45 protein-coding genes (1 of these 45 running past the window's edge) are annotated in these 41,886 nt (G+C 70.6%); 22 read left to right on the forward strand and 23 right to left on the reverse strand.

Translation table 11 applies throughout. The features are described from left to right. Positions 1–360 carry the 3' end of a C45 family peptidase gene (locus VA596_RS22000; RefSeq protein WP_323329678.1) on the forward strand. The gene continues 684 nt to the left of window position 1, outside the view, so the window shows 360 of its 1,044 coding nt (coding positions 685–1,044); the start codon falls outside the window, past its left edge; its stop codon occupies positions 358–360. Here VA596_RS22000 and VA596_RS22005 read toward each other — a convergent pair. Then, entirely contained in the window at positions 346–900 is a 555-nt protein-coding gene (locus tag VA596_RS22005; protein WP_323329679.1) for an NADPH-dependent F420 reductase, read from the reverse strand. The genes VA596_RS22000 and VA596_RS22005 overlap by 15 nt on opposite strands. A 68-nt stretch (positions 901–968) precedes the next feature. On the opposite strand from VA596_RS22005, the gene VA596_RS22010 reads away from it, so the two are divergent. Beyond that, the gene (locus VA596_RS22010) at positions 969–1,292 is read left to right on the forward strand and encodes a winged helix-turn-helix transcriptional regulator (protein WP_323329680.1); all 324 of its coding nucleotides are present in this window, start codon (positions 969–971) and stop codon (positions 1,290–1,292) included. Here VA596_RS22010 and VA596_RS22015 read toward each other — a convergent pair. Both VA596_RS22015 and VA596_RS22020 read right to left on the reverse strand, forming a co-directional pair. Beyond that, positions 1,183–1,716: a hypothetical protein gene (locus tag VA596_RS22015; RefSeq protein ID WP_323329681.1), complete on the reverse strand. Its 534-nt coding sequence runs from the start codon at positions 1,714–1,716 to the stop codon at positions 1,183–1,185. The two genes, VA596_RS22010 and VA596_RS22015, sit on opposite strands and share 110 nt — an antisense overlap. Before the next feature lie 274 nt (positions 1,717–1,990). Further along, positions 1,991–2,971, reverse strand: coding sequence for a sugar-binding transcriptional regulator (locus tag VA596_RS22020; protein WP_323329682.1), 981 nt, complete (start codon positions 2,969–2,971; stop codon positions 1,991–1,993). 128 nt (positions 2,972–3,099) lie between these two features. On the opposite strand from VA596_RS22020, the gene VA596_RS22025 reads away from it, so the two are divergent. The 5 genes from VA596_RS22025 to VA596_RS22045 are packed head-to-tail and all read left to right on the forward strand — an operon-like array spanning position 3,100 to position 8,314. Then, on the forward strand, positions 3,100–4,104 hold the full coding sequence (locus VA596_RS22025) for a zinc-dependent alcohol dehydrogenase family protein (RefSeq protein WP_323329683.1): 1,005 nt from the start codon (positions 3,100–3,102) through the stop codon (positions 4,102–4,104). Beyond that, on the forward strand, positions 4,097–5,431 hold the full coding sequence (locus tag VA596_RS22030) for an ABC transporter substrate-binding protein (RefSeq protein WP_323329684.1): 1,335 nt from the start codon (positions 4,097–4,099) through the stop codon (positions 5,429–5,431). Before VA596_RS22025 ends, VA596_RS22030 begins: the two co-directional genes overlap by 8 nt. Then, positions 5,431–6,363, forward strand: coding sequence for a carbohydrate ABC transporter permease (locus tag VA596_RS22035; protein ID WP_323329685.1), 933 nt, complete (start codon positions 5,431–5,433; stop codon positions 6,361–6,363). Before VA596_RS22030 ends, VA596_RS22035 begins: the two co-directional genes overlap by 1 nt. Then, positions 6,360–7,232 (forward strand): carbohydrate ABC transporter permease, encoded by an 873-nt coding sequence (locus VA596_RS22040; protein ID WP_323329686.1) that lies wholly within the window; start codon positions 6,360–6,362, stop codon positions 7,230–7,232. The genes VA596_RS22035 and VA596_RS22040 overlap by 4 nt, the downstream gene beginning before the upstream one ends. Positions 7,233–7,234: 2 nt before the next feature. Beyond that, positions 7,235–8,314, forward strand: coding sequence for an ABC transporter ATP-binding protein (locus VA596_RS22045; RefSeq protein ID WP_323329687.1), 1,080 nt, complete (start codon positions 7,235–7,237; stop codon positions 8,312–8,314). 49 nt (positions 8,315–8,363) lie between these two features. Here VA596_RS22045 and VA596_RS22050 read toward each other — a convergent pair whose 3' ends face one another. From VA596_RS22050 to VA596_RS22065, 4 genes are all read right to left on the reverse strand, one after another. Then, complete coding sequence (locus VA596_RS22050) at positions 8,364–9,362, reverse strand: type IV toxin-antitoxin system AbiEi family antitoxin domain-containing protein (protein WP_323329688.1); 999 nt, start codon at positions 9,360–9,362, stop codon at positions 8,364–8,366. 155 nt (positions 9,363–9,517) lie between these two features. After that, positions 9,518–9,712, reverse strand: coding sequence for a ferredoxin (locus VA596_RS22055; protein WP_290056061.1), 195 nt, complete (start codon positions 9,710–9,712; stop codon positions 9,518–9,520). 39 nt (positions 9,713–9,751) lie between these two features. Beyond that, on the reverse strand, positions 9,752–10,951 hold the full coding sequence (locus tag VA596_RS22060) for a cytochrome P450 (protein WP_323329689.1): 1,200 nt from the start codon (positions 10,949–10,951) through the stop codon (positions 9,752–9,754). 13 nt (positions 10,952–10,964) lie between these two features. After that, positions 10,965–12,194 carry a cytochrome P450 gene (locus VA596_RS22065; protein WP_323329690.1) on the reverse strand — a complete coding sequence of 410 codons (1,230 nt, stop codon included), beginning with the start codon at positions 12,192–12,194 and terminating at the stop codon, positions 10,965–10,967. Positions 12,195–12,374: 180 nt separating this feature from the next. On the opposite strand from VA596_RS22065, the gene VA596_RS22070 reads away from it, so the two are divergent. Further along, the gene (locus VA596_RS22070) at positions 12,375–13,019 is read left to right on the forward strand and encodes a TetR/AcrR family transcriptional regulator (protein ID WP_323329691.1); all 645 of its coding nucleotides are present in this window, start codon (positions 12,375–12,377) and stop codon (positions 13,017–13,019) included. A gap of 16 nt (positions 13,020–13,035) precedes the next feature. On the opposite strand, the gene VA596_RS22075 is transcribed toward VA596_RS22070, so the two are convergent. After that, positions 13,036–13,254 (reverse strand): hypothetical protein, encoded by a 219-nt coding sequence (locus VA596_RS22075; protein ID WP_323329692.1) that lies wholly within the window; start codon positions 13,252–13,254, stop codon positions 13,036–13,038. A 46-nt stretch (positions 13,255–13,300) separates the two neighbouring features. Between VA596_RS22075 and VA596_RS22080 the strand changes: the two genes are divergently transcribed. Next, entirely contained in the window at positions 13,301–13,963 is a 663-nt protein-coding gene (locus VA596_RS22080; protein ID WP_323329693.1) for a GH12 family glycosyl hydrolase domain-containing protein, read from the forward strand. Here VA596_RS22080 and VA596_RS22085 read toward each other — a convergent pair. The 5 genes from VA596_RS22085 to VA596_RS22105 form a co-directional block, all read right to left on the reverse strand. Further along, positions 13,960–14,523 (reverse strand): hypothetical protein, encoded by a 564-nt coding sequence (locus tag VA596_RS22085; protein ID WP_323329694.1) that lies wholly within the window; start codon positions 14,521–14,523, stop codon positions 13,960–13,962. The genes VA596_RS22080 and VA596_RS22085 overlap by 4 nt on opposite strands. 99 nt (positions 14,524–14,622) lie before the next feature. Then, positions 14,623–15,489: an aldehyde dehydrogenase family protein gene (locus VA596_RS22090; RefSeq protein WP_323329695.1), complete on the reverse strand. Its 867-nt coding sequence runs from the start codon at positions 15,487–15,489 to the stop codon at positions 14,623–14,625. Beyond that, positions 15,482–16,915 (reverse strand): aldehyde dehydrogenase family protein, encoded by a 1,434-nt coding sequence (locus tag VA596_RS22095; RefSeq protein WP_323329696.1) that lies wholly within the window; start codon positions 16,913–16,915, stop codon positions 15,482–15,484. The genes VA596_RS22090 and VA596_RS22095 overlap by 8 nt, the downstream gene beginning before the upstream one ends. Further along, positions 16,915–17,889, reverse strand: coding sequence for a deoxyribose-phosphate aldolase (gene deoC, locus VA596_RS22100; protein ID WP_323329697.1), 975 nt, complete (start codon positions 17,887–17,889; stop codon positions 16,915–16,917). The genes VA596_RS22095 and deoC overlap by 1 nt, the downstream gene beginning before the upstream one ends. A gap of 316 nt (positions 17,890–18,205) precedes the next feature. After that, entirely contained in the window at positions 18,206–18,820 is a 615-nt protein-coding gene (locus VA596_RS22105) for a DUF1707 SHOCT-like domain-containing protein (RefSeq protein WP_323329749.1), read from the reverse strand. 85 nt (positions 18,821–18,905) lie between these two features. On the opposite strand from VA596_RS22105, the gene VA596_RS22110 reads away from it, so the two are divergent. From VA596_RS22110 to VA596_RS22125, 4 genes are read left to right on the forward strand one after another with little or no spacing between them, the layout of a single operon-like run. Then, complete coding sequence (locus tag VA596_RS22110; protein ID WP_323329698.1) at positions 18,906–19,340, forward strand: protein-tyrosine phosphatase family protein; 435 nt, start codon at positions 18,906–18,908, stop codon at positions 19,338–19,340. 5 nt (positions 19,341–19,345) lie between these two features. Further along, complete coding sequence (gene upp / locus VA596_RS22115) at positions 19,346–19,969, forward strand: uracil phosphoribosyltransferase (RefSeq protein WP_323329699.1); 624 nt, start codon at positions 19,346–19,348, stop codon at positions 19,967–19,969. Positions 19,970–20,009: 40 nt separating this feature from the next. Then, the gene (locus tag VA596_RS22120) at positions 20,010–20,585 is read left to right on the forward strand and encodes an RNA polymerase sigma factor (RefSeq protein WP_323329700.1); all 576 of its coding nucleotides are present in this window, start codon (positions 20,010–20,012) and stop codon (positions 20,583–20,585) included. Next, on the forward strand, positions 20,582–21,805 hold the full coding sequence (locus tag VA596_RS22125; protein ID WP_323329701.1) for a hypothetical protein: 1,224 nt from the start codon (positions 20,582–20,584) through the stop codon (positions 21,803–21,805). The genes VA596_RS22120 and VA596_RS22125 overlap by 4 nt, the downstream gene beginning before the upstream one ends. Here VA596_RS22125 and VA596_RS22130 read toward each other — a convergent pair. Next, on the reverse strand, positions 21,778–22,392 hold the full coding sequence (locus VA596_RS22130) for a TetR/AcrR family transcriptional regulator (RefSeq protein ID WP_323329702.1): 615 nt from the start codon (positions 22,390–22,392) through the stop codon (positions 21,778–21,780). The two genes, VA596_RS22125 and VA596_RS22130, sit on opposite strands and share 28 nt — an antisense overlap. Positions 22,393–22,476: 84 nt before the next feature. Here VA596_RS22130 and VA596_RS22135 point away from each other — a divergent pair, with 84 nt between their 5' ends. From VA596_RS22135 to VA596_RS22170, 8 genes are all read left to right on the forward strand, one after another. Further along, entirely contained in the window at positions 22,477–22,878 is a 402-nt protein-coding gene (locus VA596_RS22135; protein ID WP_323329703.1) for a MerR family transcriptional regulator, read from the forward strand. Positions 22,879–22,928: 50 nt separating this feature from the next. Further along, complete coding sequence (locus VA596_RS22140; protein ID WP_323329750.1) at positions 22,929–23,855, forward strand: aldo/keto reductase; 927 nt, start codon at positions 22,929–22,931, stop codon at positions 23,853–23,855. Between the two features lie 69 nt (positions 23,856–23,924). Beyond that, positions 23,925–25,487: an NAD(P)-binding domain-containing protein gene (locus VA596_RS22145; RefSeq protein WP_410171913.1), complete on the forward strand. Its 1,563-nt coding sequence runs from the start codon at positions 23,925–23,927 to the stop codon at positions 25,485–25,487. Next, positions 25,487–26,557, forward strand: a complete 1,071-nt coding sequence (locus VA596_RS22150; RefSeq protein WP_323329704.1) for an alpha-hydroxy acid oxidase — start codon at positions 25,487–25,489, stop codon at positions 26,555–26,557. Before VA596_RS22145 ends, VA596_RS22150 begins: the two co-directional genes overlap by 1 nt. Beyond that, positions 26,554–27,879 (forward strand): cytochrome P450, encoded by a 1,326-nt coding sequence (locus tag VA596_RS22155; RefSeq protein ID WP_323329705.1) that lies wholly within the window; start codon positions 26,554–26,556, stop codon positions 27,877–27,879. The genes VA596_RS22150 and VA596_RS22155 overlap by 4 nt, the downstream gene beginning before the upstream one ends. Continuing rightward, positions 27,876–29,156: a cation:proton antiporter gene (locus VA596_RS22160; protein WP_323329706.1), complete on the forward strand. Its 1,281-nt coding sequence runs from the start codon at positions 27,876–27,878 to the stop codon at positions 29,154–29,156. Before VA596_RS22155 ends, VA596_RS22160 begins: the two co-directional genes overlap by 4 nt. Positions 29,157–29,220: 64 nt before the next feature. Next, entirely contained in the window at positions 29,221–29,868 is a 648-nt protein-coding gene (locus tag VA596_RS22165) for a response regulator transcription factor (RefSeq protein ID WP_323329752.1), read from the forward strand. Next, the gene (locus tag VA596_RS22170; RefSeq protein WP_323329707.1) at positions 29,865–31,064 is read left to right on the forward strand and encodes a sensor histidine kinase; all 1,200 of its coding nucleotides are present in this window, start codon (positions 29,865–29,867) and stop codon (positions 31,062–31,064) included. The genes VA596_RS22165 and VA596_RS22170 overlap by 4 nt, the downstream gene beginning before the upstream one ends. 1 nt (position 31,065) lies before the next feature. On the opposite strand, the gene VA596_RS22175 is transcribed toward VA596_RS22170, so the two are convergent. The 9 genes from VA596_RS22175 to VA596_RS22215 all read right to left on the reverse strand — a co-directional run bounded on the left by VA596_RS22175 (position 31,066) and on the right by VA596_RS22215 (position 40,772). After that, positions 31,066–32,319, reverse strand: a complete 1,254-nt coding sequence (locus VA596_RS22175) for a hypothetical protein (protein WP_323329708.1) — start codon at positions 32,317–32,319, stop codon at positions 31,066–31,068. A 57-nt stretch (positions 32,320–32,376) separates the two neighbouring features. After that, positions 32,377–33,666: a histidine--tRNA ligase gene (hisS, locus tag VA596_RS22180; protein ID WP_323329709.1), complete on the reverse strand. Its 1,290-nt coding sequence runs from the start codon at positions 33,664–33,666 to the stop codon at positions 32,377–32,379. Positions 33,667–33,691: 25 nt separating this feature from the next. Next, positions 33,692–34,081, reverse strand: a complete 390-nt coding sequence (locus VA596_RS22185) for a hypothetical protein (RefSeq protein WP_323329710.1) — start codon at positions 34,079–34,081, stop codon at positions 33,692–33,694. A gap of 1,087 nt (positions 34,082–35,168) precedes the next feature. Next, positions 35,169–36,332, reverse strand: coding sequence for an amidohydrolase family protein (locus tag VA596_RS22190; protein WP_323329753.1), 1,164 nt, complete (start codon positions 36,330–36,332; stop codon positions 35,169–35,171). 5 nt (positions 36,333–36,337) lie between these two features. After that, entirely contained in the window at positions 36,338–37,453 is a 1,116-nt protein-coding gene (locus tag VA596_RS22195; protein WP_323329711.1) for an MAB_1171c family putative transporter, read from the reverse strand. After that, a complete protein-coding gene (locus VA596_RS22200; protein ID WP_323329712.1) occupies positions 37,450–37,971 on the reverse strand; it encodes a hypothetical protein in 522 nt (173 codons plus the stop codon). The genes VA596_RS22195 and VA596_RS22200 overlap by 4 nt, the downstream gene beginning before the upstream one ends. Then, positions 37,968–38,375 carry a helix-turn-helix transcriptional regulator gene (locus VA596_RS22205; protein WP_323329713.1) on the reverse strand — a complete coding sequence of 136 codons (408 nt, stop codon included), beginning with the start codon at positions 38,373–38,375 and terminating at the stop codon, positions 37,968–37,970. The genes VA596_RS22200 and VA596_RS22205 overlap by 4 nt, the downstream gene beginning before the upstream one ends. A gap of 310 nt (positions 38,376–38,685) precedes the next feature. Beyond that, positions 38,686–39,138 carry a flavodoxin family protein gene (locus tag VA596_RS22210; protein WP_323329714.1) on the reverse strand — a complete coding sequence of 151 codons (453 nt, stop codon included), beginning with the start codon at positions 39,136–39,138 and terminating at the stop codon, positions 38,686–38,688. After that, entirely contained in the window at positions 39,138–40,772 is a 1,635-nt protein-coding gene (locus VA596_RS22215) for a phospho-sugar mutase (protein WP_323329715.1), read from the reverse strand. Before VA596_RS22215 ends, VA596_RS22210 begins: the two co-directional genes overlap by 1 nt. 30 nt (positions 40,773–40,802) lie before the next feature. Here VA596_RS22215 and VA596_RS22220 point away from each other — a divergent pair. Then, positions 40,803–41,886, forward strand: a 1,084-nt coding sequence (locus VA596_RS22220) for a glycosyltransferase (RefSeq protein WP_323329716.1), incomplete at its 3' end; no start/stop codon positions are given.

Genomic DNA, 41,886 nt, shown 5'->3' on the forward strand with positions numbered 1-41,886 from the left:
ACGGTGGTCGAGAAGGCGGGCCACGAGACGGCGGTGACCACTGTGGGCAGTGGGTTTTCCTGGCACACCAACCACTTCCGCCAGCTGCCGCCGGACCTCGACGCGGCCGCGGAGGAGAGCCTGGACCGCGCCGAGGTCTGCGCGCACCTGGCGCCGGTCGCGCCGGACGCGAAGTGGCTGGCGGACACGCTGACGAACGACGTGCACCGCAACGCCTCCGGCGGCGACCCGCTGCTGACGTTGAGCACGCTGGTCACGGACCTGGCCGACGGCACGGTGACCCTCATCCCGCGCGGAGGCGCACCTCTGCGGGCCCGGGCCGCGGACCTGGCGGCCGGGAACGTCTCAGCCGTCGGCTGAAACCAGGATCGCCTGGGCGTCTTCGCCCGCGAACCACAGGCCGATGGCGAACGCCGCCGTCGCCTCCAGCAGGTGGGCGCGGTCCAGGCCACCGCCGAGGACGGGCGTGCAGCCGACGTCGCGGACCAGCGTGCGGACCGCGTCGAGGGCGGCCGGATCGTCGCCGCAGAGCGGCACCGTGAGCGTCGCCGGCGGCTTGCGCCAGACGTCGGCCGAGGCGAGGTTGAACGCCTTGACGACGTGCGCGCCCGGCGCGGCGGCCGCGATCCGCGTCGCCACCGGGGTGCCGGGCGGGGGTTCGGTGCCGGTCGGGCCGGGCTGGTTTGTGCAGTCGATCAGGACTTTTCCGCGCAGCGGGCCCGCTTGCGGCAGGACTTCGAAGACGGCGTCCGCGGGGATCGCCAGGAGCACGGCGTCCGCGAAAGCCGCCACCTCGGCCCACCGGCCGCGGCCGGCCACGCGCAGCTCGTGGCCGGCGTTCGTCCAGTGCGTGCCCAGCGCCGTCGCCATCGCGCCGGTGCCGAAGATCCCGATCCGCATGCGTCCTCCTCGTGCTTTGCTGTACCAGCACGACGTTAGGGACACCGGAAGGAACCGGAAGGTAACCGATGGACTGGCTCGCCGACTGCCCGACGCGGCTCGCGTTCGACCTCGTCGCCAACACCTGGAACCCGGTGGTCGTTTGGGCGCTGCGCCACGGCCCGCGCCGGCACGGCGAGCTGCGCCGCACGATCGGCGGGATCAGCGCCAAGGTGCTCACGGAAACCTTGCGGCGCCTGGAGTTCGACGGGCTCGTCGAGCGACGCGAAGGCGCGTACGCCCTTACACCGCTGGGGGAGACGCTGCTGGAGCCGATCGAGGGCTTCGGGCGGTGGGCGGCCGATCACGGCGACGACGTCCTCGCCGCTCGAGACCGAGCACGATCAGCGTGACCAGCGACAACGCGGGCAGCGGGTAGCCGGCGGCGAGCCCGGCGCCGACGTCGACCGCGGGCGCGGCCACCCCGGCGACGAACACCCAGGTCGGCGCGGTCGGCGGTTTCGGGGCGGGCGACCACGGCGTCCGCTTCCCGGGCTTGGCGATCGAGAGCCACGCCTGGAAGGACAGGGCGCTCGCCATCAGGGAGGCGCCGGCGATCTGCAGCCCGGTGGCGGTGGCCGTGTCGGCGGACTCGCGTAGCGCGGGGGAGAGCAGGAAGATCCCGGCGTAGAGCTGGATGAACGTCAGGGCGAACTTGGTGAGCACCCAACAGTGCCGGAAGTAGCCCCACGCGGTCGCGCCGGCGAGCACGAGGCCGGTGAAGGCGGAGACGTTGGCCATCGGGGCGAGGAGCACGGAGTCGAGCCGGTCGGCCATCGAGGTCGCGGCGGCGCCTGCGCGGGGCGCGTGAGGGCCAGCGACATCAGCACGACGAGCGCGAGGGCCTGGCTCATCCAGGCGACCGACGACACGACGTGCAGCCAGACGACGGCCTGCCGCCAGCGCGGGGAGGTCTTGGTTCGGGTCACGCCGTCCAGGCTCACGGAGAAGCCGCGCCCGCACATCGGGCGTAACCCCGGACCCCGCGACCGCCGATCTGCACCCGCTGGGGTAGGACGCTGGGCGGGATGTACTCCCTGGTGAGTACTACTCAGCGAGGAGGGTTCTTGGCTGCCAGGGCCAGGAGGGGGACGGCGGCTGCGGCGTCGGTGATCAGCGTTGAGACCATGCCCGAGCGCAGGACCGCGTCCACCGCCGAGGCTTTTGGCTTGCTGTAACCCAAGGCGATCACCTCCGGCACCGCCATCAGCTCCTCGTGGCTGATCGCCAGCACGTGGTGGGCCAGGCCCGTCGACAGCGCGTTGCCGGACGCGTCGAACAGGCGGGCCGCGACCTCCGCCGTCGCGCCGCGGGCCGCTATCGCCGCTCGCTCCGCCTCGTCCAGCGCGTCGTAGACCGTCGACTCGCCCGGCTGCCACGCGCCGATGCTCACCACCGCCTTGGTCAGGTTGCGGAACTGGCCGAACGTCTCGGCGATGCCCGGCTGCCGCCGCAGCGTCTCCGTCGTGCGGCGGTCCGGCAGCACCAGCGGGCCGAAGATCGGGTAGGCGTCGCCGCCGGACACCGCCGTCACGCGGCTGACCGTCTCGACCGAGCGGCCGCGCATGTCCATCCCGGCCTGCACCCCGCAGAGCTGGACGATCGGGCAGCGCGGCAGCGTCCGGATCGCCTCGGTCATCGCGTTCACCGAGCGCGCCCACGAGAGCCCGACGATGTCGTCGGTCCGCACGACCTCCTCGAGCAGCCGGGCCGCCAGCGTGCCGATTTTCGCCCGGACGACCTCCTTCGGCTCCCGCTCGGTTGAGCGTTCGAGCACCAGGGCCCGGTCCAGCCCGTAGGCCGAGCGGACCTCGTCCGACAGGGCGAGGTCGACCGGCGCCGGCAGCGCGAACTCCACCCTGACCAGGCCGGACTCCATGGCCGTGTCGAGCATCCGGGCGACCTTGAACCGGCTGACGCCGAACTCGTCGGCGATCTCCAGCTTGGAGCGTCCCTGCACGTAGAAGCGCCGGGCGACGGTCGCGAGGAGCATAGCTTCGGTCAGCGACGACTGCTTCTTGGACGTGCTCATATGAGCACTATAGCTAGAAATCTGCCCGAAAGGTTGACGTAACACACAGGTCAGTCCTGTAATGCCTTCACATGTTCTCGACGCCATAGGTCAACGACGCTCATATGAGCGCGAGGAAGGGGCTTGGCATGCGTGCCGCCATCATCGATCGGCCCGGGGAGATCCGGGTCGGCGAGGTGCCCGATCCAAAACCGGGGGAACGGCAGGTCATCGTCAAGGTCGGTGCGTGCGGCATCTGCGGCACCGACCTGCACATCGCCGACGGGCACTTCCCGCCGACTCCGTACCCCATCGTCCCCGGGCACGAGTTCGCCGGGGAGATCGTCGAGCTCGGCGTGGACGTGCCGGGCGACTGGAAGATCGGCGACCGCGTCGCCGTCGACCCCTCCCTGTTCTGCGGCTACTGCGGCCCGTGCCGCTCCGGCCACGGAAACCTGTGCGCCAACTGGAACGCCACCGGTGACACCGTCGACGGCGCGTTCGCGGAGTTCGTCGCCGTGCCGTCGGCCAACTGCTACCGGATGCCCGACTCGATGACCTGGGAGCAGGGCGCGCTGGTCGAGCCCGTCTCCTGCGCGGTGCACGGCGTGCGCCGCGTCGGCGTCGAAGCCGGGGAACGCATCCTGGTCGTCGGCGCCGGCACGATGGGCCTGATCATGCAGCAGCTGCTGCAGCGCTCCGGCGCGCAGGTCACGATGGTCGACCGCAACGCCTCCCGGCTGCCGCGGTCGAGCAGCCTCGGCGCCGTCGCCACCGCGTCGGACGTCAAGGAGCTGAACGGCGAGACGTTCGACGTCGCCGTCGACTGCACCGGCGCCGCCCCGGCCATCGAAGCCGCCTTCGACTCGGTCCGGCGCGGTGGACGGCTGCTCGTCTTCGGCGTCGCCCCGGCCGAAGCCCGCGTCGCGCTTTCGCCGTTCCGGATCTACAACGACGAGATCACCATCGTCGGCTCGATGGCCGTGCTGAACAGCTTCGGCGCCGCGCTCGACCTCGTCGCGAACGGTGCGATCGACACCGATTCGCTGCTCACGGACACCCTGCCGCTGGAGCAGTACCCCGAGGCGCTCGCGAAGATGCGCAGCGGCTCGGGCCTCAAGGTGCAAGTACTTCCGGGAGGTAGCCGTGCGTAAGCTGCTCACCCTCCTCGCCGCGACGTCGTTGCTGGCCACCGGCTGTGCCGGCGCCGGCTCGGTCGGCACCGGCGGGAGCACCCTCGTCATCGCGATCGTGTCCAACCCGCAGATGAAGGACGCGATCTCGCTCGCGCCGGAGTTCGAGAAGGCGACGGGGATCAACCTCAAGTTCGTCTCGCTGCCGGAGAACCAGGCCCGCGCCAAGATCACCGCGTCGACCGCCACCGAGGGCGGCGAGTTCGACGTCGTGATGATCAGCAACTACGAGGCCCCGCAGTGGGCGGCCAACGGCTGGCTCGAGAACCTCGAACCGCACATGGCGGCCACCCCGGGTTACGACGAAGGCGACTTCATCCCCAGCATCAAGCAGTCGCTGTCGTACCAGAACCAGATGTACGCGGTGCCGTTCTACGGCGAGTCGTCGTTCCTGGCCTACCGCAAGGACCTCTTCCAGAAGGCCGGGCTGACCATGCCGGCCAAGCCGACCTGGCCGCAGATCGCCGACTTCGCCGCGAAGCTCGACGACAAGGCCAACGGCGTCTCGGGCATCTGCCTGCGCGGCAAGCCCGGCTGGGGCGAGAGCCTCGCGCCGTTCACCACGGTGGCCAACACCTTCGGCGCGCAGTGGTTCGACAAGGACTGGAACGCCAAGCTGACGTCGCCGGAGTTCAAGGAAGCCGCGAACTTCTACGTCAATCTCATTCGCGACCACGGTGAGGTCGGCGCCTCCAGCGCCGGGTTCTCCGAGTGCGGCACGCGCTACACGCAGGGCAACGCCGCGATGTGGTACGACGCCACGGTCATGGCGGGCACCAACGAGGACCCGTCGAGCAGCAAGATCGTCGGCAAGTCGGGGTACGCGCCGGCCCCGGTCGTCAAGACGCAGGCCAGCGGCTGGCTCTACACCTGGGCCCTCGGCATCCCGAAGGTCGCCAAGGACAAGGACGCGGCCTGGAAGTTCATGGCCTGGATGACCGACAAGGCGTACGTGCAGAAGGTCGGGGCGACCTACGGCTGGAACCGCGTCCCGCCGGGTGTGCGTCAGTCCACTTACGACATTCCCGACTACGCGAAGGCCGCGGCGGCCTACGCGAAGCCGACGCTGGACGGCATCGCGGACGCGAACCAGCAGAAGGCCATGGCGAACCCGGTGCCCTACCCCGGCATCCAGTTCGTCGGCATCCCCGAGTTCCAGGACCTGGGCACCCGGGTGAGCCAGCAGCTGTCGGCCGCGATCGCCGGCCGCGAGTCGGTCGACGACGCCCTGAAACAGTCCCAGGACTACGCCCTGACGGTGGGCGACTCCTACAAGGCGGTGCAGTGATGTCCACGCTCTCCGTAGATACCCCCACCTCCCACTCCCACGCGAAGGCCGAGGAAAAGAAGGGCCTGAGCTCCGCGGCCAAGCGGCGGCTGCCGCTGCTCCCGGCGTTGATCTTCGTCATCGCCGTGACGCAGCTGCCGTTCCTGCTGACCGTGTTCTACTCGTTCCAGTCCTGGAACCTGGTCCGCCCGGGTTCGCGGCACTTCGTCGGCCTGGACAACTACATCGACGTCTTCAGTGACACGACGTTCCTGGTCGCGCTGCTGAACACGGTGCTGCTGACCGTGGTCTGCGTGCTCGTCGCGCTGCTGCTCGGCCTCGGCCTGGCGATCCTGCTGGACCGGAAGTTCATGGGCCGCGGGTTCGTCCGGACGCTGCTGATCACGCCGTTCCTGATCCTGCCGGCGGCGGGCGCGCTGCTGTGGAAGACGACGATGTTCGACCCGACCTACGGGCTGCTGCACTTCGTATTCGGCACCGACACCGACTGGCTTTCGGAGTTCCCGCTGGCGTCGGTGATGGCCCAGATCGTGTGGCAGTGGACGCCGTTCATGATGCTGCTGATCCTGGCCGGCCTGCAGAGCCAGTCCAAGGAGGTCCTGGAAGCGGCCTCTGTGGACGGTGCGAACCGGTGGCGGACGTTCGTCTCCATCACGCTGCCGCACCTGTCCCGGTTCCTGCAGCTGGCGACGCTGCTGGGCGCCATCTACATCGTGAACAGCTTCGACGCGATCTTCCTGATGACGCAGGGCGGGCCGGGCGTGTCCAGCACCAACCTGCCGTACTACATCTACCAGCGCGCGTTCGAAGGCTTCGACGTCGGCCAGTCGTCGGCGATGGGCGTGATCGTCGTGATCCTGACGATGATCGTCGCGACCTTCGCACTGCGCTTGATGTTCCGCACCTTCTCGGTGGACGGAGGCGTCAAATGACCACCCTCGAAACCCGCCCGTCGTCCGCTGCGACCGCGGCTCCGGCGCGCAAGCCGAAGCGCAAGCTCGGCCCGGGTTCGCTGACCGTCGTCACGTGGATCATCGCGATCCTGTTCGTCTTCCCGCTGCTGTGGATGATCCTCACGGCGTTCAAGCAGGAGGCCGACGCCTACACCGACCCGCCGAAGCTGTTCTTCAGCCCGACGTTCGACCAGATCGCCAACGTGCTGAAGGGCGGGTTCCTGCCCTACCTCTCGAACTCGGCGTTCGTCACGGTGCTCTCGACGCTGCTGGTGCTGCTCCTCGGCATCCCGGCCGCGTATGCGCTTTCGCTGGCACCGGTGAAGAAGACGTCCAACGCGCTGGGCTTCTTCCTCTCGACGAAGATGCTGCCGATCGTCGCGGCGATCATCCCGCTGTACATCATCTCCCAGAACACCGAATTGCTGGACACGGTGTGGGCGCTGGTCATCCTCTACACGTCGATGAACCTGCCGCTGGCCATCTGGATGATGCGGTCGTTCTTCCTCGAGGTGCCGCACGAGATGATCGAGGCCGGGCGGATCGACGGCGCCAACCTGCCGACCCTGCTGCGCAAGATCATCATGCCGGTGGTCGCGCCCGGGATCGCGGCGACCGCGCTGATCTGCGTGATCTTCTCCTGGACCGAGTTCTTCTACGCGGTCAACCTGACGGCGGCGCGGGCCGGCACGGTGCCGGTGTTCCTCGTCGGGTTCATCACGAGTGAGGGCCTGTACTGGGCCCAGTTGTCCGCAGCCGCGTTGCTGGCCTCGCTGCCGGTGATGATCGTCGGCTGGTTCGCGCAGAACCACCTCGTCCGGGGTCTGTCCATGGGAGCGGTGAAGTAGTCATGTCAGGTGTCGAATACCAGCAGGCGTCGCGGATCTACCCGGGTGCTTCCTCGGTGAAGGCGGTCGACCAGCTCGACCTCTCGGTGCCGGACGGCGAGTTCCTGGTGCTGGTCGGCCCGTCCGGTTCGGGCAAGTCGACGGCGCTGCGGATGCTCGCCGGGCTCGAGGACATCGACGAGGGCGCCATCCGCATCGGCGACCGCGACGTCACGAACCTGCCGCCGAAGGACCGGGACATCGCGATGGTGTTCCAGTCCTACGCGCTGTACCCGCACATGACGGTGGCCGACAACATGGGCTTCGCGCTTCAGCTGCGGGGTATGTCCAAATCGGACATCGCGGCGCGCGTGGGTGAAGCCGCCGAGATGCTCGACCTGACGCGCTTCTTGGACCGCAAGCCCAAGGCGTTGTCGGGCGGGCAACGGCAGCGCGTCGCGATGGGCCGGGCGATCGTGCGCGAGCCGAGCGTGTTCCTGATGGACGAACCACTGTCCAATCTGGACGCGAAGCTGCGGGTGGAGACGCGCGCGAACATCGCGCAGCTGCAGCAGCGCCTCGGCACGACGACCATCTACGTCACGCACGACCAGGTCGAGGCGATGACGATGGGCGACCGGGTGGCGGTGCTCAAGGACGGCGTCCTGCAGCAGTGCGCGGCCCCGCGTGAGCTGTACGAGAACCCGACGAACTCGTTCGTGGCGGGCTTCATCGGCTCGCCGGCGATGAACCTGGCGCAGCTGCCCCTGACTGAGGGCGGCGTCAAGCTGGGCGACGTCACCCTGCCGTTGCCGCGGTCGGTGGTCTCCGCGGCGTCATCGCAGAACCTCACGGAGGTCACCTTCGGCGTCCGCCCGGAGTCGCTGGAGCTGGTCTCCGAAGGCGGCTTCGAGCTGGTGGTGGAGCTGGTCGAAGAGCTGGGCGCAGACGCGTACCTGCACGGCAAGGTAGGCGACGACCGCTTCGTGGTCCGAGTCGACGGCCGAACCCCACCCCGCATGGGCGACAACGTGAGGGTCGGCCTACGCGGCGAGGGTGAGACCCACGCCTTCAACCCGGAGACAACGCTGCGGCTTTCGTAGACCCAGACTTGTCGTGAGTGTTTAGGGCGGTTAGAACCGCCCTAAACACTCACGACATGCACCGCTCGCAAGTCGGCTCGCGGTGCCCGGTCGGATCCCAGCCCTCGCGGAGCAGAACCTGCCGGACTTCGTCCGCGACCGTGCACGGTTTGGTGTGCACTTCGTTCCAGCCGTAGACGAGCCGGGCCCGGCCGGCGAGTTCGGCGGCGTTGTCCCGGCGACGGTCCCGGAAGGCGACGCCTGCCACGGCATGGGTGGCTCGGCCGTCGAGCCGGACTGTGACCGCGGCGCCATGGCTGTCGTAGGTCACGTCTTCCCACAGCGTCTTCCCGTCCACGACGAACGGCGTCTGCCGATCACCTCGTGGCAGGCCGTGCTCATCCTCGACCAGCTGGAGGTACTCCACTTCGAGGGCGGACATCAAGCCGTTGCGCACTAGGCCAAAGCCTCGACGGATGGCAGCTCGGTAGCGGTAGGGCGGACGTTGCGTGACACAGTTCTCGACGGCTTCGAGCGAGATCGGACCTCGGCTGACGAGGTCGACGATGAGAAGCGTCGCCTCCCTGGCCGTCTCCTGCGAAACGGCCAGGTCGAGGACGGTGTCCGGGCCGCGGGTCCGAGGTGGCGTGACCGCCAGCGTCGTGTGCGCCAGTGCGCGTGAGCGATGCACCACGACGAGCGGCGGCTGGGAGATGGCCGAACTCGTATAGGGCACGGTGATTTCGACCGGCCGGTCGGTGATCGGGACGAGGCCCCATTCTTCCGCTGCCGAGTGATGGCTCAAGATCGCGTGCTTGCCGCCGTAGAGCAGCGCGGCCGCCATGCGCGCGGGCCGGGGCAGCGGACCGGTGAACGTCGCGTATACGCCGGGCAGCACGCGTTGCCACCGGCCGGCTTCCACGTTGGCTGTCAGGTCGGCCTTGGTATGGCCGTAAGCGCGGAGCTGTCCGAGACTGAAGATGCCGGACTGTTGTTCGAGAACGACTTGCCAGCTGGGTCTGGCCGGTTCCGGCAGCTCGTCGGTCGACCACCGTCGGTGAAGAGGCATACCTCGACCATGATCGACTCCGGTGGCTCATGGGAGTCGCCTGGCAAATCTGTGGACAACCAGGGCCGATGTGGATAACTCTGTCGTGAGTGTTTAGGGCGGTTAGAACCGCCCTAAACACTCACGACCAGCCGCGGCAGACCTACTTACTCCTGCTACTCCTGCAGGGAGAGGGCCTGGCTCGGGCAGACGTGCACCGCTTCGCGGGCCTTTTCGACCAGCTCACCCTCGGGCGTCTCGTTCAGGACGATGACCGTGCCGTCGTCCTCGCTCTGGTCGAACAGCGCGGGCTCGGTGAGCACGCACTGACCGGCGCCGACGCACTTGCCGGTGTCCGCGATGATCTTCATGGTTCTTCTCCTGTGGTGGGAGGGCCGTCCGTTCGATCTCTACCAGGTCACCGGCAGCCGGTACAGGCCGTAGATGTTCGCGTCGTCCTTGAACGGCAGGTCGTCCACGTCCGCGCCCAGCTCCAGCGTCGGGATGCGGCGGAAGAGCGTGTCGAAGACGATCTGCAGTTCCATCCGGGCGAGGTTCTGGCCGAGGCACTGGTGCGGGCCGAAGCCGAACGCCACGTGGTGGCGCGCGCCGCGCTCGATGTCCAGCTCGTCGGCGTTCTCGAACGCGCGCGGGTCGCGGTTCGCCGCGTAGCCCAGCGCCAGCACACCCTCGCCGGCGCGGATCAGCTGGCCGCCGACCTCGACGTCCTCGACGCACAGGCGCGCGGTCGCCGCGTCGACGATCGTCCAGTAGCGCAGCATCTCCTCGACGGCGTCGAGCGTCTTGCCGGGGTCGGCCTTGATCGCCGCGAGCTGCTCCGGGTTGCGCAGGAACGCCACGGTGGACAGCGAGATCATGTTCGCCGTCGTCTCGTGCCCGGCCACCAGCAGCAGGAACCCGGTCGCGGCCAGCGACTCCCGCCGGTAGGTGCCGTCCTCGCGGAGCTTGACGATCTGCCGCCCGAGCAGGTCGTCCGGCGGGTTCGCCTCCTTCTCCGCGATGAGGTCGGCCATGTACCCGCGGATGGTGTCGAACGCCGCCCGCCGCTCCTCCGGCGACGTCGAGCGCTTGATCAGCTTCGCCGTGTGGGTCTGGAAGAAGTCGTGGTCGGCGTAGGGCACCCCGAGCATCTCGCAGATCACCAGCGACGGGACCGCCAGCGACAGCGTCTCGACCAGGTCGCCCGGCTTCGGGCCGGCCAGCAGCGCGTCGATCTGCTCGTCGACGATCTCCTGGATCCGCGGCCGCAGCGCCTCCATCCGGCGCACGGTGAACTCGCCGAGCACGGCCTTGCGGGCCGGCCCGTGCTCGGGCGCGTCCATGGTGATCATGGTGCGCTCGTCGCCCTGCCGCCGGAACCCGCCCTTGACCAGCTGCGGGAAGTCCGGGTGCTGCCGGTCGGCGCTGAACCGCCGGTCGTTCAGGACGGTCCGGACGTCCTCCAGCCGGGTGACCACCCAGGCCTGGCCGCCGTCGGGCAGCCCCACCCGTGTGACGGCGTCCTCCTCGCGGATCTCCTCGTACGCCGGCGGCGGCGCGAACGGGCACGTCCGGGTCATCGGGAATTCGTGCTTCTCGACAGTCGTCATGGCTTCCCCCTTGTCACCAGGTCACGGGCAGGCAGTACAAACCGAAGATCTGCGCGTCGTGCTTGAACGGCAGCTGGTCGACCGGCGCGGCCAGCTTCAGCTCCGGGATGCGGCGGAAGAGCGTGTCGAAGACGATCTGCAGCTCCATCCGGGCCAGGTTCTGGCCGAGGCACTGGTGCGGCCCGAAGCCGAACGCGACGTGGTGGCGCGCGCCGCGTTCGAGGTCGAGCTTGTCGGCGTCTTCGAACGCGGCCTCGTCGCGGTTGCCGGAGTAGCTCAGGCCCAGGACGCCCTCGCCCGCGCGGATCAGCTGCCCGCCGATCTCGACGTCCTCGGTGGCGACGCGCGAGGTCGCGAACTCCGCGATCGTGAAGTACCGCAGCAGCTCCTCGACGGCGTCGAGCGTCTTGCCCGGGTCGTTCTTGATGATCTCGAGCTGGTCCGGGTTCTCCAGCAGCGCGACGGTGCCGAGCGAGATCATGTTCGCCGTCGTCTCGTGCCCGGCGAGGAGCAGCAGGAACGCCAGCGAGACCAGCGAGTCGTGGTCGGCGTCGCCGTGCTCCTCGCGCTGCTTGAGGATCTGGCGGCCGAGCAGGTCGTCGGTCGGGTCGGCCTCCTTGGCGGTGACCAGCTCGTCGAGGTAGCCCTGCATCTCTTCGACGGCCAGGATGCGCGCCTCCTGCGTCACCTCGCGGTTCAGCAGGGTGGAGCTGCGCGACTGGAAGAAGTCGTGGTCGGCGTACGGGACGCCGAGCTGCTCGCAGATGACCAGCGACGGCACCGGCAGCGAGAGCGCCGAGACCAGGTCGGCGGGCTTCGGGCCGGCCAGGATCGCGTCGATGTGCTCGTCGACGATCTGCTGGATCCGCGGCTGCAGCGCCTTCATGCGCTTGACCGTGAACTCGCCGACGACCTCGCGGCGGGCGGCACCGTGCTCCGGCGGGTCCATGTTGATCAGCGACGCGGTGAACCGGCGGCGCTGCGGGCGCCCGCCCTTCGTCAGCACCGGAAAGCCCGGGTTGAACCGGTTGGAGCTGAACCGCGGATCGGTCAGCATCTCCCGGACTTCCTCCAGGCGGGTGATGGCCCAGGCGTCCGAACCGTCGGGCAGGCCGACGCGCTGGACCGGGCCCGCTTCGCGGAGCTTTTCGTAGGCCGGCGGCGGCGCGAACGGGCAGCTGCGCACCAGAGGGAAGGCCTCTTCCCCGGTCGCGGTCGTGGTGGGTTCGGCGACTTCGGTCATTTCGGATCCCCAAATCGGACGGAAAGTATGTGGAGGATTACATTCCGGTTCTAGTGTCCAACGTACCGAAGCGGAAGGAAGTCGTCCACTAGCTAACGGGTGACATCTTGCGGATGCACTGTGTGGCTGCCTGACCATGCGAGAATCACCCCGCGCCAGATTCAGCGAGAGGCGAACGGCATGACGGCAGACCCCGAGACCAGCCTGCGGGCGGATGCGCGGCGTAACCGCGACCAGATCCTGGCCGCGGCGAAGAGCATCTTCGCCGCGTCCGGAGCCGAAGTGCCGATGGAGGAGATCGCCCGCGCGGCCGGCGTCGGTGTCGGCACCCTGTACCGCCGCTTCCCGGACCGGGACGCCCTGGTCAGAGCGGTCGCGATGGACAACTTCGAGCGCGTGCTGATCGACGCGCGCCGGATCGCCGCGGAGGAGACGTCACCGTGGAACGGGCTCGAGCGGCTGCTGCGGCAGTCGGTCGAGCTGCAGCTGGTCGTCCAGCTGGCGATGGTGTCGCACCGGGCTCTGGTGATCCTGAAGGGCGACCCCGAGGTCCGCCGTCTCCGTGACGAGATCCTCGTGGTGCTCGACGACTTCGTCCGCGGCGCCCAGGCCGAGGGCAAGCTCCGGATGGACGTCGGCGCGGGGGACATCGCGATCCTGTTCGCGACGCTGCTGCGCCAGATGCGCGCGAAGACGGACGAGGTCGCGGCGATGGCGGCGAGCCGCTGCGTCGGCATCATGATCGACGGGCTGAGCGCGCGCCCGGGAACGCCGCTGCCGGGCCGTCCGATCACGTCCCACGACCTGGATCCCGAAGAACACTGATCGTCATTTTCCCGTGTTAGGGTTCCGCCTCGTTCTGCCATTGTTGACGAGGCGGGAAAATGCGACGAAGAACCCTTGCTGCTTTGTTGGTCGTTCCCTTCTTCGCGCTCGCCGCGTGCGGGCAGGACGACGGTTCGGCGGCTCCGGCCGCGGTGTCCTCGGTCATACCGCCGCCGTCGACTGCTTCGACGTCCTCGACGCCTTCGGCTCCGGTGACGTCCAGTGCGGCGCCCACCTCGGTGCAGTCAAGTACGTCCCGACCTGCGCCAAGTCCGCCTTCGGTGACGCCTTCGCGCAACTGCGGCAGCCCGGAGTTCACCACGAGCGACGCCGACGGCGGCTGGTCGGACGGCGGCTACTACGTCCACAACAACATGTGGAACTCGGGCGAAGCCGGCCCGGAAACGCTGCGGGCGTGCGCGTACAACAATTGGTATGTGGATTCCACCCAGCCGTCGACGACGTCGGTGAAAACCTATCCGAACGTCCACAAGGACATCAATGACCAGAACGGGAAACCGTTCAACGACTATTCGGTGATCCGGTCGACGTTCGCCGGCCGCGGCCCGGGCACGGGCATCTACGACGTCGCATACGACCTCTGGCTCAACGGCGTCGGCGACGGCAAGGGCGTGACCGAGGTGATGGTCTGGACGGAGAACCTCAAGCAGCAGCCCTCAGGCGACAAGGTGGCGACGTACTCCGCGGGCGGCCACGCGTACGACGTCTGGGCGGACGACGACGGCTACATCGCGTTCGTCTCCCAGTCGACGCAGTACTCGGGCGCGGTGGACCTGAAGGCGATGATCGCGTGGGGCATCGGCAAGGGCTTCATCCCGCCGAACCCCACGGTCAACCAGATCGGCTACGGCATCGAGTTCTGCTCCACGGGCGGCGGCAAGGCCAGGTTCACCCTGACGGACTTCTCGGTGACGATGAGTTAGCGCGCGTACCGCTGGATGGTGCGCGGGGAGGGCCGCAGCACGGGCAGCCCGATCGCGAGGTCGACGCAGCCGAGGACGAACGCGACCAGCGGCATGACCATGAAGACGAAGATCCCGAAGCTGATCTGGATCTCGCCGTCCACCTGGGGTTCGGACCAGGTCAAGCCGCTGCTGTAGGAGAGGTAGAAGAGCGGCATCACGACGATCGACACGGCCCCGCCGCACAGCGGCCCCACCGAAATGGAGGCCGGGCGGAGTCGCAAGATGGGACCGGTGCCGGCGCGGTGGTGGCCGACCTCGACCCAGGTCGGGGCGAACAGCAGCGCGATGCCGGTCATGAGCAGCATCACGGCGCTGAAGACACCGAGCATCACGGGGATGCCGTTGGCGGCGTTGTGGCTGGTCGGCAGCGTGTAGCCCAGGACGGGAACGGCAATGCACATCGCGACGGCGACGACGGTGGTGAAGCCGCCGAGGAGCGGCAGGGTGCGCCGGAGCCTGGTCGCCATCCGGGGCGGGATCCACACGTAGGCCCGCGGGTCCATCGGAAAGTCGATCACAAGCCCCTCCCTGAGCACTCTCTGTGATCCTAACGTCACCATGAACGCGTGAAGGCCACCACCCGGCTGATCCGGGTGGTGGCCTTCACCAGCGAAAACTCAGACGCCCAGCGGGTGCCAGACCGTCTTGGCCTCCAGGTAGCGGCGCAGCCTCGCGAGGTCCGGGGCGATCGTCCAGTCCGGCTCGGCGTCCGGGACCGTCAGGACCCGCTTCACCGTGTTCGCCGCTTCGCGGGCCAGCCCGGGGCGGTCCGCCGGGAGGGCGCCCGTCGGGTCCAGGGCGTTGACGTCGCCGTGGGAGGCCAGCCAGGAGCCCAGCTCCGAGGCGTGGCCCGTCAGGATGTTCGCCACTCCGCCCGGGACATCCGACGTCGCCAGGACCTCGGACAGGGTGATCGCCGGCAGGGGGCGCTCCGCGCTCGAGACCACCACCGCCGTCGAGCCCGTGGCCAGGACCGGGGCCAGGACGCTGACCAGGCCCAGCAGCGACGACTGCTGCGGCGCCAGGATGCCCACCACGCCCGTCGGCTCCGGGACCGTGAACGAGAAGTACGGGCCCGCCACCGGGTTGGCCGCTCCCAGGACCGTGGCGATCTTGTCCGTCCAGCCCGCGTACCAGACCCAGCGGTCGATGGCCGCGTCCACAATGGACTCTGCCTTCTTCGGGGCCAGGCCCTCCGAGGCCGAGACCTCCGTGATGAACTGGTCTCGGCGGCCCTCCAGGACCTCGGCCACCCGGTACAGCACCTGGCCGCGGTTGTACGCCGTCGCCGCCGACCAGCCCGGGAACGCCTTGCGGGCCGCGACCACCGCGTCGCGGACGTCCTTGCGGGACGCGTGGGCCGCGTTCGCCAGGAACTTGCCCTTCGCGTCCGTCACCGGGTAGACCCGGCCGGACTCCGAGCGCGGGAACTTGCCGCCCACGTACAGCTTGTACGTCTTGGCGACGGAGATTCGGTCAGACATTCAGGTACGCCTCCAGCCCGGTGCGGCCGCCTTCGCGCCCGAAACCGGATTCCTGGTAGCCGCCGAACGGCGCGGCGGGGTCGAAGCGGTTGAAGGTGTTGGCCCAGACGACGCCGGCCCGCAGCTGGTTCGCCATCCACAGGATGCGCGAGCCCTTCTCGGTCCAGATCCCGGCCGAAAGCCCGTACGGCGTGTTGTTCGCCTTCGCGACGGCCTCGTCCGGCGTGCGGAACGTCAGCACCGACAGCACCGGGCCGAAGATCTCCTCGCGCGCGATGCGCATCGACTGGTGGACGTTCGCGAACACCGTGGGGGCGAAGAAGAACCCGCGGTCCGGCACCGGGCACGGGCTGGTCCAGCGCTGCGCGCCCTCGGCGTCACCCGCTTCGACGAGCCCGCGGATCTTCGCCAGCTGCTCGGCCGAGTTGATCGCGCCGATGTCGGTGTTCTTGTCCAGCGGGTCGCCCAGGCGCAGCGTCGAGACGCGGTAGCGGAGCTTCTCCAGCACCTCTTCGGCGATGGATTCCTGCACCAGCAACCGCGAACCCGCGCAGCAGACGTGGCCCTGGTTGAAGAAGATGCCGTTGACGATGCCTTCGATCGCCTGGTCCAGCGGCGCGTCCTCGAAGACGATGTTCGCCGCCTTGCCGCCCAGCTCCAGCGTCAGCTTCTTCGCCGTGCCCGCGACTTCGCGCTGGATCGCCTTGCCAACCTCGGTCGAGCCGGTGAACGCGATCTTGTTGATGTCCGGGTGCTCCACAATGGACGCACCGATGTCGCCGGCGCCCGGCAGGATGTTCACCACGCCCGGCGGCAGTTCGGCCTGCTGGCAGATCTCGGCGAACACCAGCGCGGTCAGCGGTGTCGTCTCCGCCGGCTTCAGCACCACGGTGTTGCCGGTGGCCAGCGCCGGAGCGATCTTCCAGGCCAGCATCAGCAGCGGGAAGTTCCACGGGATGATCTGCCCGGCCACGCCCAGGGGCTGCGGGTTCGGCCCGTAGCCGGCGTACTCCAGCTTGTCGGCCCAGCCCGCGTGGTAGAAGAAGTGCGCCGCCGCGGTCGGGACGTCGGAGTCGCGCGACTCCTTGATCGGCTTGCCGTTGTCCAGGCTCTCCAGCACCGCCAGCTCGCGCGAGCGCTCCTGGATCAGCCGCGCGATGCGGAACAGGTACTTCGCGCGCTCGGTGCCCGGCATCTTCGACCAGACGCCGTTGTACGCCTTGCGCGCGGCCTTGACCGCGGTGTCCACATCGGACTTCGACGCGGTGCCGACCTCGGCCAGGACCTCTTCGGTGGCCGGGTTGATCGTCTTGAGCGGCTCACCCGAGCCGTCGACGAACTCGCCGTTGATGAACGGCTTGTAGTGGTCCTTCAGGTTCGCGATGGCGCGCGACTCCGGCGCCGGTGCGTACTCGAAAACAGGCATCAGTCCACCGTCACGTAGTCGGGGCCGCTGTAGTGGCCGTCCACCTGGGTGCGGCGCTGCAGCAGCAGGTCGTTGAGCAGGCTGGACGCGCCGAAGCGGAACAGGTCCGGGGTCAGCCACTGCTCGCCGGCGACCTCGTGCACCGCGACCAGGTACTTGATGGCGTCCTTCGTGGTCCGGATGCCGCCCGCGGGCTTGACGCCGCGCAGCTCGCCGGTCGTCACGTGCCAGTCGTGGACGGCCTGCAGCATGATGTGCGTGACCGGCAGCGTCGCGGCGGGGGAGACCTTGCCGGTGGACGTCTTGATGAAGTCCCCGCCGGCCAGCAGCGCCAGCCACGACGCGCGCCGCACGTTGTCGTAGGTCGCCAGCTCGCCGGTTTCGAGGATGACCTTCAGGTGGGCGTCGCCGCAGGCGGTCTTGATGGCCTGGATCTCTTCGAAGACGTCCATGTAGCGGCCTTCGAGGAAGGCGCCGCGGTCGATCACCATGTCGACCTCGTGCGCGCCCGCGTCGACGGCGATCTTCGTGTCGGCCAGCTTGATCTCACGGCTGGTGCGGCCCGCGGGGAAGCCGGTCGCGACGCTCGCGACGTGCACGCCGCTGCCCTTCAGCGCCTCGACGGCCGTCTCGACCATGTCCGGGTACACGCAGACGGCGGCGACGCGCGGGGCGTCCTGCCGCTCGGGGTCGGGGCGGACCGCCTTCGCGGCGAGCGCCCGGACCTTGCCGCGGGTGTCGGCGCCCTCCAGCGTGGTCAGGTCGACCATGGAGATGGCGGTGTCGATGGCCCACCGCTTGGCGTCCTTCTTGATGCTGCGCGTGCCGAGGCCCGCCGCGCGCTGCTCGACGCCGACCTGGTCGACACCGGGCAGCCCGAGCAGGAAGCGGCGCAGGCTCGCTTCGTCGCGAGTCGCGTCCGCCAGCGGTGCCGGGGTGGCCGGCGCCGCTGACGTGCTGGTCGTGGCTGTCATGGGCCTGAGTCTAGGCGGCGGGTCCGACACCGCGCGGCGTCCGGCGGAGGGTCACCCGGTGTGACGCTTCAGGTGGCAAGTGTCACGTAAGTCGGTGCGAACGGGCCGTTCGCGACGCGGGTGGGGTGCGAACGGACCGTTCGTGACGCGAGGTGGGTGCGCGAGTGGACCGTTCGCGCCCTGCGGGAGGGCACGAGTGGACCGTTCGCGCCGGTGGACGGCACACGAATGGGTCGTTCACGTTGTCGCGGAAACCGAGGTCGTTGATCTTCGACGCGGGGGAATGGGCGTTAATGCGGCGGCGCAACGCCGCGGGTCAGGCGCCTTCGATCTGCGGCGGCTCACTCCGCTTCGCCGGCTTCCGGTACACGACCACCCCGCCCCAGAAACCCAGCCCGTTGATCTTCACCGTCGGGGCCGTCGGCGGGGCGGGCGGTGCTCCCGACTTGTCCTCCAGGACGAAGCCGCCCATGAAGCCGATGCCCGTGACGTCCACGTTGATGTCGTCCGGGACGGTGATCTGGATGCCGCCCATGATGGCGACCGCCGTGATCGTGCAGTGCTTCTCCGCGAAGCGGGCCTGGCGCAGGTCGATCTCCGCGCCGCCCCAGAAGGCGAAGCTGTTGTGCTGCGGGGGCAGGACCCAGCTGCCCTTGCGGATCGCGCCGGACATGACGCCGATCGACACCGGGGAGCCCGGGTGGCCGCCGATGCGCTGGTCCGGGAAACCCAGCGCGCGTGACGTCGCCTGCTCGACCGCCGCGCCGGACGACGGGAGGTCCACCGTCACCGGCTTGAGGTCCCCGAGCGTCTTGGCGGCGTAGACGGTGGTGAGCCGCTCTTCGAGTTCGTTCACCGTGATTCGCCCTTCCGAGAGGGCGTTGTGCAGCACCTGGGCGACGCGCTCACGGTCGGCGTCGGAGGCCCGCATCTGGTCGGGCGTCAGTTCGCTCACCCGGGGGAGCTTAGTGGCGAAAACCACCCACCGTGTCCATCTTCCGAAGGACACTGGGCCGATGGGATCACCGACAGTCGAGTTCCCGGACGGCACCCGGGTCCGCGGCCGGGGACTGGGCCGCCCGCGCCCCGACGAACCCGCCCCGGACTTCGGGCTGTACCTCGGGACGAGCCGGTTGCGGCGCAAGCACGGCGGCGGCATCACCTGGCCGCACGAGTGGGTCACCTGGCCCGATTTCCTGCTGCCGGCCAAGCCCGCGGAAGCACGTCGTCAGATCAAGGCCCTGCACGCACGCGCCAAGCTCGAAACCGTCGAAGTCGCCTGCTACGGCGGTGCCGGGCGGACCGGCACGGTGATGGCCTGCCTCGCGGTCCTTTCGGGAGTCCCGGCCGGCGACGCCGTCGCGTGGGTGCGGGAGCACTACAACCCACGCGCCGTCGAAACACCCTGGCAGCGCGGCTGGGTGAAAAGGTTCGCCGACCGGCTAAGTTGACCTGCATGGATGTGCACGTCGTCGACCACCCCCTCGCGAAGGCCCGGCTCTCCACCATGCGCGACGCGCGCACGGACAGCGCCGCGTTCCGGGCCGCACTGCACGAACTGACCGTCATGCTGGTCTACGAAGCCACGCGCGACGTGCCGGTGAAGACCGAGCGGATCCACACGCCGGTCGCGCGCACCGAGGGGTACAAGCTGGCCAGCCCGCCGTTGCTCGTCCCGGTGCTGCGGGCCGGGCTGGGAATGGCCGACCAGGCCCACAAGCTGATCCCGGACGCGCAGATGGGCTTCGTCGGCCTCGCGCGCGACGAGGAAACCCTCAAGCCGACGCCGTACCTCGAGTCGCTGCCGGAGTCGCTCGCGAACCGGCCGGTGCTGGTGCTCGACCCGATGCTCGCCACCGGCGGCTCGATGGAGTACACGATCCGGCTGCTGACCGACCGCGGCGCCGACGACGTCACGGCGATCTGCGCGCTGGCCGCGCCCGAAGGCCTGGCCCACCTGGAGAAGACCGGCCTGCCGGTCCGCGTGGTCACGGCCAGCATCGACGAGCGGCTCAACGACTCGGGCTTCATCGTGCCGGGTCTCGGCGACGCGGGCGACCGCCAATACGGCGCGGTCTAGCCCGGTACAACATCCCGGGCGGTGCCGGCCACAGACGGGTGTGAGCAGTCATCTGGGGGTACCGGTGGGCCAGGCCGGCGACCGGGAACTGTGGGACCGGGCGGCCGCGGGTGACGAAGACGCGTTCGGCGCGCTGTTCGAGCGGCACGCCGAGGCCGTCTGGAACCACGCCTACCGGCTGACCGGGTCGTGGTCCGGCGCCGAAGACCTGACGTCCACGACGTTCCTGACCGCCTGGCGCCGCCGCGCCGACGTCACCTTGGTGCGCGACAGCGCCTTGCCATGGCTCTACACCGTCGCGGGCAACGCCGCCCGCGACGAGTACCGCGGCGCGAAACGGCGATCGCGGCTGCTGCGGCGGATCCCGGACCCGCCGGTGGTGTCCGACCACGCCGACGCCGTGGCCGAGCAGCTCGACGGCGAGCAGCGGCTGCGCCACGTCGTCGAGGCCGTCCGGACGCTGCCGAAGGCGCAGCGTGAGGTCGTCGAACTCTGCCTGCTCGGGGACCTGAGCACCGGTGACGCGGCCGCGTTGCTGGCCGTCGCCGAGGTCACCGTCCGCTCCCACCTGTCCCGGGCCCGCGCCCGGCTGCGTGCCCTGCTGGAGGCGAAATGAGCATCGAAGGCCTCCCGGCGCGTCGCGAGCTGCCGGACGACGTCCGCGACCGGCTGCGGGCGAACCTCCGCGAGGGCATCGCGAAACCACCCCGGAAGACCCACGTCTGGTACGCCGCGGCGGCCGCGGTGCTCGTCCTGGCCGCCGGCGCCGTGGTCGTGACGCGGCAGCTGCGGCCGCCCGCCGACACCGCGCCGGCACTCACCGGCGGGCTGACGCTCGACGCCGGGCTCGCGACGGCTTCGCTGGACCGCTGCTGGGCCGCGGTTCGAGCAGCGGGCAAGACCGATCGGGTGCCCCCGCGCGCGGAGTGGGTCCCGCTGTTCACCGCGGAGCAGGAGGGCGACGCGGTGGTCGCGGCGACCGCCGCCGGCAAGCCGATGTTCTGCGAAACGACCGGGACGACCGTGACGCTGTCGGACCCGGGGGCCACGCCCTCGTACGCGCCCGGCACTCGGACCGGGCTGCTGCTGCGGAGCGCGACCGGGCTGGCGGCCGGGGTTCTCGACCCGGCCGTGCCGCGGGCGGACTTCGCCGTGAAGACGGGCGGTGGCTCCGCGAGTTCGTGGCGGCTCCGCTTCTCGCCGGTCAGCCGCCAGTTCGCGGAGTTCACCGGCGCGCTACCGGCGAAGGCGGAACTGGCCGTCGGGGACGGGCGGATGAACACCCTCCCGGACGCGCCGGCGCCGCTGCTCGCGGTGACCGACCGCCCGGAACCGGCCGACCGCACCTCGGCCGCGGGCCGGGCCCTGGGCGACTGCCTCACCGACGCCGGCGAGGTGATCCCGGACGCCGCGGCCTACCGGCCGGGACCGCTGGTGAAGGAAGGTGACTACCAGGTCGTCATGGGCCGCCGGGGCGACCGGGTGATCGTCTGCACCCTGGAGCCGGACTACTGGCGGCCGGGGACCAACGCCCGCGCGTACCCCGATCTGGCCGGCAACCGGCAGGTCCCGGCCCGGGTCCTGCGGGTGGACACGCTCGGCAGCCCCGAAGCGGGGGCGGCACCGGGCCGGGCCCGCATGCCGCTCGCCGTGGTGCTGCCCGCCTCGGCGACGTCGGCCGGCTTCGAATTCGGCAACGGCGACGGCGCCGACGCGGTGGTCACCGACGGGATGGCCCTCGCCTGGGTGCCGCGGGGCTACGCCGGGAAGGTGCACATCCGGGCGTTCGACGCGGCCGAAAAGGTCGTCTACGACGGGACGCTGCCGCTGGGGTGAGCCAGCCAGCCGGCGGCGTTCGCGCGCAGGGCCGTCTCGTACGTGCTCGTGACGTCGAACTCCTCCGGCAGGTTGCCGGTCAGCTCCAGCGAAACCAGCCCGTGCACGAACGCCCAGCAGGCGACCGCGATCGTCGGCGGGGGGACGTCCAGGAAGACGCCGTCCGCCACCGCGCGGGTGATGATGCGTTCCAGTGGCTTGAGCGTCTCGCGGGCGAGCTGCTCGGCGTCCTCGTTGGGCTCGAACCCGGGGACGGACCTGGTGAACATGATCCCGTAGAGGTTCGGGTCGGCCAGCGCGCTCGCGCGGTAGGCGCTGCCGAGCGTCACGAGGTCCTCGACCGCGTCACCGGTCAGCGCGGTCCCGGCCATCCGGGCGCCGAACCGGCGGAACCCCTCGGTGTAGAGCGCGTTCACCAGATCGGGTTTGCTGCCGAACAGGGAGTACACGGCGGTGGTCGACGTCCCGGCGTCGGCGGCCAGCTTCCGCAGGGAAAGCGCCTTCGGCCCGTCGGCGGCGATCAGCTCTCCGGCGCGGTCGAGGAGCTTCAGCCGGAGGGCTTCGTCGTGCGTACGTGGTCGAGCCATCTACGCAGCGTATCGGAACGCTGTTATGAATGGCCAGAGCTCGGAGTTGACCTGGAGTGCACTCCAGGTCGTAGTGTCGAGGTCATGAGCTACTCGATAGCGGAAGCCGCTCGACGTAGCGGGCTGTCCATCGACACCCTCCGGTACTACGAGCGCATCAAACTGCTCGACCCGCCCGCCCGCGACACCGCCGGTCGCCGGGCCTACTCGGACGAGGACCTCGGCTGGCTGGCCTTCCTGACCAAGCTGCGGACCACCGGGATGCCCATCAAGAGCATGCGCGAGTACGCATCGCTGCGCCGCCACGGCGTCGCCAGCGCGGGCCGTCGCAAGGCGCTCCTGGTGGACCAGCGCCGGTCGGTCGCCGAGCGGATCGCCGAGCTGCAGGGCTGCCTCGACGTCCTCGACTACAAGATCGACAACTACGCCCAGATCGAGCGCAAGGCGTTCGGTGTGGAACCCGACATGGAGGGAATCTCCGCGTGAAGACCAGGAAGCTCGGCGAACTGGAAGTCGGTGCCCAGGGGCTGGGCTGCATGGGGATGAGCCAGGCCTACGGCGTCTTCGACAACGAGGACGAGTCGATCGCCACGGTCCACCGGGCGCTCGAGCTCGGCGTCACCCTGCTGGACACGGCGAACGTCTACGGACAGGGCGCCAACGAAGAGCTGGTCGGCCGCGCGATCGCCGGCCGCCGCGACGAGGTCGTGCTCGCGACGAAGTTCGGCATCGTGTGGGGCGAGGCCGGCGCGATGGGCGCTCGCGGTGACGCCGAGTACGTCAAGCAGTCCTGCGACGAGTCGCTGCGGCGCCTCGGGGTCGACCACATCGACCTCTACTACCAGCACCGCGTCGACCCCGACACGCCCATCGAGGAGACCTGGGGCGCGCTGGCCTCCCTCGTCGAAGCGGGCAAGATCCGGTACGCGGGCATCTCGGAGGCGAGCGCCGCGACGATCCGCGCCGCGCACGCCGTGCACCCGGTGACCGCGCTGCAGAGCGAGTGGTCCCTGTGGACGCGTGGCATCGAGGGCGAAATCCTCAGCACGTGCCGCGAGCTGGGCATCGGTGTCGTGCCGTTCTCGCCGCTGGGCCGGGGTTTCCTGACCGGCGCGGTGACGTCGATGAAGGACCTGCCGGAGGGCGACATGCGCCGCGGCCTGCCGCGGTTCGCCGAGGGCAACTTCGAGCGCAACATGGCGATCGTCGACGCGCTGCGCAAGCTCGCCGAGGAGAAGGGCGTCACCGCCGGGCAGCTCGCGCTGGCCTGGGTGCAGTCCCACGGCGAGGACGTCGTGCCGATCCCGGGCACGAAGCGGCGCAAGTACCTGGAGGAGAACGTCGCGGCGGCTTCGCTGGAGCTGACGGCGGCCGACGTCGAGGCCATCGAAGCGGCGGCTCCCGCCGAGGCGATCGCGGGGGAGCGTTACCCGGAGCGGCTCGCGAAGGCCGCCGGCAAGTAGCACGCTGCGAGTTGCCTCTGAAGGTTTTCTGAGATCTCCGGGGAAGGCTCGGTGCCGATCATGTGATCGGTGCCGAGCCTGGAGGTCGTCGTGTCGGAGGAAGTGCTCGATTATCTGGTCGTCGGCGCGGGGCCGGCCGGGTTGCAGCTGGGGCAGTTCCTCGGCCACGCCGGGCGCCGGTACCTCGTGCTGGAGGCGGGATCCGCGCCCGGCACGTTCTTCGCGACCTACCCGCGCCACCGGACGCTGATCTCGATCAACAAGAAGTACACCGGCTGGACCGACCCGGAGCTGAACCTCCGGATGGACTGGAACTCGATCCTCGCCGACGGCGACGACGACCCGGTGCTCTTCACCGACTACAGCGAAAAGCTCTTCCCGGACGCCGAAAACCTGCTCCGCTACCTCGCCGACTACACGGCGAAGCACCGGATCAACGTCCGCTACGACACCCGGGTGACGCGGGTGCACCGCGAGCCGGAAAGCGCTCTCTTCGTCGTCACCGCCGGTGACACCGAGCTCCGCGCGCGACGGCTGATCATGGCCACCGGCGTCAGCAAGTCCTACGTCCCGGACATCCCCGGCATCGAGCTGGCCGACCAGTATTCGGACGTCTCGGTCGACCCGCAGGAGTTCAAGAACCAGCGGGTCCTGGTGCTCGGCAAGGGGAACTCCGCCTTCGAGACCGCGGACAACCTGATCGAGACGGCCGCGATCGTGCACGTCGGCGGCCCGCGGCCGGTGAAGCTGGCCTGGCGCACGCACTTCGTCGGCCACCTGCGCGCGTACAACGCGGGCATCCTCGACATGTACCAGCTCAAGCTGCAGCACGCGATCCTCGACGGCGACGTCCGCGAGATCCGCAAGGACGCCGACGGGTACCACGTCAAGTACGCCTTCGCCCGCGTCGACGAGGTCGTCAAGGAGATCCGCTACGACCGCGTGATCATCTGCACCGGCTTCCGCTTCGACGCGAGCGTGTTCGACGACGACTGCCGCCCGCAGCTCACCATCAACGACCGCTTCCCGGCGCAGACGTCCAGCTGGGAGTCGGTCAACGTGCCCGGCCTCTACTTCGCTGGCACGATCACGCAGGTCCGCGACTTCAAGAAGGCCACCAGCGCGTTCATCCACGGCTTCCGCTACGGCGTCCGCGCGCTGGCCAAGGTCCTCGGCGAGCGCTACCACGAGACGCCGTGGCCGAGCACCGAGCTGCCCGCGAAACCGGACGCGCTGACCGAAGCCGTGATCACCCGGATCAACCGGACTTCCGCGCTGTACCAGCAGTTCGGCTTCCTCGGCGACGTCCTCACGATCGACGGCGACACCGCGCGGTACCTCGAAGAGGTGCCGGTGGCGCGGCTGCTGGACGACCCGCCCGAGAACGCTTTCGTCGTCACCCTCGACTACGGCCCGGACCACGACAAGATCGACCCGTTCGACTTCGTCGCCCGCGCCAGCCAGGACCAGGCCAACGACCACGGCGAGGGCCACTACCTGCACCCGATCGTCCGGCACTACCGCCGCGGCGAGCTGGTCGCCACCCACCACGTCACCGAGAACCTCGAGAACGAGTGGGACCGGGAAGTCCACATCGGACCGTTGGCCGCCTTCTTCACGAAGGAGCTGTGATGCGCACGATCGCGGAGTTCGAAGCGGCGGCGCGGCAACGGCTCGACCCGGTCCACTACGACTACTTCGCGGGCGGTGCGCAGGACGAGATCACCCTGGCGGAGAACGAAACCGCGTTCCGGAAGCTGAAGCTGCTGCCGCGGGTGTTGCGCGGCAGCGACAAACGGGACCTGAGCACCGAGCTGCTCGGCTCCCAGGCGTCCATGCCGATCCTGATCGCGCCGACGGCGTTCCACCGGCTCGCCCACGCCGACGGCGAGCTGGCGACGGCCCGGGCCGCGGCGCGCGCGGGCACGATCATGATCGTCAGCATGGCCTCGACCACGGCCATCGAGGACGTCGCCGCGGCGGCGCGGGAGGTCGCGCCCGACCCGGCGCTGTGGTTCCAGCTCTACCTGCAGCCGGACCTGGAGTTCACCGAGGCGGTCGTGCGCCGGGCCGAGGGCGCCGGCGTCAAGGCCTTCGTCGTCACCGTGGACTCCCCGGTGCTCGGCCGCCGCGAGCGCGACGACCGCAACGACTTCCACGACCTGCCGCCGGGATTCGCCGTCGAGAACCTGCGCGACATCGGCGAGAACCGCAGTGGCGGCAACGCCAGCCACGTCCGCGACATCGTCATGTCGGCCGGGCTGAACTGGGAGCACATCGCCTGGCTGCGCTCGAAGACGAAGCTCCCGGTGCTGATCAAGGGTGTCCTGCACCCCGAGGACGCGCGCCTCGCGGTGCACCACGGCGTCGCCGGGATCGTCGTGTCCAACCACGGCGGCCGCCAGCTCGACACCGTCCCCGCCACGATCGACGTCCTCCCCGAGATCGCCGCCGCGGTCGGCGGGGCGATGCCGGTGCTGCTCGACGGCGGGATCCGCCGCGGCACCGACGTCGTCAAGGCCCTCGCGCTCGGCGCGGACGCGGTCGGCGTCGGCCGCCCGGTGGTGTGGGGGCTGGCCGCGGGCGGGCGCGAAGGCGTCTCGCAGGTGCTCGAACTGCTGCGGGAGGACTTCGACCAGGCGCTCGCCCAGTGCGGCGGACGGCGGCCGGCCGACCTCACCCCGGACCAGGTGCGGCGATGATCGGGAAAGCGCTTGCCGCAGCCGCCTTGGCGACGGCGCCCGCGTGGCTGCCCGGCCGTGTCGTCGCGCTGCGGGTGAAGATTTTCTCGCTGGTCAACGGCGAGGACACGGTGACGATCCCGGGTGAGCGGATCGGTGCCGAGGACTTCCGGCGCGTCTACGCCGACCCCGCGGCGAACGGCCGCAGCAAGGGTGCCGCGCTGTCGGACCTGTTCTGGTACTGGCTCGCGCCGGGCCCGGAGGTGCACCAGGAGCACCTAGAACCGGGGCCGCGCTACGACGAGGTCGCCAAGTGCACCCGGCACATCCTGGTCAAGTCCAAAAAGGACTCCGAAGAGCTGACGCGCCGCGTCGCCACGCACGTGCTGGACCAGCTGGACGGCGGCCTGGTCCGGCTGCGCGACGAGATGATGCCGATCTGGGCCGAGCTGTACTACGAGCTGGTCTTCGACGAGCCGTGCCCGCCGGAGGCGCGCGACCTCATCGTGGCGAACGCCGACGACGTCGTCTCGGCCCTGAAGTGCGTGCGGCCGCGGAACATGCGCCGCCGTGCGAGGCTCACGAAGTACCTGCGAAGGCGTCTCGACGACGTCCCGCACCCGCTGCCGGAGGCGTTGACCCCGCAAGAGCAGGTCTACTACCTGCAGGGCACGTTCTTCAACACCGCCGTCGTGCAGATGTCCGAGGCGATGGCCCACCTGCTGATGATCGTCGCGCAGCACCCGGACGTCCAGCGGCGGCTGGCCGAGCACCCCGAGGACGACGCCTACCTGGACCGCGTCATCGACGAAGGCCTGCGGACCTACCCGCTCTTCGGCATCGCGCACCGGATTTCGACGGCGGACATCGAGCTGGCGGACCTGACCATCCCGGCCGGCACCGTGCTCTGCTTCAGCTACCCGGACTTCCACCACGCGGGGTTCGAGCACCCGGAGGAGTTCGACCCGGAACGCTGGTGCTCGCACGCCGTCCAGGCCAAGAAGGACGTCAACTTCGTCCCGTTCGGCATCGCGCAGAACCGCGCCTGCCCGGCGCGCGGACTGGCCCCGCTGACCATGCGCGTCGTCGCGCGGGAGGTGCTGCGCCGGTTCAGCCTCGCCTCGACCGCCGGGCACACGCGCTCGATCCCCAACCGCGGGCCCGCCCTGCTGACGCCCCGGGGCGCCCGCCGCAAGCGCGCGCCGCTGGTGTGGCTCGCGGTGCGCGACCGCTGGGAAGACGTCTGGCGCAGCCTGGCCCAGCTCGTGTTCGGCACGTACATGGTCGTCGACGCCCGTCGCCAAGCCCTCTGCTCGACCTACTTCGCCGGAGGAAACTCATGAGCCCGACGCTTGCCGCACCGGCGTTCTTCCTCGCCGTCGCGGTCATCCTCGTGGTGTGCCGGGGCGTCTGCATGGTCGCGGTGCGGCTGGGCCAGCCGCCGGTGGTCGGCGAGATGATCGCCGGCGTGCTGCTCGGCCCGTCGCTGCTGGGGCTGGTCCTGCCGGGCGTGCAGACGGCGCTGTTCCCGGACGGCATCCGCCCGCTGCTCTACGTCGGCGGCCAGATCGGCCTGGTCATCTACATGTTCGGCGCGGGCTACGAATTCAGCCTGCGCAGCATCCGCGGCTCGGCCAAGTCGGTCGGCGCGATCTCGCTGGCGGGCACGGTGGTGCCGCTCGCGCTCGGCGTCGGCGTCGCGGTGTTCGGCACGAGCTGGGCGGGCATCGGCAAGGACGGGGTGTCGCTGACGACGTCGGCGGCGTTCGTCGGGGTGGCGCTCGCGATCACGGCGTTCCCGATGCTCGCCCGGATCATCACCGAACGCGGACTCGGCGGCACCCGGTTCGGCTCGCTGGCGCTGGCCTGCGGAGCCCTCGACGACGTTCTCGCGTGGGTCCTGCTGGCCGTCGTCCTCGGCATGCACGCGGGCTCGGCCGGGCCGGTCGCCATGGCCGTCGGCGGCGGGCTGCTCTTCGCGCTGCTGCTGGTGCTGGTCGGCCGCCGGGTGCTCGCGAAGGCGATGGGTAGCGGGCGGATCTCCGCGGACCAAAAGATGCTGATCACGGCGTTGACGCTGTTCGCGGCCGCCTGGTTCACCGACGTCATCGGGCTGTACGCGGTGTTCGGCGCCTTCTGCGTCGGCATCGTCTTCCCGCGGATGCCCGCCGCGGACGCCGTGATCGCGAAGATCATGCCGATCGGGCGGATCGTGTTCCTCCCGCTGTTCTTCACCTATTCCGGCCTGAACACCCGGTTCGCCCTGCTCGCCGACCCGAAGCTGCTGCTGTTCGCGGTGCTGTGCGTCGCCGTGGCGATCATCGGCAAGTTCGGCGCGTGCTGGGGCGCGGCCCGGCTGGTGGGGGAGTCGCAGCCGGTCGCACTGCGCGTCGGGGCGTTGATCAACGCCCGCGGGCTGATGCAGCTGATCGCGCTCAACGTCGGGCTCGCGGCGGGGATCGTTTCGCCCGCTTTGTTCACCGTGCTGGTGCTGGTCGCCTTGGTGACCACCGTCATGACCGCGCCGGTGCTCAGCTGGCTCGACCGGCGTGATGCCCGCAGAGGGACCACAGAAGTGGTCTTGATGGCGGAGCCGGTCCCGGTAACCGGGAAAAGTTGAGGGTTCAATACCAGAAAATAACTGCCAGTATGGGGTCGTGCACGATGCGGCGGAGAAACCGAGGGTGCTCCTCGTCGAGGACGACCGCGAACTCGCGGGCCTGCTCGCCGAGCTGCTCGCGGACGAAGGCTACGAAACCGATGCGGCGTACGACGGCCAGCGGGGGCTGCACCTCGGCCTCACCGGGCGGTACGACGTGATGATCATCGACCGCAGGCTGCCGGTGCTCGACGGCCTGGAGCTGCTCGCGCGGCTCCGGGCCCGGGCGGTCACCACCCGCGTCCTGGTGCTGTCGGCGCTGAGCACGCTCGCCGACCGCGTCAGCGGGCTGGACGCCGGCGCCGACGACTACCTCGTCAAGCCGTTCGAGACCGAGGAGCTGCTCGCCCGGCTGCGCGCGCTGGGCCGCCGTGACCTCGACGGCGCCGAGTCCATCCCACTCGGCACCGCCGCCCTCGACCTGCAGCGTCACGAGGTCGTGCTGCCGCGCGGCGAGCGGATCACGCTGTCCGGGCGGGAGTTCGAGCTGCTCCGGGCCCTGGCCCAGCGGCCGAAGGCGATCCACCCGCGGGCCGCGCTGCGCACCCGCGTGTTCGCCGACTCGACCGGTGAGTCCATTGTGGACACCTATGTGTACTACCTGCGGCGCAAGCTCGGCCGGGACGTCGTGCGGACGGTGCACGGGCTCGGCTACCAGATCGGTGCGGTGTGAAGTCCCGCGGCGACCCCGAAGCCCGCGCCCTGCACCGGGCGCGGTGGGTGATCACCGCGCAGATCGCCGTGGTGGTGTCGCTGCTGGTCGCCGTCGCGGGCGGGATCGCCTACGGGATGCTGCTGTCCGGGCAGCACGCCGACGCCGACCGCACGCTGGCCCGGACCATCGAGCTCGGCCCCACCGCGACGCCGCCGGGCTGCGTCTGGCTGTTCACCCCGGCGCTGCACGCGCCGCCCGGGCCGTCGCCGGCCGGGATGCCGATCGCCGGGCTGACCGCGCTCGCGTCGTCGCCGGGTGACGTCCACACGGAACGCCGGTCGTTCGGCGGCATGACGTACACGATCCGCGTGGAGAACCGCGGTGGCGTCGTCTCGCAGGCGTTCTTCGAGGAGCGGTACCAGATCCAGGACCGGTCGTCGCTGCTGTTCGGGCTCGGGGTCGCCGAGCTGCTGGCGTTGCTGGCGGCGGTGGTGTGCGGCCGGCTGCTGGCGTCCCGGGCGATCCGGCCGCTGGCCGACGCGCTGCGGCGGCAGCGCACGTTCGTCGAGGACGCGTCCCACGAGCTGCGTGCCCCGCTGACCCGGCTGCACACACGTGCGCAGCTGCTGGCCCGGCGATCGTCCGGCCGGGACGGTGACGACCTGCAGCAGCTGGTGCGCGGAACGCGTGAACTCGGCGAAGTCGTCGAGGACCTGCTGCTGTCGGCGCAGGCGTGCGGCGGCCGTCCGGAGCTGGTGCCGGTGGAGCTGGGCGTGCTGGCCGACGAGGTGGTGGCGGCGGAGGCGGTGCGCGCGGGCGCCGGCCGGATCCGGATCGCGGTGACGCGGGAGCGCGGCCCGTACGTCGTCCAGGGCGTCCCGACGGCGTTGCGGCGCGTGCTTTCGGCGTTGCTGGACAACGCGCTGGGCCACACCCCGCCGGGCGGCTCGATCGAGGTGTCGCTGGGCGCGCCGGACGACGAGCACGTCGAGCTGCGCGTCCGCGACACGGGCGTCGGCTTCCCGACGGCGGACGCGGACCGCATCTTCGAGCGCTTCGCCCGCGGCACGGACGGCGACGGCCGCCGCTTCGGCCTCGGCCTGGCGCTGGTCCGCGAGGTGGTGACGGGCCACGGCGGCACGATCGCCGCCGTCGCCCGCCCCGGCGCGGGCGCCACGTTCACCCTCCGCCTGCTGCGCGCCGACCTCACGTGAGTCAGGTGCCGAGGCTGAGCCGGATCCCGCGGGCCAGCGCCGGTTCGAGGCCGATGCAGGCCGCCTCGATCTCCGCGCGCAGCCGCGCCGACGGTTGCGTGTAGACGTTCGCCATGTGGTCGCGGCAGGCGTACAGGTCCTGCTGGGCGCCTTCACCCAGCTCCGGGTCCCGCAGCAGCGTGAGGTCGGTATGCAGCCGCAGCCAGGTGTCGCGGTCGCGCAGCAGGGTCGCGGCCGCCCGTCGCGTGTGGACCGGGTTCGCCGGACTCAGCAGCGTGCGCAACGCGGGCACGTCGACCAGCGCCGGTTTGCCGCGCAGGAACTCCACGACCTGACGCGTCACGGCGGGGGAGGGGTCGGTCAGCAACGGCCGCACCGCCGTCGACTCCGAAGCCACCCGGCGCAGGCCGCGGACGGCCAGCGCCCGGAACCTTGGCCGCTCGTCGGCGAGGTTTCGCTCCAGCCGTCCGGCGTCCTCCGAGGTTCCGGTCTCGCCGAGCCCGGCGAGCACCCCGGCGGAGTCCGGCAGCTCGCGGTAGTGCGCGGCCGGGTCGCCGCCCGCCTTCAGGACCAGCGCCTGAGCCATCGAGCGCACCGCCGAAGCCCGGTCGGCCAGGTGGGCCACGGCGGTGTCATCGCCGAGAAGGGTCAGGGCGCGCATGCGGACCGGCGGCGTCCCGTCGGCGAGCAGTTCTTCGACGGCTTCGCCGCGGTCCAGCAGGGCGTCGCCGCACGACGTCCGGATCCGAAAGTCGTTGTCCCGTAAGGTGATCTGCCGTAACCGATCGGACGACAGGAGTCCGGCGCGGATCGCTTCGCCGTGCGCCCAGCGGCGGCTTTCCCGATCACCCAGGGCCAATGCGCCATCGAGCAGACTCGGCAGCGCGTCCCGAAACAGCGTGGTCATCCAGCCGTCGACCTGGCGCCGGCGCAGCATGGCGACCAGCGGCAGCATCGCGCGTAGCGCGGATTCGTCCAGTTTGGAAACCACGGCTCCCCGCGCTGCGTCCCGGACCTGCGGGACCCAGTCGACGCAACGGATCAGCAGCAATGGCAGCGCTTCGGGGTCCGGACCGACCGCGAGCCGCGCGACGGCGGCCTCCCGCAGCCGGCCGTCAGGAGCGCACGCGTCGACGGCCGCCGCTTCTCGCGGGGTCCGGGGAGACCCGCGGTACCACCACGTCCGTCGCACCTCGACGTCGAAGTCCACCCACCGCCGTACGTCGCCCGCGAGCACCTCGTCAAGAGTCAGCATCCGGCATCCCCCTCGGCGCCCAGGATGCCTGGGCGCCGAGGGGGAGTCGAACCGATTTCAGCCCAGCAGCGCGCGGACCGACGCGGGCGCGTCCGCGATCGCGACCGGGTTCTGCTCGCGGGTGGCGAGGCTGCGGACGGTCACGTTCCCGGCGGCCCAGTCCTCCTGGCCGATGATCACGACCGCGACCGCACCCGCCTTGTCCGCGCGGGTCAGTTCCTTGCCCAGCTTGCGGTGCTCGATCGGCGTCGACGTCCGGAGCCCGGCCTGGCGCAGCGACTGCGCCACCGAGCGGGCGGCGTCCGAGAGGTCCTCGGTCACCGGGATGACCATGACGTCGACCTCACTGCGCGGTGCCGGGGTGAGCCCGTGCGTCTCGAGGAAGTCGATCAACGTCACGTCGCCCATGCCGAACCCGATGCCCGGGATCTGCTGCGCGGTGAACATCGACGCGAGGTCGCTGTAGCGGCCGCCGCCGAACAGGGCGCGGCGGTTCTCCGGCGAGGTGTCGAAGACCTCGAACACGGTCGACGTGTAGTACGCCAGCCCGCGCACGATGATCGGCTCGTACTTCACCAGCGAGCCGGCGCTGCTGTTGAGCACCTTCACCAGGTTCGACTGCTCGCGCACCGCGGCCGGCAGCTCGTCGAGCAGCGCCTCGCCCATGTCGAGCGTCTCGGCCAGCTTGTCGAACTGCTTGTCCGACAGCCCGATGTCCGCGGCCCCTTCGGCCAGCTTCTCGCGGGGGTACTTCTCCCAGCGGTCGACCAGCGCGAACACCTGGGAGAGGTGGTCCTCGGAGACGCCGGCGACGTCGGTGAGCGCCGACGTCAGCAGGTTCCGGTCGTTGACGCGCAGCACGAACATGTCCGGCGTCGCGCCCAGCGCGGCCATCATGTCGTGCACCAGCTCGAAGATCTCGATCTCGCAGTTGGCGCTGTCCGAGCCGAAGATGTCCGCGTTGATCTGCCAGTGCTCGCGCACGCGGCCACGCTGCGGCGCCTCGTACCGGTGGCAGTTCGGGTGGCTGTACCAGCGCACGGGGAACGACAGCGACTTCGCGCTCCCGGCGATCATCCGCGCCACGGACGGCGTCATCTCCGGCCGCAGCGCCAGTCGCCGCCCGCCCTTGTCGGTGAGCGTGTACAACTGCTTGTCCGCGAGCTCCTGCCCCGATTTCCGTTCGTAGATCTCGGCCGACTCGAGGATCGGGCCGTCGTAGCGGAGGAAACCGCGGCGCTCGAGGACGTCGTAGAGATGACCGAACACCTGCGTGCGCACGGACATCTCGGCGGGCAGGAAGTCCCGGGTCCCCTTGTAGGGCGCGGTCGGCAGGTATTCAGGCACGTGACCAGCTTAACGACCGGTTTTGTCAGGCGAAGGCGACCCCGTAGGCGGTGAGCAGGGTAGCCGCGCCGAGCAGCACAGCCCCGACGGACGTCACCCGCCCACCGAGCCCGCCCCGGTTCGGGACCAGGTGCAGGAAGAACCCGCCGGACTGGGCCAGGATCCCGAACAGCAGCAGGAAACTGGTGACCCACAGCGTGGCGTCGGAGAGGGTTGTGCGACTGAGGATCTGCAGGGCGACCAGGGCGAGGATCAGCAGTACCCCGGCGTGCGCGTGCCCGGCGCGGAACATCGCGCGCTGGTGCTCGGTGAGTTTGCGGTCCCGCATGACGCCCATGAGGGCGTAGCCGCCATACATCACGGTGGGCAGCGAGACCAGGGCGATGACCGTGAAGAGCTGGATGGGTCCGTGCATCGGGGGACTCCTTGCTTTTCGAGTGGATGCAGCTGACGGTAACACTGTTTTAAAACGGTGTCACGGAACTTGGCAGTCCCTGATCGGGGAGAGTGCCGGGAGGGACTTTGCCGGAGGGGAGAGGCGGGTGCTGTTGGCGACGCGGTGGCTGGGGGTGGTTCCAGCCGGGCGGGTGACGTGGGGGGAGGGCGCGAGTGGCCCTTTCGCGCGCCGTGGCGGGTGCGAGTGGTCCGTTGGTGACGATGGCGGCGCGAGTGGCCCTTTGGCGCGCTCGCGACGGGTCGGTGGCGCCAGTGGGCGGTGGTGCCGAGGGGGTGCGAGCGGCCCTTTCGCGCCGCAAAGGGTGCGAGCGGCCCTTTCATGCACTCGGCCAACCAGTGCGTCTAGCCCTCTTGTGCTGTGGGCTTGCGATACGAGCGGGCCGTTCGCGCCCTGTGCGGGTGCGAGTGGCCCTTTCGTGCGTTGGCGGCGTGCCGAGTGGCCCCACTCGTGCCGTGTGCGGGCGCGGGCGAGCCGTTCGCGCTTCATACGAGGGGTGCGAGTGGCCCGTTCGTGCCGGTGGCGACGCGAACGGCCCGTTGGTGACTGTGGCGGCGCGAGTGGCCCGTTCGCGCCGTGCCCGTCAGGGTGAGTGGCCGGTTTGTGCTCTGTCGCGGGTGCGAGTGGCCGGCAGTGGCGGTTGGCGGCGCGAATGGCCCTTTCGTGCTCGGGGCGTGGGGGGTGGGTGCGAGTGGGCCGGTTCGTGCCATGAGTTGCGAGTGGCCCCGTCCAAGCGGGGGTTGGCCCGAGCGGTCCTTTCGCGCCGTGGGGGCGCGGGTGGTCCTTTCGCGCGCTTGCGCGACCAGCGCGAGTGGCCCGCTCGTGCTGCAAAGGGTGCGAGTGGCCCTTTCGCGCGTTGGCGGCGTGCCGAATGGTCCGTTCATGCCGGGGCGGGCACGAACGGACCGTTCGTGCCCTTGGGGCAGTGGCGGCGGTGCGAGTGGCCCGTTCGCGCCGATAAGAGCACCAGCGGCCCTTTCGCGCGCGCGACCAACCAGCACGAGTGGCCCGTTCGCGCCGCAAGAACCACGAACGGCCCGTTCGCGACCTAAGCCGCGAGCCCCCGAGCCAGCACCAGCAGCGGGTTCCGCAGCGCCGCCAGCGAAGCCAGCGGATCCCCCTCCACAACCAGCACATCCGCCGCCAGCCCCGGCTCAAGACGGCCCGTGACACCCGCCAAACCGAGCCCCGCCGCGCTGTCCTCCGTGGCGATCTCCAAGATGCGCCGTCGACCGAACCCGAGCCACTCGTACAGCTCCAGCGCGCCCACCGGGTCGTCGAAGACCGAGCCCGGCAAGCCCGCGTCCGTCCCCGCCAGTAGCCGGACCCCGTGCTCCTCCAGCCACGGCAAGCGGCCGTACATCGCCTGGGCTGTGTCGTCGCCCAGCTTCTCGACGATCATTCGCCAGTTGCGGCTGCTCGTGGAGCACGCCGAGATTCCCTGGGCGGCCATCGAGGCAGCCACCGCATCCCGCCGGTCGAAGGAGCGAGGGCCCGTCAGGAAGCTGCAGTGCTCGATCGTCGACACCCCGGCCTCGACCGCCGCCTCGATCGCGTCGGCGCCGTGGGCGTGGGCCGCCACCGGCAGGCCGTGGGAAGCCGCGTGCGCGACGATCACCGACAGTTGACGGGCGTCGAACTGCGACTCCCACATGTCCGCGCCGCCCTCGGTGATCTGGCCGCCGCTGGCCATCACCTTGATCACGTCCGCGCCCGCCTCGGCGTTCTCGTCGATCAGGGTGCGGATCGACGCGTCGGACGTCGTTGCGCCGCCGAAGAAGTGGCAGTGGCCGTCCGGGACCGTGATCGGCGGGCCCGACACCAACAGCCGCGGCGCGGCCACGCCGTCCAGCGAACTGCGCACCGCCGCGCCCAGGTGGCCGCGATCGCCCAGGTCTCGCACCGTGGTTACGCCGCTGCGCAGCATCGACGTGAGCCGGGAGCGAGCCTCTTCCAGAGGCGAGCCGGCCAGGAAGTGGGCCAGCATCTCGCGGGACGCGTCGAAAGCCAGGTGCACGTGGACGTTGAACAGGCCCGCCATGACCGTCCCGGTCGGGAAGTCGTGCCGCGCAAAACCGGGCGCCGCCTGGGCCAGCACCTCCGCGCGCGGGCCCACCGCGGCCAGCACGCCGTCGCGTACCAGGACCGCGCCATCAAGAACCGGTGTCGACGGCCGAGGCAGCACCCGGCCGGCGGTGATCAGGGTGTCCACGGGGGTCACGCCCCCATCGCGGCCGAGAGGGCGAGCAGCGGCCGGACGTCGGACTCGATGTCGTCCGCGCCCGCGGGCAGGACCTGCTTGGCGCGGCCGTCGCTCTCCTCACCGTCCGCATGCCGCCGCAACGCCGTCTTCAGCGCGGCCGCCGCGGCGCCCGGATCGCTGGCGACGACCTCGCCGAAGTCCGCGTCCAGGTACGGCGAAAGCTGCACCAGGCCGTCGCGGATCTCGATCACCCGGCGGTAGTAGACGCGGTGCACGCTGCGCGGCGAGAACCGTTCGCGCGGCGGGGTCCGCAGGACGATGCTGGGGAACGCCTTGACCAGAACCGTCCACAGTGGAGCCAGCGCCTGGTGCTCGTGGCGGTGCCGCCGTCGCCGCCGCAACGCCGACAGCCGCGCGCGGACGCCGGGGTAGGTCACGCCGGCCAGGAACAGCGCGCCGCCGAGGATCACGAACGGCACCCCGAGCAGCAGCAGGATCTTCACCACCGGGCCGAACGCCCACGCCACCACGATGTACAGCGCGCGGAAGATGCTGCCGACGGCCGCGCTCGCCAGCCCGACCGCGCCCAGCCTCAGCCCGATGCGCAGGTTCCGGTCGGCGACGCGCAGGTAGCGCACGATCCAGGCCGTGCAGGCGATCAGCGCGTAGATCAGGTACAGCCCGGCGCCCAGGTAGAATAGCGCGACGCCGCTGTCGTGGATCGTCTCCGGCCCGAGCGCGGCACCCCGCAGCTCCGGGGGTGTCACGCTCATCGCGACGATCATCAGCACGATCGCCGCGGCCAGCGGCACCAGCTCGGCGACCACGCGCCCGTAGCGGCGGACCGGCCCCAGCGCCGAGCCGAGGAAGAACAGGATCAGCGCGCAGACGCCGCAGGCGAGCAGCGCGTTGTTGGCCACCCGGGCGGCGCCCAGGCCGAAGACGTCGTCGACGGCGTCCGAAATCACCTTCTGCTGCAGCAGGAACGCGGCGGCGAAGCCGGCGATGCACGCGGTGACCGACCAGTTCGGCAGGGTCGGGGCCCGGACCACCTGGTAGATCCGCCACGACAGAGCCGCGGCGAACAGCACCATCGCGAGAACGTTCACGGGGCTGAAAAGTGTGCTCACAACCACCCTTGGTGATCGCCCAGCGCCCCCTGGATCCGGCGAAGATCCCGGTCCGCAGCGCGCCGCGGGATCGTGTAGTTCAGGACCGACGCCCACTCGAGGATGATGGTCGCTACGGTCTCGGCTTCCCACTCGTGGGCGTCATCGTAGGACGTGCGGCGCAGTGCGCGGTGTACGGCATCCGGGTCAAGATCGGGAGCCGGGCCGCGCAGGAAGTCCGCCGGCTCGGCGTCGCCCTGCGGGTGGTGGTCGGCGAGCATGTGGCCCAGCTCGTGCAGGATGATGTGATCTTGGTGCGACTTCGTCGTTTCGGCCTGGTAGAAGATGTAGTCCGCCGCCGAGGTCGCGATCCAGCAGCCGAACGGGCCGGGCACCTCGAGCGGGTAGGCCATCAGCCGGATCGGCTTCCCCCGCTGCTCACCCACTCGCGAGCACAGCAGCTCGACGTCCAGCGGGGGCCCGATGTCCAGGTCCTTCAGCAGCTTCCGGCACCGGCGGCGCAGCTCGCGTTCCTTCATCGCGGCGTGTCCTCCGGGTTCCGGCCTTCGCGTTCGGCGCGTTCGTAGCGCTCCACCAGCTCCAGCAGGTCCATCACCTGACGGCGGCCCTGCGGCGACAGCTCCTGCGCGCGCATCGCCATCAGCTGCACCTCGCCCGCCGGGGCCGGCCCGGTGGCCTCGGCGTCGAAGAAGTAGGTGACGGGCACGCCGAACAGCCTGGCCAGCGCCTCGACGTAGTGGATCTTGGGGTTGACCCGCTTGCCGGTCGCGAGCTGCTGCAGGTAGGCAGGCGACATCGCCGGCCCGCCGGCCCGCTCGACCGCCGCGGAGATCTCGCGGTAGCTGTGCGGTGCCTTGCCGTCCAGTCGCGCCGCGTCGATCAGGGCGCTCAGGCGTTCCGCGAACGTGCGCTCTTGTGCCATGGCCGCCCCCTAGGTTCCACCGTGAAAATTCTAGCCGGGAAACCACTGTACGCACATGTTGACAGCTATCGTATGCAGTGGTTTACAGTGGCCTCGCCTCTCGCCTTGCCGTCCGTACCCTGGGGGTGTACAGAACCACAAGGCGAGAGGCGACCATGCCTCCGACTCGTCATGATCGGCCGTCTGTAGTACGCTTCATAGCACCAAGGTCGATCGCCTCGCGGCGAACCCTTGGCTACGGCCTGTTGCCGGAGGTCGACCCCCAGGGCTTCCGGTGACAGGCCTCTTACTTTTCCCAGGTCATCGGCTCTCAGGACATCAGCGTCGCGGCCAGCGTGCCGCCCAGCTCGGTGCACGCTTCCAGCACCTTGCGGTCCGGCTCGCCCGTCGCGATCACCGGATCCGCCGCCTTCGCCCAGGCCAGGCCCGTCGTGATGGACAGCAGCTGCCGTTCGGTGCCCGACGTGTCGCTGTTCCCGTGGATCCAGTACCCGAACGGACGGCCCCGCGTCTCGTCGAGGCACGGGTAGTAGACCGTGTCGAAGAAGTGCTTCAACGCGCCGCTCATGCTGCCCAGGTTCGCCGGCGTCCCCAGCAGGTAGCCGTCGGCCTCGAGGACGTCCGGGACCGTGGCCGCCAGCGCCGCGCGGCGGACCACGTCGACGCCTTCGACGTCCGGATGCGTGGCACCCGCCAGCACCGCCTCGAACATCGCCTGCGTCGAGGGGGACGGCGTGTGGTGCACGATCAGGAGCTTCGGCATCAGGACAGCAACGCCTCCACGTCGGCCCGCAACGCCGTCAGCCGCTTGCCCGCCGCCGTCCGCGCGTCCGCCAGCGACTCGCGCACCGGCTCGACGACCTGCAGGTACGCCTTCAGCTTCGGCTCGGTGCCGGACGGGCGCACCACGATCCGGACGCCGTCGCCGGTGAGGCGCAGGACGTCGGCGTCGGGGAGCAGGTCCTCCAGCGCCACGGCCACGCCGCCGACCTCGGCCGGGGGCGCCTCGCGCAGCTTGCCCATCAGGCGGCCGCGCACCGACAGGTCCGTGACGCGCAGCGAAACCTGGTCGGTGACGTGCACGCCGTGCCGCTCGGCCAGCTCGTCCAGGACGTCCAGGGGCGTGCGGCCCTCGGCGCGCAGCCGCGCGGTCAGCCCGGCCGCCAGCGTCGCGGCGGCGATGCCGTCCTTGTCCCGCACGAACCCCGGGTTGACGCAGAGGCCGAGCGCCTCCTCGTAGGCGAACACGAGCCCGTCGCCGGCGCGGACCAGCCACTTGAACCCGGTGAGCGTCTCCGCGTAGCGGGCGCCCTCGGCCTTCGCGATTTCACCCAGCAGCGACGACGAGACGATCGTCGTGGCCACCAACGGGTCCGGCATCGTCGTGCGGTCCACAGTGGACAGGATGGTCGAGCCCAGCAGCACGCCCGTCTCGTCACCGCGCAGCATCCGCCACGAGCCGTCCCGTTCGCGCACGCCCAGTGCGCAGCGGTCGGCGTCCGGGTCGAGCGCGATCGCCAGGTCGGCGTCCACTTCGGACGCGAGGGCCAGCAGCAGGTCGGTCGCGCCCGGCTCCTCCGGGTTCGGGAACGACACGGTCGGGAAGTCCGGGTCCGGCGTGGACTGCGCCTCGACCAGGTGCAGGTCGGTGAACCCGGCCCGCTCGAAGGCCGCGCGCAGCGTGTCGGCGCCCACGCCGTGCAGCGCGGTGGCGGCCACCCGAACGACGCGATCGGCGCCCAGCGGGAGTTCGGCGACCTCGTCGAGGTAACTGCCGAGCAGGTCGACGACCCCGGCGCCCGGCTCGCGCGGCACGTCCACCGCGGCCGGCGCGGCCTGGATGGCCTGCTCGATCTCACCGTCGGTCGGCGGCACGATCTGCCCGCCGGTCGCGTCGTAGAGCTTGTACCCGTTGTCCGCCGGGGGGTTGTGCGACGCCGTGATCTGGATCCCGGCCACCGCGCCGAGGTGCTTGACGGCGTAGGCGAGCAGCGGGGTCGGCAGCGGGCCGGGCATGACCTGCACGGTGAACCCGGCGGCGGTCAGCACCTCCGCGGCGGCCGCGGCGAACTCTTCCGAGCCGTGGCGCGCGTCCCGGCCGACGACGACCAGCGCGCCCGCGTGCCCGTGCGCGGTCAGCCAGGTCGCCACCCCGGCCGTCGTGCGGGTGACCACGGCGACGTTCATCCCGTTCGGCCCAGCGCGCACCGGCCCGCGCAGCCCGGCCGTGCCGAACTCCAGCGGCCCGGCCATCCGGTCGGCCAGCTCGTCGGCGGCACCCGGCTCGCCGCCCAGCGCGCGGGCGACGACCCCCTGCAGTTCGTCGCGGGAGGCGGGGTCCGGGTCGTCGGCGATCCAGCGGAACGCGGCGTCCCGCAGCGTGGAGGTCAAGGTCACCGCGCCAGCCTACGGGCTAGGGTCGGGCCGGTGCGCTTGCTCTTCACCTCACTGGGGTCCTTCGGTCACACGTTCCCGCTCCTCCCGCTGGCGCTCGCCGCGCGCGACGCGGGCCACGACGTCGTCTTCGCCACCTCCGAAGACTTCCTGCCCCAGCTGCGGAAAGCCGGGCTCGAGACGGTCGCCGCCGGGCTCGCCATCAAGGACGCGTTCGGCCAGGCGTTCGCCGAAGCGGGCCCGGCCGGCCCGCGGCGTCCGCCGGGTGAGGTCCCGCCGGAGGTGCTCGGCCCGATCGTCGCGAAGGTGTTCGGCGATCTCATGCCGAAGCGGTTCATCGCGGACCTGCTGCCGGTGTTCGCCCACGTCCCGCCGGACCTGGTCGTAAGCGAGGTCGGCAACTCCGGAGGCGTGTTCGCCGCGATGCAGGCCGGGATCCCCGTGGTGACGCACGGTTTCGGCCGGGTCTCCGGCGACGACCCGTTGGTCACGCACATCCGCGACGCGATCCGCGCGAACGCCACGGACCTGGGCATCGTCCTCGACGGGGACCTGTCGTCACAAGGCCGGTTCATCGACATCTGCCCGGAATCGGTGCAGGAGCCCGGTTTCGTGGCGCGGGCGGGGGCCGACCGCGTGCCGCTGCGCCCGGTCGGCTGGAGCGAGCCCGGCGAGCTGCCCGCGGGCGTGCTGGACAAGCGGCGCCCGCTCGTCTACCTGACGCTCGGCACGGCGATGGGCCACGCCGGGGTGCTGGGCGCGGCGATCGCCGGTCTGTCCGGTTTGGACGTCGACGTGCTGGTCGCCACCGGCCCGACCGTCGACCCGGCCGCGCTGGGCGAAGTCCCGGCGAACGTGCGGCTCGAGGCGTGGGTGCCGCAGTCGGAGCTGCTGCCGCACGTCGACCTGGTGGTGCACCACGGCGGCAGCGGCACGACGCTCGGCGCGTTCGGCGCGGGCGTCGGCCAGCTGCTGCTCCCGCAGGGCGCCGACCAGTTCGCCAACGCCGACGCGGTGCTCGCGGCGGGCGGCTGCGCCCCCCCGCTCCCCCCCGCGGGCCCCCCCGACGCCGCCGCGGAGAAGGCCCGCCCCCCCCCCGCCGGGTCGCCCCCCCCCC

This window comes from Amycolatopsis heterodermiae, from assembly GCF_034929455.1.
In the GTDB taxonomy this organism is placed as follows: Bacteria; Actinomycetota; Actinomycetes; order Mycobacteriales; family Pseudonocardiaceae; genus Amycolatopsis; species Amycolatopsis heterodermiae.

What these genes read in the sequence shown, in the direction of transcription:
- VA596_RS22185 (WP_323329710.1), bottom strand. Translation starts at nt 34,081, where the DNA reads ATGCACGGACCCATCCAGCTCTTCACGGTCATCGCCCTGGTCTCGCTG.
- VA596_RS22005 (WP_323329679.1), bottom strand. Translation starts at nt 900, where the DNA reads ATGCGGATCGGGATCTTCGGCACCGGCGCGATGGCGACGGCGCTGGGC.
- VA596_RS22125 (WP_323329701.1), top strand. Translation starts at nt 20,582, where the DNA reads ATGAGCATCGAAGGCCTCCCGGCGCGTCGCGAGCTGCCGGACGACGTC.
- VA596_RS22095 (WP_323329696.1), bottom strand. Translation starts at nt 16,915, where the DNA reads ATGCCTGTTTTCGAGTACGCACCGGCGCCGGAGTCGCGCGCCATCGCG.
- VA596_RS22065 (WP_323329690.1), bottom strand. Translation starts at nt 12,194, where the DNA reads ATGACCGAAGTCGCCGAACCCACCACGACCGCGACCGGGGAAGAGGCC.
- VA596_RS22090 (WP_323329695.1), bottom strand. Translation starts at nt 15,489, where the DNA reads ATGTCTGACCGAATCTCCGTCGCCAAGACGTACAAGCTGTACGTGGGC.
- VA596_RS22210 (WP_323329714.1), bottom strand. Translation starts at nt 39,138, where the DNA reads ATGCCGAAGCTCCTGATCGTGCACCACACGCCGTCCCCCTCGACGCAG.
- VA596_RS22035 (WP_323329685.1), top strand. Translation starts at nt 5,431, where the DNA reads ATGTCCACGCTCTCCGTAGATACCCCCACCTCCCACTCCCACGCGAAG.
- VA596_RS22200 (WP_323329712.1), bottom strand. Translation starts at nt 37,971, where the DNA reads ATGAAGGAACGCGAGCTGCGCCGCCGGTGCCGGAAGCTGCTGAAGGAC.
- upp (WP_323329699.1), top strand. Translation starts at nt 19,346, where the DNA reads ATGGATGTGCACGTCGTCGACCACCCCCTCGCGAAGGCCCGGCTCTCC.
- VA596_RS22040 (WP_323329686.1), top strand. Translation starts at nt 6,360, where the DNA reads ATGACCACCCTCGAAACCCGCCCGTCGTCCGCTGCGACCGCGGCTCCG.
- VA596_RS22010 (WP_323329680.1), top strand. Translation starts at nt 969, where the DNA reads ATGGACTGGCTCGCCGACTGCCCGACGCGGCTCGCGTTCGACCTCGTC.
- VA596_RS22160 (WP_323329706.1), top strand. Translation starts at nt 27,876, where the DNA reads ATGAGCCCGACGCTTGCCGCACCGGCGTTCTTCCTCGCCGTCGCGGTC.
- VA596_RS22060 (WP_323329689.1), bottom strand. Translation starts at nt 10,951, where the DNA reads ATGACGACTGTCGAGAAGCACGAATTCCCGATGACCCGGACGTGCCCG.
- VA596_RS22105 (WP_323329749.1), bottom strand. Translation starts at nt 18,820, where the DNA reads ATGCGGGCCTCCGACGCCGACCGTGAGCGCGTCGCCCAGGTGCTGCAC.
- VA596_RS22150 (WP_323329704.1), top strand. Translation starts at nt 25,487, where the DNA reads ATGCGCACGATCGCGGAGTTCGAAGCGGCGGCGCGGCAACGGCTCGAC.
- VA596_RS22110 (WP_323329698.1), top strand. Translation starts at nt 18,906, where the DNA reads ATGGGATCACCGACAGTCGAGTTCCCGGACGGCACCCGGGTCCGCGGC.
- VA596_RS22020 (WP_323329682.1), bottom strand. Translation starts at nt 2,971, where the DNA reads ATGAGCACGTCCAAGAAGCAGTCGTCGCTGACCGAAGCTATGCTCCTC.
- VA596_RS22130 (WP_323329702.1), bottom strand. Translation starts at nt 22,392, where the DNA reads ATGGCTCGACCACGTACGCACGACGAAGCCCTCCGGCTGAAGCTCCTC.
- VA596_RS22045 (WP_323329687.1), top strand. Translation starts at nt 7,235, where the DNA reads ATGTCAGGTGTCGAATACCAGCAGGCGTCGCGGATCTACCCGGGTGCT.
- VA596_RS22015 (WP_323329681.1), bottom strand. Translation starts at nt 1,716, where the DNA reads ATGGCCGACCGGCTCGACTCCGTGCTCCTCGCCCCGATGGCCAACGTC.
- VA596_RS22135 (WP_323329703.1), top strand. Translation starts at nt 22,477, where the DNA reads ATGAGCTACTCGATAGCGGAAGCCGCTCGACGTAGCGGGCTGTCCATC.
- VA596_RS22155 (WP_323329705.1), top strand. Translation starts at nt 26,554, where the DNA reads ATGATCGGGAAAGCGCTTGCCGCAGCCGCCTTGGCGACGGCGCCCGCG.
- VA596_RS22140 (WP_323329750.1), top strand. Translation starts at nt 22,929, where the DNA reads ATGGGGATGAGCCAGGCCTACGGCGTCTTCGACAACGAGGACGAGTCG.
- VA596_RS22205 (WP_323329713.1), bottom strand. Translation starts at nt 38,375, where the DNA reads ATGGCACAAGAGCGCACGTTCGCGGAACGCCTGAGCGCCCTGATCGAC.
- deoC (WP_323329697.1), bottom strand. Translation starts at nt 17,889, where the DNA reads ATGACAGCCACGACCAGCACGTCAGCGGCGCCGGCCACCCCGGCACCG.
- VA596_RS22025 (WP_323329683.1), top strand. Translation starts at nt 3,100, where the DNA reads ATGCGTGCCGCCATCATCGATCGGCCCGGGGAGATCCGGGTCGGCGAG.
- VA596_RS22070 (WP_323329691.1), top strand. Translation starts at nt 12,375, where the DNA reads ATGACGGCAGACCCCGAGACCAGCCTGCGGGCGGATGCGCGGCGTAAC.
- VA596_RS22050 (WP_323329688.1), bottom strand. Translation starts at nt 9,362, where the DNA reads ATGCCTCTTCACCGACGGTGGTCGACCGACGAGCTGCCGGAACCGGCC.
- VA596_RS22055 (WP_290056061.1), bottom strand. Translation starts at nt 9,712, where the DNA reads ATGAAGATCATCGCGGACACCGGCAAGTGCGTCGGCGCCGGTCAGTGC.
- VA596_RS22175 (WP_323329708.1), bottom strand. Translation starts at nt 32,319, where the DNA reads ATGCTGACTCTTGACGAGGTGCTCGCGGGCGACGTACGGCGGTGGGTG.